Consider the following 42,132-nt stretch of genomic DNA (forward strand, 5'->3'; position numbering starts at 1 on the left):
GTCGCCCTGCAGCCCGGCATGGTCAAAGCCCTCGAGGATACCCTCAAACGCAAAATCAACCTCCCCCCGCAACCCCATATGGTCGGCGCCCTCGGCGCCGCCCTGCTCGGCATCAACCGCCTAAAAAAAAGACGGGAAGAAACGTCCCAGGTCGCGGCTGCGGCCGAGCCGGCGCGCGCGCTGGCGGCATCGCGTTGAGAAGGCGAGTTCACCCATGAGCGCGGAAAAGCAGGTGTTGCTCTCGGCCAGCCGATACAAGGAGTTCGTCGTCGACGGGCAGCTCGTCGCCATGCGCGACAAGCGGGACCGCGCCCCGGCCCGGGCCCCGGCGGCCGACGAGGCGGCGCGCGCCCGGCGGCTGCCCCGCGCCGAGATCCTGACCATCGAAGAGGTGGCGGCGCAGCCGATCGAGGGACTCGATACGACCGCGCTTCTCAAGGAGATGGCGAACGTGGGCCCCGAAGCGCGCCTTCTGCTCTATCGGGTCGAAGGGAGCGTGACGCGTCACGAGGTCTTCGAAGACCCGCGCATCTGTCACGACCTCCACCGGGGAGCGGTGATCGAAAATCTTGCCGAAAAGCCGAAAGACGTGAGCGGATGGCGCACTCATGAGTTTTCCATCGACATCAAGGGCTGTCTCGGCGAGGAATGCGGGCGATGCGCCGTCATGTGCCCGGAGAACGCCATTCACCTCGTCGGGAAAGGGAAAGGGAGCTTCCACGAGATCGATCCGCTCGCGTGCAAGGGCTGCTTCATTTGCTGGGTCGAATGCTTTCGCACCGCGGCGGATTGCATCCTGGTGGACGGCAAGACTTTCGACCCCGCGATGCGGGTGAAGCATTTCGGAGAGTGAATCGGGGAGGTTCGACGCAGTGGCAACGGTGCTGTCAGGAAACGCAGCGGCGGCCTGGGGATTCAGGCTCTCCCGAGTCCTGTGCTATCCCTACTATCCCATCACTCCTTCCACCGCCTGCTCGCAGCAGATCTCCCGTTGGGTCTATGACGGGGTGATGGAAGCGGTGACGATCAACGCCGAGTCGGAGCACAGCGCCGCCAGCCAGATCATCGCGGCGGGCAAGAGCGTCAGAGCCGGCACCGCCACGTCTTCGAAGGGCCTCCTCTACATGATCGAGGTGCTGGAGAACGCCGCCGGCGGCGGCATCCCGTGCGGTCTGTTCATCGGCAACCGCGCGACCGGCGCCCCCATCAACATCTGGGCGGACAACTCGGACGCCTACGCCATGCGGGACAGCGGCGCCATCCAGATCTTCGCCGCCGACGCCCAGGAGGCGCTCGACGGCATCGTTCAGGGGTACCGTATCGCCGAAGACCCTCGGGTGCGGCTTCCTTTCGCCGTGAACCTCAGAGGATTTACCGGGACGCACGCCTACGAGGGAGTCGAGATTCCCTCGCAGGAGTCGGTGGACCGCTATCTTCCGCCGTTCGCTCCGCTCTATCCGCTGTTCGACGCCGACCGTCCGGTCACCTACGGCGCGATGCTCTCGGCTCATCCCTATCGCAGGCACAAACGAAACCAGATGGCCGCGCTCGCCCGCGCGATCGACGTGGCCGCGGCCGCGGGAAGGCAGTTCGGCGAGGTCTTCAACCGGCCCTACGGCCTCTTCGACTGGATCGGCGACGAAAAGGCCGAGCTGGTGGTCGCCGTTCTCGGCGAATCCTCGTGCGCCGGCGAGGTCGTCGCCAGACACCTCCAGGGCAAAGAGGGCATTCCAGGGGTGGCGCTTCTCAAGATCCGGCTGTTCTCGCCTTTTCCCGGAAAGTGGATCGCCGACGCCCTGGCGCGCGCGGGAACGAAGGCGGTGGTGGTGCTGGACGAAGGATTGAACCACGGCGCCGTTTTTCCGCCCCTGGCGCAGCGGGTGGCGACGACGGTCCACCTGCACCTGGGAAGCAGTGCTCCCAGGGTCGCCAGCGTCATCGGCGGCCTGGGGGGAAGCGAGATTACCCAGGAACATTTTCAGCTCATGTTCAATCTGGCGGACAACATCGCAGCCGGAAAGCCTTACCGCACCGAGCCCTACTGGCTCGACATCGACGAAGACCCGATCTTCGTCGAGACCCAGGACCGAGTGAATCCGAAGCTCTGGAAGAAGTGGGGCGAGATCTGGAAGCAGCAGAAGCGCAAGGCCGGGTATTTTGCGCCGGTTTTGTCCGACAGCCACGAGATCCGCATTTACAGCCGGGCCGGTCAGGGAGCGATCACCTCCGCGGTCGGCTTCACCGGCGCCGGAATCGAGCACGGCTACCAGCTTCTCACCGTTCCCGCGTTCGGCTCCGAGCGCCGAGGGGCGATCATCACGACGGACACGTTGGTGAACTTCCGCAAAGAGCAGAGGGTCCGCTCCTTCAGCCGGCGATGGGACGTCGTGACGCTCTACGACGACACGATACTCCACTCGCCCGAGCACCGGGTGCTTGACGGCCTGAAGAAAGGAGGGACGCTTCTCGTCAACACCTCGCGCCTCGGGATCAGGAAGATTCGCGAGATCCTGAAAGCGGGCGAATCCGACGTCCGGGTGCTGACCGTTCCAGCGAGCGAGATCTCGCAACGCCTGGGGCTGAGCCACTGCAACATGGCGATGCTCGGGGCGCTCCACAAAGCTTACGACAGGGTGCCGTTCGACGCGGCCCTTCGATACTACGAGCGCCACGTTCCCAGGCCGCGCGAGGCGAGCCTCGAGGCGATTCGCCTGGGCTTTGCGGAGACTTCGGATCGCGAGATCAGGAAAACGGGCAAGGAGCGGCGAGGTCTCTCCGTTCCCCCGGAGTTCCTCGAGTGGCGGCCGGCGATGCACCTCCAGGAGAGCTGGCCGTCCCCTCTGGAGGAGATCCGGTCCTGACCGGGAGGCATGATGCATAGAGTGCTGTTCAACCGCGCGATCGGTCCCAATCCTCACAGCTTTCTCCTTCCCGAACCGGTGCGCGACGTCGGCGACTACGGCGCGATCCCGACCTCGGGGCTGACCTCGGGCCATCAGGGGTGCATCGGCTGCGGCATGGTCACGGGAACGAACCAGCTGTTGCGCGCAATGAAGCTTACCGGCAGGCACGTGGTCGCCAGCATCGGAACCGGCTGCAACGAGGTCATCACCACGCAAAACACCTCCTGCTGGGGCGCCGTCTCGGTCGATCACAACAATTTTCCCAACACCGGAGCGACGCTGAGCGGCAACATTGCGGCGCTCAGAGCGCTCGCCCGCACGGGCGTCCTCCGCGAGCAGGATTTCGTCAACGTCGGCATCGCCGGCGACGGCGGCACCTACGACATCGGGTTACAGGCCTTTCTGGCATGGATCGCGCGCGGGGAAAACGGCGTCTACGTCTGCCTGAACAACCAGGCCTACATGAACACCGGGGTCCAGGGATCGGGGGCGACGCCGTTCGGCGCGACGACGTCGACGACGCCGTTCGGCAAAGCGATTCGCGGCAACCAGCGCCGGCCGCAATATCTTCTCGACCTGGCGATCGCCGCAGGCGCCGCCTACGCGGCGTCGGCCTGTCCGCTCTTTCACCGTGATTTGATGATCAAGGCGCAGAAGGCCGCCGCGATCGAAGGTCCGTGCGTGCTCGAGATCTATTCGGTCTGCCCCGAGGGCTGGAAGAGCGATACCGACGTGTTTCACGAGATCACCGAGTTGGCGCTGGAGACCCGTTCCTGGGTCCTCTACGAGGCCGAGCGCCAGCGCGGCGACAACACGGTGCTCTTCACTCTCAACTATGTCCCGAAAAGATTTCTTCCGGTTTCCGAGTACCTGAAGCTCCAGGAACGGTTCGCCGGGATGAGCGCCTTTCCGGACATGGTTCGGGAAGCGCAGGCGATCATCGACGCCCGCTGGGCTTTCTGGGAGCCCGTGCTCGAGGCCAACGGCATCCGCTGGAAGGAAAGCGCCCATGCATCCTGATTTGACTCTGAGGATCGCCGGAGAATCCGGCGAAGGGGTGATCACCATCGGCGAGACCCTCTGCAAGATCGCCGCCCGCGAAGGGCTCCACCTCGTCACGTTCCGCACCTTTCCCGCCGAGATCAAGGGCGGCCCCTGCATGATGCAGCTCCGGCTGAGCGAGAAAGCCCTGTCGTGCCACGGCGAACGTCTCGACCTGCTCGTCTGCCTCAACCAGCAGGCGCTCGACGACAACCTCGAGGATCTCGGAGAGGACGGAGCGCTCGTGTGTGAAGCGGAATGCGAGCTGCCGGACGAGGGCGCGCCGCGAACCGTCTACAGGATCCCGTTCGAGCGGATCGCGGTGCGCGAGATCGGCAGCCGCATCAGCAAGAACATCGTCGTGCTCGGCGTCCTGAGCCACCTGCTCGGCCTGCCGAAACCGGCCGTGGAAAAGCTGCTGAGCGAAAAATTCGCCAGGAAAAACAGGGCCGTGCTGGAGCACAACCTGGAAGCGCTGCGCCGGGGGCTGGATTACGCGCGGGAGCACTGCAGCGGCCGCAAGACGATCCGCCTGCCCCCGGGCGGCAAACAAAACAAGCTGCTCCTGTCCGGAAACGAGGCTGTTGCGCTCGGCGCCGTCGCCGCCGGCGTGAAGTGCTTCTTCGGCTACCCGATCACGCCCGCTTCGGAGATCATGGAGTGGCTCGCGCTTCATCTGCCGCGGCTGGGCGGAAAGGTTCTGCAGACCGAAGACGAGATCGCCGCCATCGGCTGCCTGGCCGGAGCGTCCTGGGCCGGCGCGCGCAGCATGACGGCCACCTCCGGGCCGGGCCTTTCCCTGATGTCCGAGACCATCGGTCTGCTGACCATGGCGGAGATCCCCGCGGTCATCGTCGACTCGCAGAGAGGCGGACCCAGCACGGGCATGCCGACGAAGACGGAGCAATCGGACCTCAACCTCGCCCTGTACGGCGCCCACGGCGACTCCCCTCGCGTCGTGGTGGCGCCGACCTCTGTCGCCGATTGCTTCCGCATGACCGGGCTGGCCTTCGACCTGGCGGAAAAATACCAGCTTCCCGTCATCGTCCTGATCGACCAGGCTCTCTCGGCACGCCTGGAGACGGTGGAGCCGGGCCTGGTCGAAAGAAAGCCGGCGGCGCTTCGGCTGCTCGCCGAGCCGGCCGGGGGCGCGGCTTATGCCCGCTACCGGCTCGGCCCGGCGGTCTCGCCGGCCGCCGTCCCGGGAACCGAGGGCGGCGAGCACATGGTCACCGGAATGGAGCACGACGAGCTGGGAAATTTCGCCTGCGACGAAGAGGCGCACACGGCGATGTCGGTGAAGCGACATCGCAAGCTCGAGGCGATCAACGACGACGCGCTGGTCCGCGACCTCTCGTCCCATTTCGGCGATCCCGATGCCGACATCGGCGTCGTCACCTGGGGATCGAGCGCCGGCCCGGCGGAGGAGGCGATCGCCGCCGCCAACCGGATGGGCATCCCGGTTCGCGGCTTCGTTCCGAGGATTCTCAGTCCCCTGCCCCATCGAGATCTCGCTAAGTTTCTCGGCGCCGTCAAACGGGTTATCGTTCCGGAGCTCAACTTCACGGGGCAGTTCGCCGCCCTTCTCCGGGCGACGTACGGAATCCGCACCACGAGCCTGACCAAGGTGAAGGGAGTCCCCCTGAGCCCGGGGGAGATCGTGGAAAAAATCGTCGAGGCCGCCGAGGAGATCGCGGCGAGGAGCAAGCCGACCCATGGAAAAGCTGCAGGACAGCGCGTGTGAATACCTGAGCGGCGTCTGCCCGGTCTGGTGTCCGGGATGCGGCTACTACGGCATCCTTTCCAGCCTGATCGAGGCTTTCGCCGAGTTGGGCGTCCCCAGCCACGAGCTGGCGCTGGTGTCGGGGATCGGGTGCGCGAGCCGCCTTCCCTACTTCGTCAAAGCGTACGGGTTCCACGGCATCCACGGCCGCGCGCTGCCGATCGCCCAGGGGGTCAAGCTGGCGAATCCGAAGCTGACGGTGGTCGTGGTGGGCGGAGACGGCGACGGCCTGGCGATCGGAGGCGGACATCTGCCCCACGCCGCCCGCAACAACGTCGATTTCACCTATCTGCTGTTCAACAACGCCATTTACGGCATGACCAAAGGGCAGTTTTCCCCGACGACGATGCTGTCCGCGGTGACCAAGACCAGCCCCTTCGGGCTGCCGGGAGAAACCGTCAATCCCGCCGCTCTCGCGATCGTCTACGGAGCCAGCTTCGTGGCGCGCGGCTTTTCCGTCAAGAAGGAGCACCTGAAGAACCTGATTCTCGAGGGAATCCGCCACCGCGGGTTCTCCTTCATCGAGATCCTGGCCAGCTGCGCGTCCTTCAACACCACCGACATGAACGTCGCCCGGATCATCAAGGCGATGGCGTCGGTTCCGTCCGATCACGACCCGGCAAAGCCGCTCGAGGCGCTGCGGCTCGCGACCCACGAAGAGAAAATTTACCTCGGCGTCCTCCACCGCGCCGAGCGCCCGACCCTCGAGGATAGATGCAGCGAGATCCAGCGGGCGGCCCGGGCGCGCGGCGGGGGCGCCTACGCCGACCTGGTAGCGCAATTCGCTTGAAACCGAAGAAAGGGGATCCCATGTTCCGAAATTTGGTGGTTCAGAAAGCCGACGCCGTCTCCGTCGTTCAGCTCAACCGGCCCCAGAAGAAGAACGCCCTCAACGCCGAGCTCAGAAGCGAGCTCGGGCAGGCGCTCCGGGAGATCGCCGAGGACAAAACGACCCGCGCGGTGGTCATCACGGGCGGGGACGAGACGTTCTGCGCCGGAGCCGACATTGGCGAGATCCAGGAAGCCCGCAGCGCGGAGGCCACGTACCGGCACGCGCGCGAGTTCCAGGTCCTGTTCGACCAGGTCGAGTCGCTGCCGCAACCCGTCGTCGCGGCCGTCGCCGGTTTCGCCCTCGGCGGAGGCTGCGAGCTGGCTCTGGCGTGCGACTTCCGCATCGCCGCGGAGGGGGCACGCTTCGGCCTGCCCGAGATCAAGATCGGCGCCTTCCCGGGCGGCGGCGGAACCCAACGTCTGCCGCGCGCCATCGGTCTCGCCAAGGCCAAGGAGATGATTTTCACCGGAGATCCGATCACCGCCGAGGAAGCGCTGCGCCTCGGGCTGGTCCTCAAGGTGGTCCCGAAAGCGTCGCTCGCGGACGAAGCCCGGAGCTTTGCGGCGAAACTGGCCGCGCTTCCGCGACTTGCGCTTCAAGCGTCGAAAATGCTGATCAACCGGAGCACGGAAATCGACCTCGCCTCGGGACTCGAGCTGGAGGCGCGCGCCTTCGGCGCGCTTGCCTCGACGCACGACCTCAACGAGGGCACCCGGGCCTTTCTGGAGAAGAGAAAGCCGAACTTCACCGGCGACTGAAGGCGTCGGGCGGAAGCTCGAGGTCGCCGGCAACCGAGAGAGGGTCGACCCTATGCGAAGCATGGAGGAAAAGCTGCAGGAGCTGAACGAGCGGCGCGAGCGGATCAAGCAAGGCGGCGGGCTCAAACTGCAGGAGAAGCAACACGCGCAGGGCAAGATGACCGCGCGCGAGCGGATTGACTACCTGCTCGATCCGGGGACCTTCGTCGAGTTCGACCTCTTCGCGCGGCACATCGGAACCGATTACGGCCTGGACCGAGCCGAGGTTCCCGCCGACGGCGTGGTGACCGGCCACGGCAAGATCAACGGCCGGGACGTCTTCGTTTACTCCGAGGATTTCACCGTGATCGCCGGGACTTTCGGCGAGCGGCACGGCAAGAAAATCTGCAAGACGGTGGATCTCGCGCGCAAGATGGGAGTGCCGGTGATCGGCATCAACGATTCCGGCGGCGCGCGGGTCACCGAGGAGATGGGGGCGCTCAGCGAATACGGGCAGCTTTTTTTCCGTCACGTCCGCTCTTCGGGCGTGATTCCGCAGATCGCCCTCATCATGGGTCCGGTCGCCGGCGGGCAGGCCTACTCGCCGGCGCTCATGGACTTCATCTTCATGGTGGAGAAAACCAGCTACATGTTCATCGCCGGACCGCCGCTCGTGGAAGCGGTGGTCTTCAAGAAGACGTCCAACGAGGAGCTGGGAGGGCCCGCGGTCCACGGACGGCTGAGCGGCGTCTCCGATCTCACGGCGCGGGACGACCGCGACTGCCTTGACCGGACCAGGGAGCTGCTGGGATATCTACCGCCGAACTGCCGCGAGCAGCCGCCGATCGAGCCGCCGCGCGACGACCCGGAGCGCCGGGACGAAGAGCTGCTCCGCCTCATCCCGGTCGACCCGCGCCAGGCCTACGACATCCACGAGGTCATCCATCGCGTCGTCGACGACGGCAAGTTCTTCGAGCTCAAGAAAGAGTTCGCGCCCAACCTCGTCATCGGCTTCGCTCGCCTCCACGGGCGTCCGGTCGGCATCGTCGCCAACAACCCGAAGCATCTCGCCGGCTGCCTCGACGTGGACGCGTCCGACAAGGGCTCGCGCTTCGTGCGGTTCTGCGACGCGTTCAACATCCCGCTGCTCAGCCTCCAGGACATTCCCGGCTTTCTGATCGGCAACGAGATGGAGCGCAAGGGGATCATCCGCCACGGAGCGAAAATGCTCTACGCGTTCGCGGAGGCGACCGTACCCAAGATCACGGTGGTGCTGCGGAAGGCCTACGCCGGCGGGTACCTCTCGATGTGCAGCAAGGATCTCGGCGCGGATTTCGTTTTTTCGCTCCCGACCGCCGAGGTCTGCCTGATGGGCCCGGAGGGCGCGGTCAATATCCTTTTCCGCAAGGAAATCGCCGAATCCGCGGACCCGGACAGGACCCGGGCGGAAAAGCTCGCCGAGTTCTTCGAACGTTACGTCAATCCGTACTACTCGGCGGCGCACCAGCACGTCGACGACATCATCGACCCCAGGGAGATCCGGCCGAGGGTCATCAAGGCGCTCGAGCTCTGCGCCGGGAAGGTCGACGAGCTTCCCGGGAAAAAACACGGGATCATGCCCGTCTGAAGCGTTCGCCTTGTGAAGCCTATCTCAGCGGAAGCGCTGAACGGCGGCTGCCGCGGCCTCCTGCACTCCCGGCAGCGCGCAGAATCCGTTGGGTTCCACCCCGAACACGGGGTTGAATTTGCTGCGAAAGTTTTCGAGCGCGATGATCGCAGCCAATTCGACCAGCTCTTCGTCGCTGAAGTGGCGTTTGAGGCGGTTGAAAAATCGGTCGGTAACCCGTTTGCTCGTGTACGTCATTCGCTCCGCCAGCTCCAGGGCCAGACGTTCCCGCTCGGAGAACAGAGGATTTTTCTTGTAGTCGCCCAGCACCGCCTCCACCTTTTCCGCCGCCGCTCCGTGATGCATCGCACTGGATGCGTTGATGTCGATTCAGAACGGGCAGCCGTTGATACTGGCGGTCTTGACGCAGAGCAGATGGCGCAGCTCGGGTTCGACGAGCCCCGAAGCCTGAATCCCCGCCGCCAGCGCCTGGACTCCTTTCTGGATCGTCGGTCTCAAGGCGTAGATTTTCGCGGTATTCGACACGAAGCCGTAGCGCTTTTCCTGCTCCTCGAAGATCGCGCGCGCCTCCTCGCTGGCCTCCTCCTTCGTTACACCCTTGATCCTCATCGACGTGCCCTCCCGAATATATCACCTGCCGAACTCCCGGCGCGCCTCCTCCGGAGAGGCTTTCCGATTCCGGCGCTTCGCGCCGGTTCAATCGATCAATCCGCGCCGTTCGTACATGGGCACTGTAGTCGCCCGGCGCACCGGACGCAAGCTCCGTTCCGGGAATTTACTCCGGCTTCAAGGCGCGCCGGTCGCGCCTTTGCGGCTCTGCGATACGCCCGCGAAGAGGCGGCGGCGTCCGTGAGAATCCCCTCGCCTGCGAGCCGGCCGATCCGACGGAACGGCCGCCACTTCGGTCGCTCTCGCCCTGGCACGATTTGTGATGCCTCCCACCGCGACATGTCGAGGCCGGAGTCCGGCGAAAATCGGCGACGCAAAGCGATGAGCTCGCCGCAGGATTATCGATCGTTCGTCGAACGGAGGGAAGACAACAATGGCAAGATCATGGATGCGGAAATCACTCCTGGCATTGATCGCGGTCTTGCTCGTGATGCAAGCCGTGCCCTACGGGCGCGACCACACCAATCCACCCGTGCGCCAGGAGCCGGCCCGGGACGATCCCCGAACGCGGGAGCTGGCGGTGCGGGCTTGCTTCGACTGTCACAGCAACCGGACGGTCTGGCCGTGGTATTCCAACATCGCCCCGATCTCGTGGTTGATCGACCGCGACGTGAAAAGGGGGCGCAGGGAGCTCAATTTCTCGGAATGGGACAGGCGGCAGGAGGAGGCGGGAGAGTCCGCAGCAACGGTCCGCAAGGGATCGATGCCCCCCTGGTACTATCCCTGGGGTTGGCTGTCGGCCGCCGAGCGCCAGGATCTCATCCGTGGTCTGGAGCGCACGCTCGGGAACGGAAAACGGCGGGTCGAAGCCGGCGGAAAGGAAAACGATCGAAAAACAGACGACCACGATGACGATCATTGACCCAGGGGAGGCGGGCCCGCCGGGAAACGCCCTTCGTTAGCGCGCGATTCGGCGGGGTTCGGTGATCGTCTTCATCACTCCGAGGCTCTCCGGATTTTAGGAAGCCATCGCTCATTTTTCCCAGAATCGGGAACCGGCCGCGCTTCCAGCCAGCGTTGCCCGCGCGAAAAGCGTGGCACGCGAAATGCAGAATCACACAAAAACTGCGGCGTACATCGGATCGCCGGGCCATTTTTCAGAAGGTGAACGATGCGATGGGGAATGGTGATTGATCTGGCGCGCTGCGTCGGCTGTTATGCCTGCAGCGTCGCCTGCAAAGCCGAAAACGGCACGCCGCCCGGGGTCTGGTACGCTCCGGTTTTCGAAAAGGAGGTCGGTACTTATCCGACCGCAAAGCGGTTGTTCCTGCCGACGCTCTGCTTTCACTGCAAAGAACCGCTCTGCATGAAGGCATGCCCCACCGGAGCCATCAGCAAGCGGGCCGACGGCATCGTTCTGGTCGACCACGACAGGTGTTGCGGGAGCCGCGCCTGCATCGCCGCTTGCCCTTACGGGGCGTTGAGCTTCGTCGAGGAGCAGCGCGGGGCGTTCGGCGACGAGCTGACGCCTTTCGAAAAAGCTTTCCCGAATCACCGCGTCGGAACCGCGCAGAAATGCACTTTCTGCGTGCACCGGATCGACCAGGGAAACTACGAGCCCGCTTGCGTCCAGACCTGCCCCACGCGCTGCCGGATTTTCGGAGATCTCGACGATCCCCAAAGCGAGATCTCCCGGGTCATAAGGGAGAGAACCGCGATGCAGCCCCGGCCCGAGGCCGGCACCGACCCGTCCGTCTATTACGCTCGCTAGAAAGGACCAGGACGTGAGCGCCGCAGTCAATCCCTTCACCGCCGGCACGTGGATCATGGAACCCAAGCCGCAAAACGTCTGGGGCATCCCGCATGCGAGCTGGTTTTTCGCGATGGGCATGGGCGGCGCGCTCTTCATCAACCGCTTGCTCTTCGGCATCGAGCTGGGCCGCTGGTTCGGCATCGCCGTCGCGGACCTCTCGAGCGTCGCCCTGATATCCGCCGGCGGCCTGATTCTGATCGCCGACCTGGGCCGCCCGTGGCGCGTCTTGCGCGCGCTGATGAATCCGCGCACCTCGTGGATCAGCATCGGGGCGATCTGCGACTTCGTCTTCCTGGCCCTCGAGGGGCTCTGGATGGCGGCCGATTTCGACTGGGGCGGGACGCGCCCGCTGGCATGGCTTCCGTGGGCCGGCAGCTCTCCGTTGGGGCTTTTGTTGCAGGCGATCGCCGGAGCTTCCGCGTTCGTCGTCATCGTCTATCCGGGGCTGGTCCTGGCCTGTTCTCCGTCGATCCCGTTCTGGAACACGGCCCTGATACCGCTTCAGTTTCTGAGCTTCGCTTTCGCGAGCGCTTTCGGCCTCGCGCTCCTGTCCGCCGCGTGGGTTCCGGTTGCGGATTCCGTTCTCTCCGCCTGGCTGGCGATGGAGCTCGTTTTCCTCGCGCTCACCACGCTGCTGTTCATCGCCCACCTCTTGAACGGCAGCGCGGCTCACCCGGCGGCGAAGCTTTCGGTGGCGCGGCTGACGGCGGGCGATCTGCAGGGGGCGTTCCTGACGGGCACCATCGGCCTGGGATTTCTGGCTCCAGCGCTCTTGAGCGCTTACGCTCTGTACTCCGGCCGCCTCGATCCCCTGGTGGCTGTTCCGGTCGCGGCGATGACGCTCGCTGGAAACTGGTTCTCGAAATACGCGGTCATCAAGGCAGGTGTCTATGCGCCGTTTCTATAGACGGAGTTCCATCATGCACATGGCACTGGGAAAGAAGGCTCTTTGGGTGTACGGCCTGGTCTGCGCCATCGCGCTGGCCTGGGTCCCGCCCGCCGGCGCCCAGATCGACGAGCGCGAGCCGTGGTACTTCACGGCGGAGGAAATCGAGTTGATCTACCGCTATCAGGAAAAATTCGGGCCGCGCCTGCAAAATCCGGTAAGGGCCAAAGGCTGCTTTTGGGGCCAGGGGGAGTTCACCGCGACGCAGAACGGCAAGGGATTCTCGGCCCCTTGCCGGTTCGTCTCCGAAACCACCCGGCATCTCAAGGAGATGTTGAAGGCGGGTGCGGCAAGATATCTTTTCCCGCTCGATCTGGACCACGCCCACCTGCTGATTCCGGCGAGGCTCTGGGAGGAAAAATACAGCAAGCTTCCGTTCGATCAGGTCCTGCCGGTGCTGCTGACCGATCCGGAGCTGGCGGCCCTCTATCACGCGAGCGAGCATCTGACCGTCACCGATCCGCGAACCGGCAAGGTCGATCTCGCCGCCAAGGCCTGGAAGGACAAACGCAACGTCGTCGGCTTTTACGACGGCCGCCCCATCGAGATTCTCCCCCCCAACCCGGGAGGGACCGGGGCCTCCCCGCCGAAGGGCTATTACTCCTTCGGCGGCTTCCATCTGCTCGCGAGCAGCGGAGGGGATCTCTTCATCTTTCTTCGCGACCGGGTCATAAGCTTCGACATCACCTTCGAGATCGGCACCCTCGACGACGAGCGGATCGTGGTCGGCAGCAACTGAGCGCACTCCGGCCGGTCGAGAAAAAGGCGAGAGAAGCCGAAGCGGATCTTCGCGGTCAACCCTTCGATCCCGCCGAAGCGCTCCAGAAGATCGAATGCGCCCCCGGAGCCGTGCTTCCCTCGATTTCAACCGCCCGACATCGCCGTGGTTGTCAGAAGCACGTGTAAGGACCCGTCGTCGACGATGGCGGTGTCCAGCCCGCTCCGGCGCAGGATGTTCGTTCCGTCCAGGAGAAGCATCACGCTCGACCCCGGCGTTCCGTCTGCGGTCAGGATAGCGTCGCGCAGCGCCGCGCCGTGGCGCCCGCAGAGCACGTCCACGAGGTCCCGCACGGTCGAGCCGGCGGGAAGCTCCACGGTCTCCTCCGCTTTCTTCACGGCGTTGCGGACCAGGCCGAAGTAGACGACCTTGACCGCGACCGAATTCTTTCCGGTCTCCCTCATGCCGAAAACCGCCGCCTCCCGCGGCGCCTACGAACCGACCTTCTCGACCTTCACCCGGACGCAGGAGTCCAGGGCCGCCGAGAGCGCATCGATGCGGTCGAGCCTCTGCGGAATGAAGCTGTTGAAATGGACTCCCTTTCCGAAGGAGTGGAGCGCCCGGCTCCTGCGCCCGAAGCAGCCCGCAATCCCGACGACCTCGGGATGGACGCACGCGGTGACGTACGCCCGGCCCTCCGCTCGATGGCCGAATCTCGTGGAAAGCCGGATGAGATCCCCGGTCGCGATGCCTTTTCGGCGCGCGGTGTCCTCGTTGAGCAGCAGGGAACAGGCGTCCGGATCCTTTTCGCTCAGCTCCTTCAGGTATCCGTTATGGGTCGTGTAGCTGAGCGAATGGAAGGGAAGCTTGAAGTTCACCACGAACAGATCGTGCCCGGGCGAGTCCTGCCGGAGCTCTTCGCACGGTTTCCAGTCCACCAGGGCCTGGTAGTCGGTTGCGTCCCACGGAATGCCCAGCTCCCGGGTGAGTTTTTTCACCTCTTCGCCCGCGGTCAGGAGATACTCGAGGTAGACCGGAATGCGCGCCTTTAGGAACGCTCGAGGATAGGCCTCCTCGACCTGCTTCTCGCCGGTGACGAGCGTCCCGTGCTCCTTGAACCACTCGAGCCCTTTTTGTTCCCCGAACCATGATTTCAACCATCGGTCCGCCAGCTCGGCCCACGTGTATCTTTCATCCGCTCGACAGGCGAACGGCTCTTTCAGGTCGAGCGTGGCGTTGAGCAGCGCGTAGAGGTCGCCGCGGAACCCGAGCTCGTCGGCGAGATCGAAAAGCACCTCCACCCAGCTCCGCGCCTCCCCCCTCGGCTCGATCACCGGCTGGCGCAGCATCCAGTACCATGGGCCCTCGCCGGCGCCGACGAACTCCGTGGGCTCGTTGGGGATCGCGTCGAGGCGCTCCAGATAATGCGTGTCGGGAAGCAGGATGTCGGCGAACTCCGCCGTCTCGTTCAGCTCGCAGGCGAACGCCACGACGAACGGGATCTTCTTCAGAGCCTCCGCCATCTGATCCGGGTTGGCGCAGGTCATCAGCAGATTGCTGCGGCAGACGATCAGGGTGTCCAGATCGTAATCGAGCTTGAACAGCTCGGGGTGGAGCAGGGCCTCGGTGAAGAACGGCCCGCCGTACGGCGCCACCGGGCAGAGATCGAGCAGGTCGTAACGCTCCGGCTTTCTCACCCGGGTAGCGGGGTACGGCGGCTTGCGCCGGCGCGCGTAACCTTCGGGCACGAGCAGTCCGTCCGCGGACGCCGCCGGCGACCACGTGAGCGGCGCGGTGCGCGACACCGGACTGCCTCCCAGATGGCCGCCCGGCACGTCGATCGCGCCCACGATCACGTTCATGAGCTGGATCGCCAGCCCGGCCAGCATCCCGTGCTTGTGGGCGGTCGCGCCCCGGTACCAGTTGGCCGCCGCCGGGCGGTACGGAAGCTTATGGCCGCCGATCATGACGGTGCCGCCGATGCCGGCGGCCTCGCCGAATTCGCGCGCCAGGCGGCGGATCGTCTCCGCCGGAACCGTGGTGATCCCGGCCGCCGTTTCCGGGGGATACCGGCGGACGTTTTCCTTGAAGAGCGTGAAAGCGGTCGGGTGCTCCCTTCCTCCGACGGAAAACCTCCCCTCGAGGGCGATCTCGCCGAAACCGGGGTCGTCGAACGGACGAGCCCGCCTCGCGAGCTCGTCCCACATCAACGGCTTTCCGGTGGCGCCGTCCCTGAGATAGTGGCCGTCGGCGGCGATCAGATACGGGCCGTTGGTGTATCGCGTCAGGAACTCGCGGTCGTAAACGCCTTCCTCGTTGAGCAGGACGTGAATCATCGAAAGCGCCAGCGCCGCGTCCGTCCCCGGGCGGATGGGCACCCACTCGTGCGCCTTGGAGCCGGCGTTGATGCCGACGGGGTCGACGACGACCAGCTTCATGCCGCCCATCCGGGCGTCCGCCATCTCCGCGGCCAGCTCCATCGGCAAATGGTTCGTCACCGATCCGTTTTGCGTGCCGAAGAGCATGAGGAACCGGCAACGGCGGATGTCCGGCTCGCCGAACCAGGTGCCGTGGGTGAGATAGGTCACGGGATGAAAACCGTTGCCGCAGTAGTACTGGGCGCCGGCGCCCCAGAAATTCGGGGTTCCGAAAGCCGCGGCCCACGAGGCGAAGAACACCCCCGACTGCCCTCTCGTGTCGAAAGAAGAGACCGCCAGCCTGCGCGGATCGTCGCGCCGGATCCTCGCCAGCCGCTCGGCGATGGTCGCCAGCGCCTGTTCCCACGAGATCCGCTCCCATCGCGGATCGACGTCGAAGCCCTTCGCGGGATTGGTGCGCCGCATCGGATGGAGCACGCGTCTCGGATCGTAGAGCGACATGAAGCCCGAGTTCCCCTTGGCGCAAATCCGGCCGCGGTTCTGCGGGCAGTCCGGATCGCCCTCGATCTTGACGATCACCCCGTCCACCCGGTTCACCCGAATGCCGCAGGTGTTCCAACACATGGAGCAGGTCGATTTGATCCAGACGTTTTCTCTTGCTCGTTCGGTTCGGGAGTCGTGCACCGTGCCCTCGCAAGCCGGTTTGCTGCGGCGGCGGGATCTGCTTGAGCTTCGCGCCGGACGCCCGGCACAGGACCCGGACGCGATCGGGCCAGGCCCGAAAGAGCATTCCCAGCCGCCGCGCGCGGAGCGCTAGCGGTAGCAGAGCAACTGACATGCCACCCCGGCCCGGCACGAGCCGAGCCCTCCGGCGACATGCCGGCGCCTTTTTCCCGGCCATCCCACGGCCAAAGCCGGGACGGGCGCGCTATTTTTTACGATCCCGGATTTTTCCGACGAGCTGACCGCGGGCCCGCGCTACCAAAGATCGGAAAATACGGTCGTGGGATTCCGAACCGCAGGAAGGACCGCATGCGTGCGGAGCAATGGATCGGCGGTTTTTTGCCCAGAAAACGGTCCCCGGCTCGAAGAAGAGCGAACCGCGGAGCGCGGTCGCCGTGGTCGAAAGAAGGAAAATGGTCGGGGCGACCGGATTTGAACCGGTGACCACACGCACCCCAAGCGTGTGCGCTACCAGGCTGCGCTACGCCCCGATGGATGGCCAAGCTAACACTACGGCCGCGCGAAATCAATTTCAGCGGACGCCGGAGCTAGCCCAGGCGCTTGCGCAGCGATTCCAGCTCCCGCTTGATGCGCACGAGAGCCGCCCGATATTTTTGCTCGGACAACGGCAGCTTGAGCTGGCTGCGCTCTTCTCTCCTGGCCGCCCTGAGCTTCTTGCGGGCTCCCTCGATGGTGAAGCCTTCGGTGTAGAGCAACCGCTTGATGTCGAGCAGCAGCTCGACGTCCTTTTTCTTGTAGAGGCGGTGGCGCGACGGGGCTTTGGCGGGCTTCAGCAGGTCGAATTCGGTCTCCCAGTAGCGCAGGACGTACGGCTCCACCCCGACGATATCGCTCACTTCGCCGATCTTGAAGTAGATCTTGTCGGGCAAGCGATGCGTCATCGCTCAGCTTTCGGACGACGGCGGAGGAGCGCTCGGGGCGGGTATCGCGTTCAGGCTCTTCTTGAGGATCTGGCTCGCCTTGAACGTCAGCACCTTGCGGCCGACGATGATGATCTCGTCGCCGGTCTGGGGATTGCGTCCCTTGCGCGGCCGCTTGGTATTGACGACGAAATTCCCGAACCCGGAGATCTTCACCTTCTCCCCGCGCTCGAGACAGCTCTTGATGATGTCGAAGGTCGCCTCGACGACGTCCGTCGCGTCCTTCTTGGAGAATCCGACTTTTTCATAAATCCGAAGGATGATATCCGCTTTCGTCATGGCCTCTCTTTCCTCCTGGTCGAATTCCTCATCTTTGCTGCGCGTCGAACACCTCGCCTATACGATGAACCAGCTCCCGGTGCAACTCGTTCACCTCGGCGTCGGTCAGGGTCCGGTCAGCCGCTCGATACGAGACCTTGTACGCGAGACTTTTCTTGCCCTGAGGGATGTTCGGGCCCCGGTATTCGTCGAAGACTTCGACATGCTCGATCAGCGGCTCGCCGAGATCCTTGATCCAGCGAGCGATCCGCTCGGACGGAAACGACTGATCCAGGAGCAGTGCAAAATCGCGCTCCACGGCCGGGAAGCGCGGCAGCGAACGAGCTTTGATTTGGCGCGGAGCATACTGAACCAGACCTTCGAAGTCAAGTTCAAAAGCCAGGAACGGCGGCACGTCCAGCTCGTCGCAGATCTCCGGATGGCTCTGTCCGACGATGCCCAGCCGGACCTCCTCGAGCGCCAGCTCCGCGGTGCGGCCGGGATGAAGGCTGGCAACCCTGCAGGGCGCCCACGAAACGCGCTCGCGGAGGCGCAGCAGGTCGAGAACCTCCTCGACCAGGCCTTTGCAGTCGAGAAAGCCCAGCGGCACTTCTTCGCCGATGCGCAGGCCGGCGCGCTCGCGCGGCCCGTACAGCAATCCCGCGATCCGCTGCCGCTCTTCGCTCCTGCCTTCCGGGCCCAGCCCGAAAACCTTGCCGATGTGAAAGGCCGAGAAGCTGCGCGCCTTGTGGGCCAGATTCAGCCTCAGATTCTCGATCAGCCCCGGTATCAGACTGAAGCGCATTTGCGGCTGCTCCTTCACCAGCGGATTGAGCACCGTGACCGGGGCCGTCCCCTCCGGCCACAGGCCGGGAAAGATCTCGTTCATCCGTTCGCTCGTGAACGGGAGGTTGATCACCTCGGTGAGCCCCGCGCCCGAGAGCAGCGCCCGGATCCTGCGCTCCCAACCCCGGCCGTCGCCGGCTCCGTTTTGCGCCGGATGCAGGGCGGGCAGCGTGGTCGGAATCCGGTCGTAGCCGTACAGCCGGGCGATCTCTTCGATCAAGTCGGCCTCGCGCGTGAGGTCGGGCCGCCACGTCGGAACCGTCACGCTCAGGCTCGAGCCCCCTTTGCGCGCGGTCCGCAATCCCAGCGAGCCGAGGATCTTCGTGATCGTCCGCGCCGGCACGCGCACCCCCAGGAGCCCGGCGGCGCGCTCCTCGCGCAGCCTGACGACCCGGTTTCTGGCCGGCCGCGGATAGTGGTCGAGCGCGCCCGGCAGAGGAGAGCCGCCGGCCAGCTCGGCGATGAGCTCCGCCGCGCGCTCCGCCGCGCGGACCGTCCCCTCGGGATCGACGCCGCGCTCGAAGCGGTGGGACGCTTCGCTGTGCAGCCCGAGCCGCTTTGCCGTGCGTCGGATCGTGACCGGGTCGAAGTTGGCGCTCTCGAGAAAAACCCGGCGCGTCCCGCCCACCACCTCGGACGACAACCCTCCCATGATCCCGGCCAGCGCCACCGGCCGATCGCCGTCGCAGATCAGCAGGTCGTCCGGGGCGAGTCTCCGCTCGATTCCGTCAAGGGTGACGAATTCGCCGGCGGCGCCGGCCCGGCGCACGACGATCCTGCGCTCGTCCAGCCGATCCAGGTCGAAAGCGTGCAGCGGCTGGCCGGTCTCCAGCATGACGTAGTTGGTGACGTCAACCACGTTGTTGATGGCGCGAATGCCGCACGCCTCCAGGCGAAACCGCATCCACGGAGGCGCGACGCCGACACGGACTCCCTCGATCACCTTGCCGCTGTAGCGCGGGCATCCTTCAGGATCCTGCACCGAAACGGAAACCCCGCCCAGCTCCCGGAGCGCGCGGACGCGAAGCGGCTTTTGCGCCTTGAGCCTCCCGCCGGTGAGCGCGGCGACTTCGCGCGCCAACCCGAACACGCTCAGGCAGTCGCCGCGGTTCGGCGTGACGTTCACCTCGATCAACCAGTCCTCGCGACCGCTTTCCGGCTCGCGCAGAGGAGCGATCGCCTCGACCTCGAGTCCCGCCATCGTGAGCCGGTCCGCGAGCTGACGCGGCGAAGCGTCGAAGGTTGCGAACTCTTTGAGCCAATTGAACGTGAACTTCATGGAAAGGGAAGCGGGCGGCCCGTCCCGGCCGTCGCCGGCCGGGTCCGTCAGCCGAACTGCCGGAGGAATCTCAAGTCGTTCTGGAAAAAAAGGCGGATATCGTCGATCCCGTACTTGAGCATCGCGATCCGCTCCACTCCCATCCCGAAGGCGAATCCCGAGACCTCGTTCCAGTCGTAACCCACGAACGCGAAGACCTGGGGATCGATCATGCCCGCGCCGAGAATCTCGAGCCAGCCCGTGCCCTTGCAAACCCGGCAGCCCTGGCCACCCTCTGCGGCGCCGCTTCCGCCGCACAGGAGGCAGCGGATGTCGATCTCCGCGCTCGGCTCGGTAAAGGGAAAGAAGCTCGGCCGAAAGCGCACGCCGGTCTCGGCGCTGAAGATCCGCTGCAGGAAGTGCGTGAGCACGCCCTTGAGGTCGGAAAAAGCGACGCCGCGGTCCACCATGAAGCCCTCGACCTGATGGAACATCGGCGAATGGGTGGCGTCGTCGTCGTGGCGGTAGACGGCCCCGGGAACGATCACCTGCAAGGGCGGACGCCGCTTCTCCATCGTCCGGATCTGAACCGGCGAGGTGTGCGTCCTGAGCAGCCGCCCGGCGGAGACGAAAAAAGTATCCTGCATGTCGCGCGCCGGATGGTCCTGCGGAATGTTGAGCGCCTCGAAATTGTAGTAGTCCTCCTCGATGTCCGGACCGCACGCGATCTCGAATCCCATGCCGTGAAAAACCGAGGCGATCTCCTCCATGACGGCGGTCAGCGGGTGGACGCATCCGCGCCGCCAGCGGGTTCCGGGGAGCGTGACGTCGATCGCCTCGCTCTTCAGGCTGCGCTCCTTGGCCTCGGCCCTGATCGCCTCGAGGCGCTCCTCGATGCGCTCCTCGAGCAGCCGGCGCGCGCGGTTGAGGCGATCGCCCGCCTGCGGCCGCTCCTCGGGCGGCAGATCCTTGAGGCCGCGCAGGAGCGAGGTGAGCCGCCCCTTGCGGCCGAGGATCTCCACCCGCAGCGCGTCGACGTCGGCTTCCGACTCGCAACGACCGAGCCGCTCCAGGACCTCGCTCTGGAGCCTTTCTATGGAGTCGTCCATCGAAGCGGGAAAAGGCCCTAGGCGCTCAAATGGGATTTCGCGCGCTCCGCGAGCTGGCCGAACGCGGCCTGGTCGGCGACCGCCAGCTCCGCGAGCATCTTGCGGTTCAACTCGATGCCGGCCTGCTTCAGCCCCTTCAGCAGCTGGCTGTACGACAGGCCGTTCAGGCGGGCCGCCGCGCCGATGCGGGTGATCCACAGCCCCCGGAAGTTCCTCTTCTTGACGCGCCGGTCGCGGTAGGCGAACGCGAGCGAACGCTCCACGGTTTCCCGGGCCGAGCGGTACAGGCGTCCTCGTCCGCCCACGTACCCCTTGGCCAGCTTCATGATTTTCTTTCGTCTGTGACGGGATTTGCTCCCGCCTTTTGCTCGTGGCACTTCGACTGCTCCTTTCCTCTATTTGTAAGGGATCAGCTTGCGAATGTTCTTGGCCTCGCTCGCCGCGACGGTGGCGGCCCGGCGCAGGTTCCGCTTGCGTTTCTTCCCTTTGGAAGACAGCAGATGGCGTCGGAATGCCTTGTTCCGCTTGATCTTTCCCGTACCGGTCAGCTTGAACCGCTTGGCGGCGGCCCGATTCGTCTTCATCTTCGGCATGATTGCTCCCGTCTTTTCGCGTTGAGTCTGAATTACTTGGGCGTCAGCAGCATCGCCATGCTCCGTCCCTCGAGGCGCGGCTCGATGTCGACCTTGGCGATGTCCTGGAGCTGCTTCACCACTCCGCTGAGCATCTGCCTGCCCAGCTCCGGGTGCGTGATCTCGCGCCCGCGGAAGAACACCGAGACCTTCACCCGCTGGCCCCGCTCGATGAACTGGCGGATGCTTCGCACCTTGTGCAGCACGTCGTGCGGATCGGTCCGCGATCCCATCTTGACTTCCTTGATCTCGACGACGGAATGCTTTTTCGGACCGTGGGACTTCTTTTTCTGCTCGTAGCGGAACTTCCCGTAGTCCATGATCCGGCAGACCGGCGGCTGGGCATCGGGAGCCACCTCCACCAGGTCGAGGCCCAGCTGTTCCACCTGCTTGAGCGCCTCGTGCAGCGGCATGACGCCGAGCTGCTCCCCCTTGGGACCGATGACGCGCACCTCGCGCGCGCGTATTTGCTGATTGATTCTCGCGTCTCTAGCGATAAGCCACCTCCGTGGTCAAAGGACCGGTTCCGGCTCCACCGGTCAGCCCAGCTCCCGCGCCACCTCCGACTCCAGCATCCCCACGAAATCCGCCACCGACATCGGCGCCAGATTCTCCCCGCCCCTGCGGCGAAGGGTCAGGGTCCGGGCTTGAACCTCCTTGTCCCCGATGATCGCGGCATAGGGAATCTTGGCGAGCTGCGCCTCGCGGATCTTGTATCCGAGCTTTTCGTTGCGGTCGTCCAGCTCCACCCGCCAGCCGCGGTCCCGCAGCTCCGCGAAAACGCTTTTAGCATATTGCTTGTGGTGGTCGGTAACGGTCAGAACCCTCACCTGCACCGGGGCGAGCCACAGCGGAAAAGCGCCGCCGCAGTGCTCGATCAAAATCCCCATGAACCGCTCGATCGACCCCAGCAGCGCCCGATGGATCATCACCGGCCGCTCCTCGCTTCCGGAGGCCGAGACGTAGGTGAGACCGAAACGCTCCGGCAGAAAGAAATCGAGCTGCACGGTGGCCAGCTGCCACCCCCGGCGCAGCGCGTCGAGCACCACGAAATCGATCTTCGGACCGTAGAACGCTCCCTCGCCGGGGCTGCTCCGGTACTCGATCGACTGCTTCCGCAGCGCCTGGCCGAGGACCTCCTCGGCGCGGTCCCATACGGCCGGATCGCCGAGAAAGTCCTTCGGGCGGGTGGAGAGCCGCACCTCCATGTCGCCGAACCGGAAGGTACGGTAAACCTCCCGCAGCATCGTAATCAACCCGCCGATTTCGTCCTCGATCTGTTCGGGCGCGCAGAAAATGTGCGCGTCGTCCTGCGAGAAAGAGCGCACCCGGGTGAGCCCCGCGGTCACGCCGGAGCGTTCGTAGCGGTGCAGCCGGCCAAAGTCCGCGATCCTGAGCGGCAGGTCGCGGTACGAGCGCTTCTTCGAGGCATAGATCAGCGTGTGGCCCGGGCAGTTCATCGGCTTCACGCCGAACTCGCGGTCGTCGACGCGGGTGAAATACATGTTCTCGCGGTAGTGATCGTAATGCCCGGAGCGGCGCCACAGCTCGACGTCGAGGATCTGCGGCGTGATCACCTCTTCGTAGCCGTAGCGGCGGTAGAGCCGGCGGACGTAAGCGATCAGCTCGTTGTAGACCACAGCCCCTTTCGGGTGGAAAAACGGGCTTGCCGGCGCGACCGGGTGAAAGCTGAAGAGATCGAGCTCGCGCCCGAGCCGTCGGTGATCCCGTTTTTTCGCCTCCTCGAGCAGCTGCAGGTGCTCCTTCAGCGCCTGCCGGGTCGGCCACGCCGTCCCGTAGATGCGCTGGAGCATCTCGTTGCGCTCGTCCCCGCGCCAGTAGGCGCCGGCGACTCCGGTGAGCTTGAACGCCCGCAGCGCTCCGGTCGACGGCACGTGAGGGCCGCGGCACAAATCCACCCAGTCCCCCTGCCGGTAAAGCGAGACCGTCTCGTCGGGGATTCCCTCGAGGATCTCGACTTTGTAGGCCTCTCCCATCGAGCGAAACAGCTCGATCGCCTGCTGGCGCGACATTTCCTCCCGCCGGACGGGGAGGTCCTGCTCGACCAGCTCCTTCATGCGGGCCTCGATGCGCTCTAGCTCTTCGGGAGTGAACGCCCGGTCGCGCTTGAAGTCGTAGTAAAAGCCGTCCTCGATCGTCGGGCCGATGGTCACCTGGGTTCCGGGAAACAGGCTCTGCACCGCCTGCGCCATGAGGTGCGCGGTTGAGTGGCGCAGGATGTCGAGCCCCTCGGGGCTGTCCACCGAGATCCACTCGACCGTGCCGTCCTCGGTGAGAGGCCGGCTCAGGTCCACGGCCTTGCCGTCGAGCCTGGCGGCGATCACGTCTTTTCCGGCCTCGCAGGAGACGGCGAGCTCGCCGATGGTCGTGCCGCGGCGGACGTCGACGGTTTTCCCGCCGGGCAACCGGATACGAATGTTCTCCATGCGGGTACTATAATAGGATGGTAGGCACGGGCAGGATTGAACTGCCGACCTCTTCCGTGTCAAGGAAGCGCTCTCCCACTGAGCTACGTGCCTGAAAGGAGTGAAGAGACAATCGTTGTCGAGCCTTCATCGATCAGCGTCGGCGCCTGCCCTGGCTTGGGCAGAAAGATGCAAACAAGCGATTTTCCTATCAATTTCTCGCAAGGCTGTCAACCCGGTCGCCTCAGCGCCGAGGCTCTGTTCTGCAACCACACCAATCCCCGGTAGAGATACTGCAACCCCGACCACACCGTCGCCACGGCGGTGGCGACCACGACGATGTCGCGCCACAACGGGTCGATGCTTTGCGGGTCGTAAAGCAGCAGGAGGACCACGCCCACCGTCAGCAGCTGTAACGCGGTGCTGCACTTGCCCGCCGCCGTCGGCTGAACGTGCGGCCGCTCGTCGAGCAGCAGACACAGCATACCATACCCGGTCAAAATGAAAACATCGCGGCTGAGAACCAGGACCGCAAGCCACGGCGGGATCGCCCCCTCGAGCGCCAGCATCAGGAAAGAGCTGATCATCAGGAGCTTGTCCGCCAGCGGATCCAGGTGCGCGCCCAGCGCGGTCTCCTGCCCCATCCAGCGCGCGCTGAGGCCGTCGAGAAAATCGGTCACGCCGCCGATCACGAAGACCGCCAGCGCGGCGCCGTAACTGCGCGACGAGAGCAGGACGAGAAAGACGGGGATCGTCAGGATCCGTACCAGCGTGAGGAAGTTAGGGAGATTGAGCATCGAATCCCCGGGCCGCGGCGGCATCTCCGTTCCGCGCGAGCATCTTCCTCATTTGACCGGCCAGCTTCGGTGTGACGAGCGCCGTCAGGTGGAGGCGATCGCCCTCGTAGCGCTCTTCGATGATCCGGCCGCGCTCCCGGATCATCGCGACCAGCGCGCCCTGCGCCGCGCTGAAGCAGCCGTGGAACGTCTCCTTGCCCTCGTCCAGGATCGCCCCGATCCGCTCCAGCAACCCTTCGACGCCGCGGCCTGTCAGCGCCGATATGGGGCAGACCTCACGGGCCCGGCTGTTCCGGAACGACCGCAGGGGAAGCTCCGGGAAGAGATCGATCTTGTTCGGCACCAGGATCGCCGGGATCGCGCCCGCGCCGATCTCCTCGAGCACCTTCTCGACGATCTCGATCTGCTCTTCGAACAGGGGGCTCGCCATGTCGACGAGGTGGAGCAGCAGGTCGGCCCGGGCGACCTCCTCGAGCGTGCTCTTGAACGCCTCGATGAGCGAATGAGGGATCTTGTTGATGAAGCCGACCGTGTCGACGAGCATCACCTTGTCGCGGTTCGGCAGCCGCAAGGCGCGGATCGTGGGATCGAGCGTGGCGAACAGCCTGTCCTCGACGGTCACGCCGGCGCGCGTGAGGGCGTTCATCAAAGTGGACTTCCCGGCGTTCGTATAGCCCACCAGCGCCACAGTCGCGAAGGGGACCTCGTCGCGCTCCCTGCGCTGCAGCCCCCGCGTCCGCTCGACCCGGCGCAGGCGGCGTTTGAGATGCGCGATCCGCTCGCGGATCCGCCGGCGGTCCACCTCCAGCTGCGTCTCGCCCGGGCCGCGGGTGCCGATGCCGCCGCCGAGCCGCGAAAGGTGCAGCCACTGCCGCGTCAGGCGCGGCAGGAGATACTGCAGTTGCGCCAGCTCGACCTGGAGCTTGCCCTCGTTGCTGCGGGCGCGCTGGGCGAAGATGTCGAGGATGAGCTGGCTCCGGTCCACCACGCGAGTCGCCAGGGCCGCTTCGAGGTTGCGCTGCTGCGCCGGCGTGAGATCCTCGTCGACGATCACGAGATCGGCGCCCTGCCGCTTCACCTTGAGCTGGATCTCCTCCACCTTGCCGCGGCCGATCAGGGTCGCGGGGGTGACGCTTCTCAACTGCTGGGAAGTCTTCTCCAGCACTTCGGCCCCGGCGGTCTCCGCGAGCCGCTCGAGCTCGTCCAGACTGTCGCCGAGAGGGATTCTTCCCGGAGCCGAAGGCAGCTCGACCCCGACCAGGATCGCCCGCTCTTTTCGATGGTGGTTGGAATTGCGCCGGTTCAAGACTGCGAGATCTGAAGGCTCACCCTGGTTCCGAAGAGCCGGCCGACCGCGGCCTCCAGCTCGGGCGTCCACGCGACCCGCATCTGATCGGACAGCTCGATCACGGTCTCGCCGGCGTCCGGAGCCATGACATGGAGCAGCACGTTGCACGGGCCGGGGTAGTCCAGCAGCGCCTCCCGCAGGCTCACCAGCTCCTCGGGAGCGACTTCGTTCTCCCGAAAATAGAGGTGCACGCGCTCGCCGTTGCGGCGGGAGCGCTCGTTGCCGTTGCGCGCCGCTTTGGCCGCGTCGGCCAGGGGGCTGATTTCGTTGGCGATGATCTGGACCCTTTCTTCTCCGGCTTCGAGCCTGCCCCGCACGTAAATCGGGTCGTCCGAGGCCAGGATCTCGGCCACCTTCCGGTAGACGTCCGGCCAGGCGATAACTTCAATATAACCGGTTTTGTCTTCCAAGTTAAAGGTCCCGTAGCGCTCGCCCTTTTTCGTGTTCTTGAGCTTCAACGCCGAGATCACGCCCGCCACCCGGACGTCGCCGGGAGAGGGCTTTTCCCTTAACGCGGCCAGGGTGCCGCTGGTGAGCCTTTTGATCACGCGCTCGTACTTGTCCAGAGGGTGGCCGCTGATGTAGAAACCCAGGGCCTCCTTCTCGAAAGCGAGCGACTGCTGGGGCGACCACTCCTCGGCCTGGGGGTAGTGGTCCGGGGTCCTCCTGGCCGTGCGGCCCGGGCTCCCGAGCATCTGGAAGATGTCGATCTGGTTGCTCGCGCTGTCGCGCTGGTGGGCCTGGCCGGCCCGCAGCGCCTCGTCCAGCGCCGCCGTCATGCGCGCCCGCGACACCCCCGTGGAGTCGAAAGCGCCGCACTTGATCAGGCTTTCGATCACCCGGCGGTTGACCGCGGTCAGGTCCACCCGCCGGCAGAAGTCGAACAACGACTCGAACGGTCCCGCCTCGTCGCGGCTCTCGAGGATCACCTCGACCGCCTTCTCGCCCACGTTTTTCACCGCCGCCAGGCCGAAGCGGATCTTGTCCCCGACCGGGGTGAAGTCGGCGCGGCTCTCGTTGATGTCGGGGGCGAGCACCTCGATGCCGCGCTCCCGGCACTCCGCGAGGTTCTTGATGACCTTGTCCGTGTCGTCCATCTCGGAGGTCATCAGCGCGGCCATGAACTCCACCGGGAAATGGGCCTTCAGGTAGGCGGTCTGGTAGGAGACCAGCGCGTAGGCCGCGGAATGCGACTTGTTGAAGCCGTAACGCGCGAAGGTCTCCATCTGGTCGAAGATCTCCGCTGCCTTCTCGGCGCCGATGTTTTTCCTCTTCGCCCCCTCCACGAAGCGCTCGCGCTGCGCCGCCATCTCCTCGGGATCCTTCTTCCCCATCGCGCGGCGCAGGATGTCCGCGTCGCCCATGCTGTAGCCCGCCAGCACCTGGGCGATCTGCATCACCTGCTCCTGGTAGACGATGACTCCGTAGGTGTCCTTCAGGATCGGCTCGAGCAGCGGGTGGAGGTACTTGATCTTTTCCCGGCCGTGCTTCCGCTTGATGTACTCCTCGGCCATGCCGCTGTCGAGCGGCCCGGGGCGGTAGAGCGCCAGGATCGCGACGAGGTCCTCGAAGCAGTTGGGGCGGATCTTGACCGTCATCTCCCGGATGCCCGTGCTTTCGAGCTGGAAGACGCCGGTGGTGTTGCCGTTGCACAGGAGCCGATAGGTTTTCTTGTCGTCCAGCGGGAGCCTGGCCGGGTCGACCTTCTCCCCGCGCGTCCGCTCGATCAGCTTCACGCAATCGTGGATCAGGGTCAGCGTCTTGAGGCCGAGAAAATCGAACTTCACCAGACCGATCTTCTCGACGCTGCCCATGTCGAACTGCGTCACGATGCCGCCTTCCTTGTCGACGAAGAGCGGCAGATGATCGACCAGCGGGAGGTTCGACAGCACGACTCCCGCGGCGTGCGTCGAGGCGTGGCGCGTGAGCCCTTCCAGCCGGAGCGCGTGGTCGATCAGGGTCTTGACCCGCGGATCGGTCTTGATCAGCTCCTGCAGGCGCGGCTCCATCTTGATCGACTCGGCGAGCGGGTAGTCGAAGCCCTGCTTCGGCGCCGGGATGAGCTTGGCGATCGCGTCGGTCTCGGCGAAGGAAAAGCCCAGGGCCCGGCCGACGTCCTTGATCGCCGCCTTGGCCTTGAGCGTTCCGAAGGTCGCGATCTGCGCCACGCGGTCGGAGCCGTATTTGTCCTTGACGTACTGGATGACCCGGGCGCGGCCGCGGATGCAGAAGTCGACGTCGATGTCGGGCATCGAGCGCCGCTCGGGGTTCAAGAAGCGCTCGAAGAGCAGGACGTGGCGGATCGGGTCGAGGTCGGTGATTTTCAGGGCGTAGGCCACCAGGCTGCCGGCCGACGAGCCGCGGCCCGGCCCGACGGGGATGCCGTTCTGCTTGGCGTAGTTGATGAAGTCGGCCACGACCAGGAAATAGCCGGGGAACTGCATCCGCTTGATGACGTCCAGCTCGTACTCCAGCCGGTCGTAATAGGTCTTGCGCGTCCCGGGGTCCGTGACCCCCTCGAGCCTTTCCTCCAGCCCCGCGCGCGCCAGCTCGTCGAGATAGTCGTCCAGGCTGACGTCCTTCGGCGGCGTGTAGGTCGGAAAGTGGTACTTGCCGAACTCGATCTCGACGTTGCACCGGTCCGCGATCTCCAGCGTCCGCTCCACCGCCTCCGGACAGTGGGCGAAACCCCGCTTCATCTCCTCTTCGGACTTGAGGTAGAGCTCGTCGGTCTCGAGCTTCAGCCGGTTCTCGTCGTTGATCGTCTTCCCGGTCTGCACGCAGAGCAGAACGTCATGGGCGTGAAAGTCCTCGCGCTCCCCGTAGTGGCAGTCGTTGGTCGCCACGGTCGGGATCGAGAGCTCCTCGGCCAGCTCGATCAGCAGCCGGTTCACCTTTTCCTGCTCGGGGAGCTTGTTGTCCTGCAGCTCGATGTAATAGCGGTCCCCGAACATCGCCAGGTACTGCTCGGCGGCGGCCTTGGCCCGCTCGAAGTTTCCGGCGGAAAGCGCCTGCGAGACCTCTCCCTGGAGGCAGGCGCTGAGGGCGATCAACCCGCCGTTCAGCTCCCGGAGCAGCTCCTTGTCGATCCTCGGCTTGTAGTAGAAGCCCTCCATGTAGCCGAGCGAGACGAGCTTGCAGAGGTTTCGGTAGCCCTCCCGGTTCATCGCCAGGAGAATCAGGTGGTTGTTGTACTCCTTCGGGCCCCGGTCGACGCCCTTGCGCTCGAAGCGGCTCGTCGGCGCCACGTAGATCTCGCAGCCGATGATCGGCTTGATGCCGTGGCGGACCGCCTCGCGGTAGAACTCGACCGCGCCGAACATGTTGCCGTGGTCGGTCATGGCGACCGCCGGCTGCTTCAGCGCCTTGATCCGCTCGCAGAGCCGATCGACCTTGTTGGCACCGTCCAGCAGGCTGTATTCGGTATGGCAGTGAAGGTGAACGAAACGGGAATGTTCCATGCAACCGCCCCACCCTTAGCACAAACGTTTCCGCGCGACAAATATTTTGCCGCGCGACGCGCCGCTTCTCGCCGGAAGCGGCGAGGTCGCGAAAGCCTTCCCGCCTACTCCCATTCGATCGTGGCCGGCGGCTTGGAGGAGATGTCGTAGACGACGCGGTTGACGCCGCGGACCTCGTTGATGATGCGGTTGGAAATCCTGGCGAGCAGCTCGGCCGGCAGCGCCGTCCAGTTGGCGGTCATGCCGTCGAGGCTGTCGACGACCCGCAGCGCGATCACGTTCTCGTAGCTGCGCTCGTCGCCCATCACCCCGACGGTGCGGATCGGCAGCAGCACCGCGAACGACTGCCACACCTTCTCGTAGAGACCCGCGGCGCGGATCTCCTCCAGGACGACGGCGTCCGCCCGGCGCAAAACCGCCAGGCGCTCCTCGGTCACCTCCCCCAGCACGCGGATCGCCAGGCCCGGCCCGGGGAACGGCTGGCGTTGGATCCACTCGCGGGGCAGCCCCAGCTCTCTTCCCGCCTCGCGCACCTCGTCCTTGAACAGCTCGCGCAGCGGCTCCACCAGCTTCATCCGCATATTTTCCGGCAGCCCGCCCACGTTGTGGTGGCTCTTGATCGTCACGGACGGGCCGACGAACGAAACCGACTCGATCACGTCGGGGTAGAGGGTCCCCTGCGCCAGGAAAGCGACCTCGCCCAGCCTGCGCGCCTCTTCCTCGAACACCTCGATGAAGACCCGGCCGATGATCTTGCGCTTCATTTCCGGATCCTCGACGCCCCGCAGCGCCGCCAGGAAACGCGAGCTCGCGTCGACGTAGCGAAACGCGGCGCCGAAGCGCTCGCGGAACAGCGCGCACACTTGCTCCGCCTCGTTCTGGCGGAGCAGACCGTTGTTCACGAACACGCAGATCAGGCGGTCGCCGATGGCGCGGTGGACGAGCGTGGCGACCACCGAAGAGTCGACGCCGCCGCTGAGCGCGCAAAGCACGCGGCCGTCGCCCACCTGCTCGCGAACCCTGCGGATCGCGGTCTCGACGAAGCTCCCCATCGTCCAGGTCGGCTTGCAGCCGCAGATGCGAAAGACGAAGTTGGCCAGGATGTCCCGCCCGCGGGGCGTGTGGGCGACCTCCGGATGGAACTGCACTCCGAAGAGCCGGCGGCCCGGATCGGCGAACGCCGCGATCGGAGAATTGGCGCTGTGGGCGAGCACCGTCCAGCCGGGGGGAATCGAAAGCATCCGATCGCCGTGGCTCATCCAGACCCCGATCGTCTCGCGGCGCTCAAAGCCCCTGAAAAGATCGGCGTTGTCGTCGATGGTGACGTCCGCCGGCCCGTACTCCCGGCGGTCGGCCCGGGCGACCTCCCCGCCCGCGAGCAGGTTCAGCATCCCCATGCCGTAGCAGATGCCGAGCACCGGGACGGAAAGTCCGAGCACGTCCGCGCTGATCTTCGGCGCGTTTTCCTGATAGACGCTGGCCGGGCCTCCCGAAAGGATGATGCCCTCCGGAGCGAGCTCCTTGATTTTCTCCAGAGGCAGATTGAAGGGATGGATCTCGCAGTAGACCCGGGCTTCCCGAATGCGGCGCGCGATCAGCTGGGTGTACTGCGACCCGAAATCCAGAACCAGGATCATTCGACTCTGTAGTTGGGGGCTTCCTTGGTGATGAAAACGTCGTGGACGTGCCCTTCGCGCAGGCCGGCCGCCGTGATCTGGATGAAGCGCGCTTTCGCCCTCAGCGTGGGAATGTCGGGGCAGCCGAGATAGCCCATGCCGGCCCGCAGACCGCCCACGAGCTGGTGGACGTTGAAGGAAAGCGAGCCGCGGTAAGGCACCTGCCCTTCGATCCCTTCGGGAACGAGCTTCATCGGCTCCTCGACGTCCGCCTGGCCGTAGCGGTCCTTGCTCCCCTGCCCCATCGCCCCGAGCGATCCCATGCCGCGATAGACCTTGTAAGTCCGGCCCTGGTAGAGGATCGTCTCTCCCGGGCTTTCCTCGGTTCCGGCGAACAGGCTGCCGATCATCACCGAATGAGCGCCCGCCGCAAGGGCCTTGGTGATGTCCCCGGAGTACTTGATGCCGCCGTCGGCGATGATCGGGATGTTGTGGCGCGCGGCGACTTTGGCGCAGCTCCCGATCGCGGTGATCTGCGGCACGCCGACGCCCGAAACCACGCGCGTCGTGCAGATCGAGCCCGGCCCCACGCCCACCTTGACGGCGTTGACCCCGGCGCGGATCAACGCGAGCGCGCCCTCCTCGGTCGCGACGTTGCCGGCCGCGAGATCCAGGTCGGGATAGCGGCGCCGGATCTGGCCGACGACATCGAGGACGTTTTTCGAGTGCCCGTGCGCCGTATCGACTGCGATCAGATCCGCGCCGGCTCGTACCAGCGCTTCGACCCGCTCCTCCCAGTCGGGACCGACGCCCACGGCGGCGCCGACCCGCAGCCGCCCCCGCTCGTCCTTGCAGGCGTTCGGATATTGAATCTTCTTCTCGATGTCCTTAACCGTAATCAGCCCTTTCAGCTGAAAATTGTCGTCGACGACCAGCAGCTTCTCTATGCGGTGCTGGTGCAGGATCTCCTTGGCCTCGTCGAGCCCGACCCCCGGCTTTGCCGTCACCAGGTTGTCCTTCGTCATCACCTCCGAGACCGGCCGGTCGAGTTTTTTTTCGAACCGGAGATCTCGATTGGTCAGAATGCCGACCAGGCGCCCGTTCTTGGTCACCGGCAGGCCGGAAATCCCGTACCTGCTCATGATGTCCTTGGCTTCGGAGATCTTTTGGTCCGGGGCCACCGTGATCGGGTCGGAGATCATGCCGCTTTCGAACTTCTTTACCTTTTCGACCTCGGCGGCCTGAGCCCGCACGGTCAGGTTCCGGTGGATGATCCCGATGCCGCCTTCCTGGGCCATCGCGATCGCGGTCCGGGACTCGGTCACCGTGTCCATGGCCGCGCTCACCAGCGGCACGTTGAGCGCGATGCGCTCGGTCAGCCTGGTCGAGACGTCGATGTCGCGGGGAACCACCGACGACTCGGCGGGAATCAGCAGCACATCGTCAAAAGTGAGACCGACCGGTAAGACTTCCTGCTCGAACATCGCTCACCTCCGGGCAACGCTAAAAAAAAACCCAGACCGCGGCCTGGGTTTTGGAATGCCCGACGATTTCAACGCAAACATAGAATCTTATAACAGGAATGCTTTTCCAGCACAAGAAGGAGGCGGCCCCGGCGCCGATCTTCCGCCGCCGAATCAGGGGAGTTTTCCGCGGGCCGAGGATGCCCGAGCGCTATCCAAATTTTGCCCGCACCGGACAATAAGCCTCCGCGCTCGGGAGCCGGACGACTGTCGGGTCCGCGAAAGCCCGCCGTAAGGCCCCTGATTCATTGAAATCTCATGGCATGCTCGAATGGTACATCCATTGCTCGAACGGGTCATGAATACCCGCCGAGCCCGAGGCCGCCTTTGCTCACGACGGGAAAAATCCACTGGAAGCTGTTTCGTCTGCTGGTCCTGATCCTGGGCGGCCTCGCCCTGATCGCAGCCGCTTTCTGGTCGATGCGGATCGAGCCCACCCTGCGCGCGACCGTCGCGCAGGAGCAGATAGAGACGGCGCGGCGCGCGGCCGACCGCATCGCCGACTTCATCGAACGGCGCATCCTCGAGCTCAGGGCCGCCACCCAGATCGGAAGCTTCTCGGAAGACCCCGCCGCCGCGGCGAAGTCTCTCCGGCGCCTTTTCGAGCTGTCGCCGGCCGTGCGCCAAGTGACGCTTGTGGATGCCGGCGGGAAGGAGCTCCTCCGAGCTCCACAGCGTCCGCCCGGTTCGGCCGAGGCCCCGGCCTCGTATCTCGACACCCCGGGGTTTCGCGAGGCGATGCGCGGCGAGACCCACGTCGGACCCGTTCATTACGGAAGCGCGGCCGAGCCTTTTCTTACGCTTGCGGTCCCCGTCAAGGCCGGATCCCAGGAGATCCGCGGCGCGCTCATTGCCGAAGTCGGCCTGAAAGGCCTCCTGGACGGCGTCTCGCTCCTCGGCATCGGCCGCCCGGGCTCGCTCTACGTCCTCAGCCGGGACGGAACGTTGATCGCCTCTCGCGGCAGCCCTCCGCCGAAGTCCCGCGACGCCAGCGGCGTGACGACCCCGGGAGCGTTTGTCGACGGCGCCGCCGAGGTCACGACCCAGCCATCGGGCCGCCAGATGCTCAGCACCTTCGCCACCGTTCCGCTGGCCCGCTGGCGCGTGGTCGTGGAGGCGCCGCTCGAAGGCGCCCACGCCGATCTCGGAAAACTCAAGAGCTTCGGGGCTCTGGTGCTCACGCTCGCGATCGTCGCCATGTTCCTCGCCAGCGCGACCTTCAGCTGGCGCATCGCCGGCTCTCTTTCGCGGCTGGAGGAAGGGGTGGACCGTATCGCAGGCGGCGACCTCGACCACAGCCTCGAAATCCGGACCGGGGACGAGATCGAGCGCCTGGCGGACAGGTTCAACCAGATGGCGGCGGCGCTCAAGGAATCGCGCCGGAGCCTGGAAGCAAAGGTCGCGAAGCGCACTGCAGAAATCTCCTCCCTCTACGCCGCGATCGCTCCCCTGAAACCGGCCGACTCTTTCGACAAGACGCTGTATGCCATCCTCTCGCGCCTGGTCGAGACGACAGCCGCCGACGCCGGCTTGATCCGGTTATGGGACCACGCGCGACGGGCCTTTTATTCCCCCGCGGCCATAGGGCTCGATCGAGCCTGGCTCGAAAACAGAGACGCCGAGGGGGGTCTGGTCGTCACCGATGAAGTGTTGAGATCGGGCGCGCCGATCGTCTGTCCGGATGTGGCCGCCGAGCCCCGGCTCCAGCGCAAGAGGCAGCTTTCCTTGGGTTTTTCGAGCTGCGTTTTCCTTCCGCTCAAGGTCGGCGCCGACATCCTCGGCGTGATTCAACTGTACAGCCGCACCAGAGGCTTTTTTTGCCCGGAAAAGACCGAGCAACTTCTCGCGATCGCGCGCCAGATGGGCATCGCGCTGGAGAACCGCCGGCTGCTCGATCAGGTCCGCCGGCGCAACAGGGACCTTCAGACCCTTTTCACGGTGACCGAGACCGTGACCCGCTCTCTCGATCTCGATTCGGTCTCGGCCGCGGCGCTTCGCGCAACTACCGCCGCCCTCCGTGTCGACGCGGGGTGTCTGTACGTGGCGGACGAGCGCGGCAAGGTGCTTCGCCTGGCCGCCCACCTGGGGCTGCCGGGAGACGAGCTTCACGAGATCGAAAGCTATCGTCCGGGCGAGGGGATCATCGGCGCGATCTTCGCCGAAAACAAGGCCGTGATCTACGGCGATATCGATCGGGACGCCGGCCACCACGCTCAAAGAGCCCGCCGGTGGGGCTTCGCCGCTCTGGCCGGCGTTCCCATTTCGGTGAAAGGGCGGCCCCTCGGCGTCCTCCAGGTCTACTCGAAACGGGCGCGGGCGTTCGACGATCGCGAGGTCCGGCTGCTCTCGACGATCGGCGCGCAGATCGGCACCGCCATCGAGAACGCGCGCCTGTACGAGCAGAGCAAGCGGAATTTCGAGCGAATCCGGGCGCTCCACGAGATCGACGCCGCGATCGCCGAGACCTTGGAGCTGCGCAAGGTGCTCGACATTCTCATGGGAAAGATCGAGCTGTTTCTCCCGATTCCCGCGGCTTACACGGTGCGGCTTTGCGACCCGGTGACCGGCTCCCTCGAGCCCGCGGCGTGCCGCAACCTGGACGAGGACGCCTGGCGGGCAGCCGGCGAGGCCGGGTGCCGGGCTCTCAACGAAAGCGTGCGCGCGGCGAGAGCCCCGGTGGTGATCCGAGACATCCGAACGGATCCGGACGCGCGCGACTGCCGGTTCTTCGTCGACCAGGGGTTCGTCTCCTACCTCGGCGTGCCCCTGATCGCGCAGGGGCAGGTGCTCGGCACCATCGGACTCTATACTCGAAGTCGGCACGAGTTCACTCCCGAAGAGATCGAGCTGTTCGCCACGCTCGCCGGCCAGGGAGCCCTCGCCATGTACAACTCCCGGCTCTACGAGCAGACGAAAAAGCAGGCGATCGAGCTGAAGAAATCCAATCAGGTCAAGGATCAGTTCCTGGGCGTGATCTCGCACGAGCTGCGCACGCCGCTCAGCGTGATTCTCGGTTACGCGACTCTGCTGGAAAGCTCCCTCGGCGACCCGCGCCCCGAGCAGCTCAAGGCGATCCACGTCATCAAGGAAGGGTCGGAAAAGCTCCTCGCGATGATCCAAAGCATCCTCGAGGCCACGATGCTGGAATCGGGGACGATGTCCGTGGCGCGCGAGCCCGTCGACCTGAACCGGCTCGCGAACGACCTCCGAAACGCCTACGGCGAGAGGACGGCGGCCGGAGCGGCGATCGTATGGTCCATCGCCCCGAACCTGCCGGTAGCGCTCGGCGACGGCTACAAGATCAAGCAGAGCCTGCAGCATCTGATCGATAACGCGGTCAAGTTCACTCCCGAGGGCGCGATCACGGTTTCGGCGAGATACCGTCCCGACCGGCGGGCCGTTTGCTTCGAGATCGCCGACAGCGGCGTCGGCATCGCGCCGGAGGTGATGCCGTTCATCTTCGAGAAGTTCCGCCAGGCCGACAGCAGCGCCACGCGGGACCACGGGGGGCTCGGCCTCGGCCTCTACATCGCCAGGAAGTTCGTCGAGCTGCTCGGCGGCGAGATCGTCGCCGAAAGCGAGGTCGGCCGCGGCTCCGTTTTTCGCGTCACGCTGCCGTGGGCCGAGCCCGCCGCCCCTTCGGCTTCCCCTGCCGGGGCCGCGCCGTCTCCGCTCGACGCCGATTCGCGCCGCTGAGCCCCGGACCTTCGTTGAGGCGCCGCCGTGGCTGTGCTAAAAAGTCGTCGATGCCGCTCTACGAGTACGAGTGCGACAACGGCCATCGCTTCGAGGCGATCCAGAAGCTGAGCGAGCCTCCGCTGCGGCGCTGCTCGATCTGTTCCGCGGGAGCGCGCCGGGCGGTCGGGCTGCCCACGCTCCTCCACAACCGCGGCATTCACGTCTTCGACCGGGTGACCAAGGACGATGCCTTGCGCGACCGGCCGTCGTCCCTCAAATCCTTCAAGAAAGACAGGTTCTAGCCCGTCCCGGCAGCCGCAAAATTCGACTTGTCATTCGCCGCAAGCTCTGTTAGCCTGCGCGCGCATCCGGGCTTATGCTGGCGAAGGTCAACAGCGCGGCCCTGTTCGGGATCGACGCGCTGCGAGTCGAAGTCGAAATCGATCTCTCTTCGGGCCTGCCTCAGCTCGCCACGGTGGGTCTCCCCGAAGGGGCGGTCAAGGAAAGCAAGGACCGCATCCGCGCCGCGGTCAAGAACTGCGGTTACACCTTTCCCGCCAAGCGCATCACGATCAACCTCGCGCCCGCCGACATCAAAAAGGAAGGGTCCGCCTACGACCTGCCGATGGCCGTGGGCATCCTGGCGGCCGAGGAGCTGATCGACAAGAAGCTCCTGAGCGATTACATGCTCCTCGGAGAGCTGTCCCTGGACGGCGCCGTCAAAACGATCCGCGGCGCGCTGCCCTTCGCCATGGCCGCGTGCAGGGAGGGATTCAAGGGCATCCTGCTGCCCGAGGCCAACGCGCGCGAGGCAGCCGTGGTCGGCGGCATCGAGGTGCTGGGTGTGCAGAGCCTGCCGCAGGTGATCGAGTTCCTGAACGGCGAGCGCACGATCGAGCCGACGCGCGTGAACCTCGACGAGCTGTTCAGCCGCCATTCCCGGTACGGCATGGATTTCAATGACGTGAAGGGACAGCAGCACGTCAAGCGCGCCCTGGAGGTGGCCGCCGCCGGCGCCCACAACGTGCTCCTGGTCGGTCCGCCGGGATCGGGAAAGACGATGCTCGCCAAGCGGCTGCCGACGATCCTGCCCGACCTCACGCTCGCCGAGGCGCTGGAGACCACCAAGATCCACAGCGTCATGGGAACGCTCAACGGGCAGCCGATCGTCGCCACCCGCCCGTTCCGCGCGCCGCATCACACGATCTCCGACGCCGGGCTGGTGGGCGGCGGCACGGTGCCGAAGCCCGGAGAGGTGTCGCTCGCCCACAACGGGGTCCCATTGCAGAGAATTTAGATATACCTCTCCGCCTCTTGCCAAGGTCCGCGCAGAAAGCCGGGCGATCTCCCGATCCTGGGGAAGGGAGACGGAGACCTCAAGGTCCCCGTCTCTTTTCGCCGTAATTCGCCGGCAAAGCGTCCGCACGATTTCGCGGCGGTGCTCCTGGCCGGAAAAGCGTAAAATCTCCTCAATCTGGGCCAAGGCTTGATAAAGGCTATCCGGGTCAAGCTTTCTCTTCCGGTACGCCTCGATGTCCTCCAGGTATTCCCTTCGCCTTCGCTCAAAGGCGGCCTCCGAAGCCTCCAGTTCCTCCACCTTTGCGTCAATCTCGGCGAGCTTGAATTTCCCGTACTGATAGAGGTCAATGAGGTTTGATCTTCTCCTTGCGATCTCGGCAAGGCTTTGCTCTATGCCTTTTAGCTCTTTTTCCAAAAGGGCCTTCTGCTCGTTGGCTTCTCCCAGGCGCTCCAGAACCACTTTGGGGGAAACGAGAAAGTTCTCCAAGACATCCCAAACAGCTTTCTCCACATGGTCGGCCCTCACGAAGGGCATAGGGCAGCGGTTAAGCTCTATTCCTTTTTTCCGCGAAAACCAGCGTTGCGCGCCATGCCTGGTCTGGCAGACGTAATAGTGATAGGTGCGCCAGGGCTTCCGCTTCGGCCTTTTGATGCTCCGGTAGACGTACATCGGACTTCCGCACTCTCCGCACCTGATTAGCCCCGAGGACGGGAACTTGAGCCTGGTGTTGCGGTAGGCGACTAAGGTTCCCCGGCGCTTCTCCAGGACTTGCTCGGCCTCCTCTGGGGAGATAATCGGCGGATGGTTGCCTTTGGCCAAGGGTTCCCGTGGTTTCCGCTTCAGCCGCGTCCGCTCCTGCCGGCTCTGGGTCTTGAGGATAAATCCGGCGTAGAACCAGGCCCGGTCCAGGATGCCGGTGAGGCTGTGAAAGTGCATCCGGTGGCGGCCGCAGATCTCTTTAAGGCTCAAGTCCTCGTAGAGGAAGAGATCGAAGAACTCCCTGACCGTCCGCCAGTCGTAGCAGACGTACCTTTGTCCTTTTTTCTTTCCGCTGTGGACTTCCCTCGCTTCCCGCAAAACAAGTTTTCCTTCCCCATCCCATTGATAGCCGGAGGGAGGAATGCCGCCGTAAAACCATCCTGCCTCCTTTTTCGCCTCGATGCCTCGCTTCATCCGCGAGATGATTTTCTTCTTCTCCTTTGCAGCGACGATGCCCAAAAGGGAGGAGACGAACCACTGATCGTCGTCGGAGAGGTCAATCACCTCAGACAACGTGACGATCTTTACGTTGTGCTCAATGAAGACCTCTTGGATACGGCCGAGGTCCTTCAGATTATCCGGCCGCGCCAGCCGGTCAAAATCAGTGACCAAGACCGCGTCAAATCTCTTTGCTGCTGCATCCTTGAGCAGGCTCAAGAACTGGGGCCGCTTCTCGATCCAGCTCCCGGAATACCCTTCGTCGCGGTAAATCTTCACGACTTTCCAGCCATGCTTGGAGGCCAGTTCCTGCGTGAGCTTTTCCTGTGCAGGCAGAGAAAATTTCTCTGCCTGCATGTCGGTGCTGACCCTGATATAGAGCGCAGCTTTCTTTATTGACTGAATTGTGTCGAGGTAACTCATTAGGCTCGCTTCCTATCAAATTGAGATTCGCTTGTCCCCGCGTCTTTTGCGGCCGGAAATTCATTGGAACCGTCTTCATCTCTCATCCAGAATTCAAGGAGCCGCAAGGCCTCCCGGATCTCGGGGTCACTGTTTGCCTTCGGCCCAAGGATCGCAATGATCCGGCCAAGTTCCCGATCACGGTGTTCTTTGACTTTTCGGTACATGTCCATGATCCAGTCGCGATTCATCTCTTAAGCTCCGCAGGCCGCTATCATTTCATTTCCCTCCTGATTAAGATTTTTCACTACTCTCGCTTGACCTAATCTCCGTTCGGCAATTTTGATGTATTTCGGGTTTAACTCTATGCCCATCCATCTTCGGCCTAGTCTCTGAGCGACAAACGCCGTGGTCCCGCTGCCCATGAAGGGATCCAAAACGATTCCCGGCTCCCAGCCGGCCTTGCAGCCGCAGTCGGTGTACCCGACCGTCACGCTGGAATTTAATACCGTGTTGTCGCCTTTGAAATTTCTCTCCTTGTAGTAACGGCCGGAAGTCGCGCCTATGCTGTGTTGTCTGAACTGGCTCTTGATGATCGGCTCTCTCGCCTTCCCGCACTTCCGGCAAATCATCCAAGGGCATCCCGCCTTTATCGGGGTTTCCACCAACGCCTCCGGGAAGACGGCGAAGTGCGCTCCCGGAAACGGCCTGGTAGGGATGCGCCAGACGCAGCGCTTGTTTCTTCCCAGGGCATGCCCGGCAACAAAGGCTCTCTGAGTTTTGATGGCCCCTCCGCTTTCCTGCGCCCACTTGCCGCCGTATTCGGTTCGGGCCTTTGCCATTCTCGCCCGGTCATAAACGTTGCTCTCGAATGCCTCGTACTGCGGCTCAAACCAATACTTCTTCGATTTTGTGAAGAAGAATAGCGGCTCGTAGTCCACGGTGAACCTGTCTCTGACCGAAGAAGGCATGCAGTTGGGCTTCCACCAGATCAGGACGTTTCTCAAGTACCACCCTTGCTCGTCTATCATTCTTTGCGCCAAGCGGAAGTTTTGAAGCATCAATGATTTCGTCGGCATCTCTTTCAAGAACGTCGGCCTCCCGCATCTTTCTTCTTTTTCCAATTTCCCGAATTGGGTGTGTTTTTTAAGATAGTGCTTGTTGCCGCCGGCTTTGCCGCTGCCGTTATAACTGTCGCCGTGGTTCCACCACATCGTTCCTGTGCTTTTAAGAACTCTTTTTAGCTCAGCGGTGACCGCGAGCATCCTCTCAAGGTACTCCCCAAAACTCGGCTCCAAGCCGATTTGGTCGCTCACGCCGTAATCCCGAAGGCCGTAGTACGGCGGAGAAGTGACGATGCAGTCCACGCACTCATCGGGAAACGTCTTCAGCACTTTAAGCGTATCTCCGCATAGTATCCTGTTCGCCCATTGCCTCACCTTGTCCTTGACCTCCCCCGAGAACCGAAAGGAAAGGCCCGAAACGCTCTTCGCGTCTCCGGGCCTTTCGTCTCTCGCAGGGAGGCGGGACTGTCGGCTCTGGCTTTTCTCTTTAGCTCCTCAGTCTGTTAATCGACTTTTAGCCTCCGTATCGCCCGAGCGCTTTCAATCGCGCCTTCGCGATCTCCGCATACTCGCGCTCTTTTTCTATGCCTACGCATTTTCTGCCCAACATCCTGGCGGCAACGCAGGTGGTTCCCGATCCCACGAAAGGGTCCAAAACCGTGTCTCCCGGCCTGCTGCCCAAAGTTATAAGGTAAGCCATCAACTTCACCGGCTTCACGGTCGGATGGAAATTTCTGATCTTGGTGTTGCGAATGGACTTTGTGCCGTCTCCGAATTCGTTCTCCATGTAGTTCCCAGAACCGTCTCTCAACGGCAATCCCGTTTTCACGACTTCAGGCATTCTTTCCAGGCCCCGGTTCTTTTCCCTCTTGCTCGCTTTCGGGACGATCAGGAACGGAAAAGTCCTGGCCCACCATTTGTCTAGGTCAAAGTAGCGGGAGTACGAGCCGGAGTCCGAGTACCCTCCGCCGGTATAGTCCGCGAAGCCGCCCTCGCCCTGCTTGTAAACGTTTCTCCTGCCTTTGGTGGTCGCAGACTTGAACGCCGAACTCTTGGTTATCCTCCCGTCGTTCAACACGTCGTCGCTCACCAGGAGATTCGCCGGAAAGCGACCTTTGATCACGCATCGTTCCTGTATTTCCTCTGCCGAGATCGGGCGTATCCGAAACGCATTCTCGCCGTTGTACCCGGCGGAGCCGTCCGCGCCGGTCTTGGCCCATCCGTTGGTGGCGACATCTCGCTCGCTCTCGTACGGTATCCGGCAATCATCCAGCCAGGTGACGCCCTTCCTGTTTCTCAGCGCCTGATCCGCGTAGGTCTTCTCCGAGAGCGGCTTCATGGCGACAAGGATCACCTCCACCGCCGGCTTGGGCTGGAAGCCGCCGTAAGAGCCGGCGAGGGATTTGGCCTCGTTAGAAATCAGCTTTGGAGGCGCATACTCATTCGGCTTTATCGTCGGCCTCATCGCCGGGCTGTTCCTGTCGGATGCTCTGAAGTCGCGGCCCTCGCGCCCGCGAAGACCAAGTTTCTTGTCCACCGCCTTCCCGATGTTCAGCGCCTTCGGGAAACCCGAAGCGTAGGTCCAGTAGATGCTGGTGAATCCCGTATGAAATCCCGCTTCCTGCAGCGCGACGATTTGTTTGCCTAACGTGTCCTGGCGCGGAGCGGACATCACGAAAGCGAAAGCTCCGGGCTTTAGGACTCTTAAACATTCCGCGTAAATGGGGGTGAAGAATTCCAAGAACCCTTTTCCGGCTTTGTTCCTCGGAAGTTTTTTAAACCCCATGTTGTTTTGGTAAGCGCCTTTCGGCTCCACAATCTCGTTGAAGGTGTCCCAATCCTTGCCCATGAACGAGTAGCCGTAGGGCGGATCGGTCACTATCAAGTCAACGCTTTCGTCCGACTGACCTGCCCCCCAAAAACTGGGCCATTTTGAAAGTGAGTCCTCCTGGGATATAGCAGAGCGAAAGGAGGACAGCGATGAGAGGCAAGCGGTTTAGTGAGGAGCAAATCATAGCGGTCCTGAAGGAGGGCGAGGCGGGGGCAAAGACCGCCGATCTCTGCCGGCGCCACGGGATCACGCAGCAGACCTTTTACCGTTGGAAGTCAAAATACGGAGGGTTGGAGGTGAGCGATGTCCGGCGGCTGCGGCAGCTGGAGGAAGAG

The 42,132-nt window shown here is 64.3% G+C and carries 37 protein-coding genes and 2 tRNA genes; 17 read left to right on the forward strand and 22 right to left on the reverse strand.

What is annotated here, in order from left to right:
• From VNN77_06775 to VNN77_06810, 8 genes are all read left to right on the forward strand, one after another.
• Positions 1–198: hypothetical protein (locus VNN77_06775; protein HXG51089.1), on the forward strand; the 198-nt coding region annotated here is incomplete at its 5' end.
• Between the two features lie 16 nt (positions 199–214).
• Complete coding sequence (locus VNN77_06780) at positions 215–853, forward strand: hypothetical protein (protein HXG51090.1); 639 nt, start codon at positions 215–217, stop codon at positions 851–853.
• A 19-nt stretch (positions 854–872) separates the two neighbouring features.
• Complete coding sequence (locus tag VNN77_06785; protein HXG51091.1) at positions 873–2,861, forward strand: 2-oxoacid:acceptor oxidoreductase family protein; 1,989 nt, start codon at positions 873–875, stop codon at positions 2,859–2,861.
• Positions 2,862–2,870: 9 nt separating this feature from the next.
• Entirely contained in the window at positions 2,871–3,923 is a 1,053-nt protein-coding gene (locus VNN77_06790; protein ID HXG51092.1) for a thiamine pyrophosphate-dependent enzyme, read from the forward strand.
• Entirely contained in the window at positions 3,913–5,688 is a 1,776-nt protein-coding gene (locus VNN77_06795) for a 2-oxoacid:acceptor oxidoreductase subunit alpha (GenBank protein HXG51093.1), read from the forward strand. The genes VNN77_06790 and VNN77_06795 overlap by 11 nt, the downstream gene beginning before the upstream one ends.
• The gene (locus tag VNN77_06800) at positions 5,660–6,517 is read left to right on the forward strand and encodes a thiamine pyrophosphate-dependent enzyme (protein HXG51094.1); all 858 of its coding nucleotides are present in this window, start codon (positions 5,660–5,662) and stop codon (positions 6,515–6,517) included. Before VNN77_06795 ends, VNN77_06800 begins: the two co-directional genes overlap by 29 nt.
• A 20-nt stretch (positions 6,518–6,537) precedes the next feature.
• The gene (locus VNN77_06805) at positions 6,538–7,317 is read left to right on the forward strand and encodes an enoyl-CoA hydratase (GenBank protein HXG51095.1); all 780 of its coding nucleotides are present in this window, start codon (positions 6,538–6,540) and stop codon (positions 7,315–7,317) included.
• 52 nt (positions 7,318–7,369) lie between these two features.
• Positions 7,370–8,923, forward strand: a complete 1,554-nt coding sequence (locus VNN77_06810) for an acyl-CoA carboxylase subunit beta (protein HXG51096.1) — start codon at positions 7,370–7,372, stop codon at positions 8,921–8,923.
• A gap of 24 nt (positions 8,924–8,947) precedes the next feature.
• Here VNN77_06810 and VNN77_06815 read toward each other — a convergent pair whose 3' ends face one another.
• Both VNN77_06815 and VNN77_06820 read right to left on the reverse strand, forming a co-directional pair.
• Complete coding sequence (locus tag VNN77_06815) at positions 8,948–9,268, reverse strand: hypothetical protein (GenBank protein HXG51097.1); 321 nt, start codon at positions 9,266–9,268, stop codon at positions 8,948–8,950.
• A 24-nt stretch (positions 9,269–9,292) separates the two neighbouring features.
• Complete coding sequence (locus tag VNN77_06820; GenBank protein HXG51098.1) at positions 9,293–9,532, reverse strand: hypothetical protein; 240 nt, start codon at positions 9,530–9,532, stop codon at positions 9,293–9,295.
• 448 nt (positions 9,533–9,980) lie between these two features.
• On the opposite strand from VNN77_06820, the gene VNN77_06825 reads away from it, so the two are divergent.
• The 4 genes from VNN77_06825 to VNN77_06840 all read left to right on the forward strand — a co-directional run bounded on the left by VNN77_06825 (position 9,981) and on the right by VNN77_06840 (position 13,030).
• Complete coding sequence (locus tag VNN77_06825; GenBank protein HXG51099.1) at positions 9,981–10,454, forward strand: heme-binding domain-containing protein; 474 nt, start codon at positions 9,981–9,983, stop codon at positions 10,452–10,454.
• A gap of 249 nt (positions 10,455–10,703) precedes the next feature.
• Positions 10,704–11,303, forward strand: coding sequence for a 4Fe-4S dicluster domain-containing protein (locus VNN77_06830; GenBank protein HXG51100.1), 600 nt, complete (start codon positions 10,704–10,706; stop codon positions 11,301–11,303).
• A gap of 13 nt (positions 11,304–11,316) precedes the next feature.
• Positions 11,317–12,252: an NrfD/PsrC family molybdoenzyme membrane anchor subunit gene (gene nrfD / locus VNN77_06835; protein ID HXG51101.1), complete on the forward strand. Its 936-nt coding sequence runs from the start codon at positions 11,317–11,319 to the stop codon at positions 12,250–12,252.
• A 13-nt stretch (positions 12,253–12,265) separates the two neighbouring features.
• A complete protein-coding gene (locus tag VNN77_06840; GenBank protein HXG51102.1) occupies positions 12,266–13,030 on the forward strand; it encodes a hypothetical protein in 765 nt (254 codons plus the stop codon).
• 125 nt (positions 13,031–13,155) lie between these two features.
• On the opposite strand, the gene VNN77_06845 is transcribed toward VNN77_06840, so the two are convergent.
• The 17 genes from VNN77_06845 to guaB form a co-directional block, all read right to left on the reverse strand.
• Positions 13,156–13,473 carry a MoaD/ThiS family protein gene (locus VNN77_06845; GenBank protein HXG51103.1) on the reverse strand — a complete coding sequence of 106 codons (318 nt, stop codon included), beginning with the start codon at positions 13,471–13,473 and terminating at the stop codon, positions 13,156–13,158.
• A 27-nt stretch (positions 13,474–13,500) separates the two neighbouring features.
• A complete protein-coding gene (locus tag VNN77_06850) occupies positions 13,501–16,071 on the reverse strand; it encodes a molybdopterin-dependent oxidoreductase (GenBank protein HXG51104.1) in 2,571 nt (856 codons plus the stop codon).
• A gap of 453 nt (positions 16,072–16,524) precedes the next feature.
• Positions 16,525–16,601: transfer RNA gene (locus tag VNN77_06855), tRNA-Pro, on the reverse strand.
• Positions 16,602–16,658: 57 nt separating this feature from the next.
• Positions 16,659–17,012: a MerR family transcriptional regulator gene (locus tag VNN77_06860; GenBank protein ID HXG51105.1), complete on the reverse strand. Its 354-nt coding sequence runs from the start codon at positions 17,010–17,012 to the stop codon at positions 16,659–16,661.
• Positions 17,013–17,015: 3 nt separating this feature from the next.
• Positions 17,016–17,330: an integration host factor subunit alpha gene (locus VNN77_06865; GenBank protein HXG51106.1), complete on the reverse strand. Its 315-nt coding sequence runs from the start codon at positions 17,328–17,330 to the stop codon at positions 17,016–17,018.
• A 28-nt stretch (positions 17,331–17,358) separates the two neighbouring features.
• Entirely contained in the window at positions 17,359–19,434 is a 2,076-nt protein-coding gene (pheT, locus tag VNN77_06870; protein ID HXG51107.1) for a phenylalanine--tRNA ligase subunit beta, read from the reverse strand.
• A gap of 47 nt (positions 19,435–19,481) precedes the next feature.
• Complete coding sequence (locus VNN77_06875) at positions 19,482–20,522, reverse strand: phenylalanine--tRNA ligase subunit alpha (GenBank protein HXG51108.1); 1,041 nt, start codon at positions 20,520–20,522, stop codon at positions 19,482–19,484.
• A 17-nt stretch (positions 20,523–20,539) separates the two neighbouring features.
• Positions 20,540–20,899 (reverse strand): 50S ribosomal protein L20, encoded by a 360-nt coding sequence (rplT, locus tag VNN77_06880; GenBank protein ID HXG51109.1) that lies wholly within the window; start codon positions 20,897–20,899, stop codon positions 20,540–20,542.
• 18 nt (positions 20,900–20,917) lie between these two features.
• Positions 20,918–21,115 carry a 50S ribosomal protein L35 gene (gene rpmI, locus VNN77_06885; GenBank protein HXG51110.1) on the reverse strand — a complete coding sequence of 66 codons (198 nt, stop codon included), beginning with the start codon at positions 21,113–21,115 and terminating at the stop codon, positions 20,918–20,920.
• Positions 21,116–21,147: 32 nt separating this feature from the next.
• A complete protein-coding gene (gene infC, locus VNN77_06890; GenBank protein HXG51111.1) occupies positions 21,148–21,651 on the reverse strand; it encodes a translation initiation factor IF-3 in 504 nt (167 codons plus the stop codon).
• A 42-nt stretch (positions 21,652–21,693) separates the two neighbouring features.
• Entirely contained in the window at positions 21,694–23,601 is a 1,908-nt protein-coding gene (gene thrS, locus VNN77_06895; GenBank protein HXG51112.1) for a threonine--tRNA ligase, read from the reverse strand.
• 18 nt (positions 23,602–23,619) lie between these two features.
• A tRNA-Val gene (locus VNN77_06900) sits at positions 23,620–23,694 on the reverse strand.
• Positions 23,695–23,810: 116 nt separating this feature from the next.
• Complete coding sequence (gene pgsA, locus VNN77_06905) at positions 23,811–24,377, reverse strand: CDP-diacylglycerol--glycerol-3-phosphate 3-phosphatidyltransferase (protein ID HXG51113.1); 567 nt, start codon at positions 24,375–24,377, stop codon at positions 23,811–23,813.
• Positions 24,361–25,683 (reverse strand): GTPase HflX, encoded by a 1,323-nt coding sequence (hflX, locus tag VNN77_06910; protein HXG51114.1) that lies wholly within the window; start codon positions 25,681–25,683, stop codon positions 24,361–24,363. The genes pgsA and hflX overlap by 17 nt, the downstream gene beginning before the upstream one ends.
• Positions 25,680–29,186: a DNA polymerase III subunit alpha gene (gene dnaE, locus VNN77_06915; protein ID HXG51115.1), complete on the reverse strand. Its 3,507-nt coding sequence runs from the start codon at positions 29,184–29,186 to the stop codon at positions 25,680–25,682. The genes hflX and dnaE overlap by 4 nt, the downstream gene beginning before the upstream one ends.
• Positions 29,187–29,290: 104 nt before the next feature.
• A complete protein-coding gene (gene guaA, locus VNN77_06920; protein ID HXG51116.1) occupies positions 29,291–30,823 on the reverse strand; it encodes a glutamine-hydrolyzing GMP synthase in 1,533 nt (510 codons plus the stop codon).
• Entirely contained in the window at positions 30,820–32,286 is a 1,467-nt protein-coding gene (guaB, locus tag VNN77_06925) for an IMP dehydrogenase (protein ID HXG51117.1), read from the reverse strand. Before guaB ends, guaA begins: the two co-directional genes overlap by 4 nt.
• 366 nt (positions 32,287–32,652) lie before the next feature.
• Between guaB and VNN77_06930 the strand changes: the two genes are divergently transcribed.
• From VNN77_06930 to VNN77_06945, 4 genes are all read left to right on the forward strand, one after another.
• Positions 32,653–36,021, forward strand: a complete 3,369-nt coding sequence (locus tag VNN77_06930) for a GAF domain-containing protein (protein HXG51118.1) — start codon at positions 32,653–32,655, stop codon at positions 36,019–36,021.
• A gap of 50 nt (positions 36,022–36,071) precedes the next feature.
• Positions 36,072–36,305 (forward strand): zinc ribbon domain-containing protein, encoded by a 234-nt coding sequence (locus VNN77_06935; protein ID HXG51119.1) that lies wholly within the window; start codon positions 36,072–36,074, stop codon positions 36,303–36,305.
• Positions 36,306–36,379: 74 nt separating this feature from the next.
• The gene (locus VNN77_06940) at positions 36,380–37,300 is read left to right on the forward strand and encodes a YifB family Mg chelatase-like AAA ATPase (protein HXG51120.1); all 921 of its coding nucleotides are present in this window, start codon (positions 36,380–36,382) and stop codon (positions 37,298–37,300) included.
• Between the two features lie 804 nt (positions 37,301–38,104).
• Positions 38,105–38,899 carry a hypothetical protein gene (locus VNN77_06945; protein ID HXG51121.1) on the forward strand — a complete coding sequence of 265 codons (795 nt, stop codon included), beginning with the start codon at positions 38,105–38,107 and terminating at the stop codon, positions 38,897–38,899.
• Positions 38,900–38,922: 23 nt separating this feature from the next.
• Here VNN77_06945 and VNN77_06950 read toward each other — a convergent pair whose 3' ends face one another.
• The 3 genes from VNN77_06950 to VNN77_06960 all read right to left on the reverse strand — a co-directional run bounded on the left by VNN77_06950 (position 38,923) and on the right by VNN77_06960 (position 41,845).
• Positions 38,923–39,153, reverse strand: a complete 231-nt coding sequence (locus tag VNN77_06950) for a hypothetical protein (protein ID HXG51122.1) — start codon at positions 39,151–39,153, stop codon at positions 38,923–38,925.
• Between the two features lie 3 nt (positions 39,154–39,156).
• The gene (locus VNN77_06955) at positions 39,157–40,296 is read right to left on the reverse strand and encodes a site-specific DNA-methyltransferase (GenBank protein ID HXG51123.1); all 1,140 of its coding nucleotides are present in this window, start codon (positions 40,294–40,296) and stop codon (positions 39,157–39,159) included.
• A gap of 184 nt (positions 40,297–40,480) precedes the next feature.
• Positions 40,481–41,845: a site-specific DNA-methyltransferase gene (locus VNN77_06960; protein ID HXG51124.1), complete on the reverse strand. Its 1,365-nt coding sequence runs from the start codon at positions 41,843–41,845 to the stop codon at positions 40,481–40,483.
• Positions 41,846–41,946: 101 nt separating this feature from the next.
• Between VNN77_06960 and VNN77_06965 the strand changes: the two genes are divergently transcribed.
• The coding region (locus tag VNN77_06965; protein ID HXG51125.1) for a transposase at positions 41,947–42,132 on the forward strand (186 nt) is incomplete at its 3' end.

The organism is Candidatus Zixiibacteriota bacterium, from assembly GCA_035574315.1.
Lineage (GTDB): Bacteria > Desulfobacterota > Binatia > UBA9968 > UBA9968 > DATLYW01.

Excerpts from the sequence above, each read along its gene's own strand:
- VNN77_06830 (HXG51100.1), top strand. The coding sequence starts at position 10,704 with ATGCGATGGGGAATGGTGATTGATCTGGCGCGCTGCGTCGGCTGTTAT.
- VNN77_06825 (HXG51099.1), top strand. The coding sequence starts at position 9,981 with ATGCGGAAATCACTCCTGGCATTGATCGCGGTCTTGCTCGTGATGCAA.
- thrS (HXG51112.1), bottom strand. The coding sequence starts at position 23,601 with ATGGAGAACATTCGTATCCGGTTGCCCGGCGGGAAAACCGTCGACGTC.
- VNN77_06805 (HXG51095.1), top strand. The coding sequence starts at position 6,538 with ATGTTCCGAAATTTGGTGGTTCAGAAAGCCGACGCCGTCTCCGTCGTT.
- VNN77_06860 (HXG51105.1), bottom strand. The coding sequence starts at position 17,012 with ATGACGCATCGCTTGCCCGACAAGATCTACTTCAAGATCGGCGAAGTG.
- rpmI (HXG51110.1), bottom strand. The coding sequence starts at position 21,115 with ATGCCGAAGATGAAGACGAATCGGGCCGCCGCCAAGCGGTTCAAGCTG.
- guaA (HXG51116.1), bottom strand. The coding sequence starts at position 30,823 with ATGATCCTGGTTCTGGATTTCGGGTCGCAGTACACCCAGCTGATCGCG.
- VNN77_06820 (HXG51098.1), bottom strand. The coding sequence starts at position 9,532 with ATGAGGATCAAGGGTGTAACGAAGGAGGAGGCCAGCGAGGAGGCGCGC.
- VNN77_06950 (HXG51122.1), bottom strand. The coding sequence starts at position 39,153 with ATGAATCGCGACTGGATCATGGACATGTACCGAAAAGTCAAAGAACAC.
- VNN77_06780 (HXG51090.1), top strand. The coding sequence starts at position 215 with ATGAGCGCGGAAAAGCAGGTGTTGCTCTCGGCCAGCCGATACAAGGAG.
- pgsA (HXG51113.1), bottom strand. The coding sequence starts at position 24,377 with ATGCTCAATCTCCCTAACTTCCTCACGCTGGTACGGATCCTGACGATC.
- VNN77_06875 (HXG51108.1), bottom strand. The coding sequence starts at position 20,522 with ATGGACGACTCCATAGAAAGGCTCCAGAGCGAGGTCCTGGAGCGGCTC.
- VNN77_06945 (HXG51121.1), top strand. The coding sequence starts at position 38,105 with ATGGTTGCCTTTGGCCAAGGGTTCCCGTGGTTTCCGCTTCAGCCGCGT.
- dnaE (HXG51115.1), bottom strand. The coding sequence starts at position 29,186 with ATGGAACATTCCCGTTTCGTTCACCTTCACTGCCATACCGAATACAGC.
- VNN77_06795 (HXG51093.1), top strand. The coding sequence starts at position 3,913 with ATGCATCCTGATTTGACTCTGAGGATCGCCGGAGAATCCGGCGAAGGG.
- VNN77_06865 (HXG51106.1), bottom strand. The coding sequence starts at position 17,330 with ATGACGAAAGCGGATATCATCCTTCGGATTTATGAAAAAGTCGGATTC.
- VNN77_06845 (HXG51103.1), bottom strand. The coding sequence starts at position 13,473 with ATGAGGGAGACCGGAAAGAATTCGGTCGCGGTCAAGGTCGTCTACTTC.
- VNN77_06840 (HXG51102.1), top strand. The coding sequence starts at position 12,266 with ATGCACATGGCACTGGGAAAGAAGGCTCTTTGGGTGTACGGCCTGGTC.
- VNN77_06800 (HXG51094.1), top strand. The coding sequence starts at position 5,660 with ATGGAAAAGCTGCAGGACAGCGCGTGTGAATACCTGAGCGGCGTCTGC.
- pheT (HXG51107.1), bottom strand. The coding sequence starts at position 19,434 with ATGAAGTTCACGTTCAATTGGCTCAAAGAGTTCGCAACCTTCGACGCT.
- VNN77_06810 (HXG51096.1), top strand. The coding sequence starts at position 7,370 with ATGCGAAGCATGGAGGAAAAGCTGCAGGAGCTGAACGAGCGGCGCGAG.
- VNN77_06815 (HXG51097.1), bottom strand. The coding sequence starts at position 9,268 with ATGCATCACGGAGCGGCGGCGGAAAAGGTGGAGGCGGTGCTGGGCGAC.
- guaB (HXG51117.1), bottom strand. The coding sequence starts at position 32,286 with ATGTTCGAGCAGGAAGTCTTACCGGTCGGTCTCACTTTTGACGATGTG.
- VNN77_06790 (HXG51092.1), top strand. The coding sequence starts at position 2,871 with ATGATGCATAGAGTGCTGTTCAACCGCGCGATCGGTCCCAATCCTCAC.
- VNN77_06935 (HXG51119.1), top strand. The coding sequence starts at position 36,072 with ATGCCGCTCTACGAGTACGAGTGCGACAACGGCCATCGCTTCGAGGCG.
- VNN77_06940 (HXG51120.1), top strand. The coding sequence starts at position 36,380 with ATGCTGGCGAAGGTCAACAGCGCGGCCCTGTTCGGGATCGACGCGCTG.